Source organism: Ensifer sp. Root142 (assembly GCF_001426785.1).
Taxonomy (GTDB): domain Bacteria; phylum Pseudomonadota; class Alphaproteobacteria; order Rhizobiales; family Rhizobiaceae; genus Ensifer; species Ensifer canadensis.
The window spans coordinates 20,145-74,330 of sequence record NZ_LMFK01000013.1; the positions used below are offsets into that span (position 1 = coordinate 20,145).

The following is a 54,186-nucleotide window of genomic DNA, read 5'->3' on the forward strand; positions in this document are numbered from 1 at the left end:
AGACCGAACGTGCTTGTCCAGCGGCTTGCTATTGCGGAAAGCAAACTCTCTCGGATGCAGAAAATTTTGGCCGAGCGGGATTGATGCGGGAACCTTTTTCCGGACACTATGTTTAAGTTGTTCCCCGAACCTTGATTAGGCCCCTCTTCCCCGGGGCCTATTTTTTGCGCTCAAACACGTCGACATTGTCGGCCAGCTCGCGCAGCCCTTTGAACGATGGATGCCGTAGCTTCCTGTCGCTGGTGATCTCGGTATAGGTGACCTCGGCGACGAATACCGGCTCGCAGAACACGGCGTTCTTCCGCTTCAGCGCGACCGGCGGCACCTTCGCCGGCAAGGCTGCCAGCTGCTTGCGAAGGTCGCGGGCCATCTTGTCAGTAAAGCCGGTCCCAACGCCGCCGACATAAACCAGCTCGTCGCCTTCGCCAGCAGCAACCGCGAAATCGCGCTAGGCATCTCCTCTCGTATTCAAACCTTCGCGCTCCGATAATTGCTAGCGCCTTTCAGGTCCGGCCAATTCGAACGTTTGTCGTTCGGGTCGCACCATCGCCTCCGCCACCAGGTTCCGCGTTGCGAATTTGATCCGCCCAGCATAGATGTCGACCATCCGTTGGCGCCATTCATCTATTGAAGGCGCGACCCTCTTGCCGTAGGCAATTGCGCCCTCGCTCAAATGCCGAACGAGTTCGTCGTTTTCCATCAATGCCATTTTCTCGGCGAGTGAGTCGACGTTGCCACTCCGAAACATCAACCCTGCCTGGTTTTTCTCGATTTCTCTGGAGATCAACGCATTGCTGCTGGCAAGCACCGGAATGCCCGACATCATCGCCTCAGCGGCAACGAGGCCATAAGGCTCAGGCATTCGCGACGGCATAAGAAGATAGCGTGCCTTGGCCGCGAATGCCTTAACCTCGCAATCATCGAGCCATCCTGGGACATAGCAGTGGGGAAGTGCCTGCTGTATCTTTTGGAGCAGAGGCCCTTGACCTATCAAGGTTGCCGCTCTGCCCGTCAAGTTGAGCGCCTCGGCGAGCGCCCACACACCCTTTTCCACCGACATCCGGCCCAGAAACAGGGCGCGTTCATTTTTCCAGGCCGCAACCGGGAATTGGGTGAGTGGGGTCGACGGAGTGCGCAATGTCAGGAAATTTTGGAGGGGTCCGTCGGTCAGGTAGGGCTCCATGCCTTCATGTGCCAGAATGACGCCGACCCGGCCCCAGAACGCCTCTCCCGCTGCACACTGGGTCACCGATCGCGCAACTCGCCACAGTTTGTTTAGGTAATTGCGCTTGTCGCAGGAGCTGGAAAGGCAGCCGGCAGATAGCGGTTTTTCAGGACAGATCTCGCCCCTCCCATAGTGAACATAGGCCCCGTTGGGGCAACTCAGGAAGAAATCATGTGCAGTAACGATCACCTTGGCGTCACTACGCGCCAGCGCATGAAAAATCGAGGGGGACAGGATCTGCGACCAACCGTGAACATGAACGACCATGTCGCCTCCGGACTTGAGCAATCGGCGCAAGGCGCGGTAGGCGCGGCCGTTGAAATTCCTATCGAACACGTTTGCGAAGCGGACGCCGTCGCGCAAGGGGCGCTCGCCCAGCGCCTCGACCTCGACGCTCGGAAATCGCGAGCGAATGCCTGCGCCGTCGTCGCCGACCAGAACGGAACATTCGAGCCCTGCCTTAACGCCTGCCTCTATGCACTGGAGCGCAACCTTGGTCGCACCGCCCACAGCCACTGACACGTCGTTGACAACGATAAGTCGCATGACATTGCCTCTCGGAGACTTTAACTTTGCGACCCGGATCTGCCTCCATTTGGCCGCCTGTTGCCTCCGACCGCAAGATATCAATTCGCGGTAGATAGTTCGTCGGAGTGTATGATCTCCGCCATCGATCAGGCGCGCTGTCTACCCGCAGATCTGCGAGTTGTGAGCACGTGGGAAGTCACGGAACAATGCACTGCCGCCGGCGTTTGGGCGCATAGGTGTTGGTATATTGTGAAGGCAACCCAACGCCGACCCCGGGCGGTCTGGCTGCGACACTCACCGCCTGGGGTCCCCCGTATTTTTCACAGTTGAATTCCGCCTGAGCCGGCGCACCTTCTCCGGGGCAACTGCGACCAGGGCTACGGCCAAAACGGTTGGATCTCGCTGAGAGTTAATTACGTCTGACGACTTCTCGCCTTTGACAGCGAGGAGGCCGATGAGCTTGCGGCGCACCTGATCAGCCTGTTTCAACGCGGAATCCACGACCACGACGCGCTGAAGCAAATGGCTGGTTATTCGTGAGGGTAGCAGCCTGACCGGCGGGACTACTGAAAAAGAGCGGCCTTCTTTTCGTGGCTCTGGGGGAGAAGGCCGCCGTCAATATCAGCAATGGCTAAATATACGACTGGATGCGACGATTGGCGAGATGAATCCGCGTCACAGAGTAAGTCGTCGTCTCGTGAGCGTATTTTAAGCCGCGTTGTTCCGCGAAAAATTGGAACAATTTTCCGGCGGGCGCGTTTTATGCGCACCCCATGGATAATGGCAGTCCCCCGCAGCCATTGTCCCATACTCCCGGCCCCCTCAACAGGGGGCCATTCTTTTATCCACGACCAGCTATCTGCGCGACGGGCTCGGCTAGTCTATTGGACGGCTAGACCCGATAGGTGCGTTAGTCGACAGTCGTTCGTTAAATTAGCGAAGCCTTGTAGAACGCAAAGTGCGCCCTATCCTCCTCGGCAGGAGGATACGCCATGTCGAAAATTCCCGCGCCGACGCTTCCGGAAGGCCACCCAGATCGCGTCCTCCTTTGCCAGGACTCGTTGGAGGCAGAGTTCCTGTCGCTCTCCGATCGAGCGCAACGGGCCGGTTGGTCACGCGAGGAAGTCGCGATGGCGTTGATGGAGCTTGCAGACTGCTATTTCCTCGTGAGTGCCGATTTCGAAACATTGGAGCTTGGTGGCGGCCTTGTCCGTCTCGCGAGAAAGCTGCACTAGGATTAACGGCGCACAGTCACGGCCGCTGCATTGTCCCCTGATGGAAGAGTATTTGCCATTTCTTCCCGTCATGCTTCCAGATTGAACTTCGCAAGGCGGATCGTTCGGACCCGTCGCGATACGTGAGATGGCTCTGGTACGTCAAAAGCACCGCATTTTGCGAAATAGGCGCTAGAGCATAGTTGGACGTTCGGAGAATGCTGTCGGATTCGTCCTCCCCCTGACTCAAAAGATTGATGACCTCTGCTCGACGATATACGCGTCCCGACGCACCGAACTCGACAAAATCTTCTGCAAGCAAGGCTTCGATTGCTATCCTCGAATGCCTAACCGATGGTCGGTGCAGTGCTTCTTCGAGAAACTGGATTTCGGCGAAGTTGGGATCGGCGCTCGACAAGGGTGGTCACTCCATTGGGCAAGCTATCGTTGGACTGGTCAGCCCGCGTTGTCCGACGCCAGCGATCGAGGCGGATGTCGTGCGGGTGCCTGGGCGATGCGACCGCGAGGATACCGAACCAGCCACAAAGTGAGAAGTTCCGCCATGGGACTTCAGTCTGACTCACCGTCGGCAAAGGTCTGAAGTCGATTGTTGCGAAGTCGCGTCGCGCTAAATTTATCACTAAGCCCATGTCGCTGAAGACCCTCAGAGAAAAAGCCATGGGTGGTATCGGCCCAGAGCCGTTCGAACGTCCCTGCGAGCGGCTCTGGTGCTACCGGTTAGAAGAGACCATGGGAGATATCAGGATGTACGAAAGGCACAGATATAGGCAGCCCGAAAAGACCGCAGCAACCGGGCTGCCGATCGGTGTGATGCTTCTCTCGGTAGCAGCGATAGCCGTTTACCTGATTGTTGGAGGCGAAATTCTCAACGACAATAGTGGGGACGTCGCCGTGTACCTTCCCCAGGTAGAGGCGAAATAGCTTTACTCAGGCCAAGGGAGGCGCGGAATGAGCTTATTAAAGCTAGGGCGGGCTCGCTTGGGGATGGCGCTACCGCGCCATCGTGGGTGGTTGCTCACAACCAAGGACCCGCGGTTGGACGACCTGTTTGAGTGCTACGCTCTGGCATCAACGGCACTGGATAATCTTCAACGCGAACTTCCCCGCCGGAAGGCGCTGATCGAGGAATACGAGGAAATCTGCCGCAACCTTCAGGCGGATGTAGTCGAACTGCTTCCCCTGCTAGAGGCGCGATGGCTTCAGCGAAACCAGTAGCCCGGCGTCCGGTTTGGCTGCCCCTTCCCCGAAGGGGAAGGGACGCCGTCTATCAGAGCTAGTCGATAACCCGAACGATCTTGCGGGTGCCCGGGTCCACCAGCACCGTGCGGTTGTCAACGACCACATATCGGTAGGTGATGTCCGGTGCATCAATGGTCTGCAGTTCCACCGTTTCGGGGACCGTCGAACCGACATTGAGCTCCACTCCGGGAAGTTTGATGGAAGCGAGGGGCTTCTTCTTCACGTATTCGCGGACGACCGTTTCCTGCTCTGGGGTGACAATGACTGTCTGAGCCAGGGCGATGCTCGAAGCGCCGAGCAGAAGCAGTGCTGTGACGGCTGAGCTGACAATTTTCTTCATTTTCTTCTCCAGGCTGGTGTTGTATTCCCACACTCGATGCGGGAACTTCTTACCAACGCCGCTGGGCTATTGCCGTTCCGATGGCCAGACTTCAGTCGCATGGGGTTTCGACCTTAGTCTGGCGGGCCTTTAGGACAATAGTCCGGGAAGTGCGTTTATCGAACCTGCGACTTCGACACATTTTAAAGTGGGCACCGCATTGGAAAGCGAGAGGCTGAAGCGCTTGCCGCCTGTCTGATCGGCCACGACCAAAGCGGCTAGCCCGTCATTTAGCCACTAGAGCTCGTCGGGACAGCTTCCCACAGAGAAGCGGTCCCCCCGCTGTGGAGGCAGAGCGGCCCTCGTCAATCGCATCTTCGAGCATCGTCCGGCGCTCCCGCTATTCCATGGCCGCGCAGGTCGTGACCGCCAAAGCTGATTGCAGTCGCTTTGGCGAACAAATTGGCGCGTATCCCCTGGGCCCTTATGGGCCCCGGCGGCGTCTACCGAGCTCCGACCCTTGGTCCTGCCCAACGCAGCGGCCAGAAGCGGTGATTTCAAACGCCCAGTCGCCAGCGGCTGGCACCCTCTTGGCTAGCAGCGCAAGGCAGGGCTTGACGCGGTCCGGGGTGGGATCGAAAGACAGGCACGGAGGGTCGCGCGGCCTCTTCGTCCGCCCGCGAAGCACAGCGTCATCATCGAGGAGCAATTGCTTCGGGCGCTTGGCTTTCGCAGGCACTTTAGGCATGGCTTATTAAACGCACATTGCGCAATGATTTACGGGAACCTTTTTTACCAAACGCGATTTTTGCTGATCAAGCAGTCCGGTTACGTGCTGCGAAACCCCAAATGTCGAGACTACAGCCATGCAACATGAAGACACCAGACAACAGTATAGCAAGGTGGTTCGCGGCTGGAACACGCGGTATGACCTGGAAGAATTCATTAGCGCGCACCGGCTCACCCCCCTTGTCGCACGCGAACTGTTCGAGAAATTCGGACCGTACAAAATCGACCTCGATCGCAAGGTCGCCGAGCTAAGAGCAGCAGGAAAATCTAATCTTGGGCATTAAGACTAATTGGGAACAAACCGACCTCTCGGCAGTTCCTCTCCGCCCCTCTAGACAGCCAGGCGGTCGCTACCTTCCTCTCCGGCGGCCGCCTGGAACAAACTACGGCTTACAGACAACGGCCGCCCGCGGCGTGCGGATCTCCCCCGAAATTCCAGAGTTGAAATCCCCCGGCGACGGCGCATACTCAACGCGGGGCTAACGTCGGCCTGTTCCGCCCCGGGCCGGCTGGGATTAGGGCGATGAGCAAAGTGGTTGGATCTCGCATCGAGATAATTACGCCTCACGACTTCAAACAGATAGAATGTGTTTTCCGGGAAATCGTCCAGGAAAGGCACCTCGCCGTTGATAGCGAGGAAGCTGTTGAGCTCGCGGCGCGTCTGATCGGTCTTTTTCAAAGCGGCATCCACGATCATGATGCGCTGAAGTTGATGGCTAGTTGACTGTGGCTACCGGACCATTTGACAGAAAAAAGCGGGTTTCACCCGTGTCCGAGTAGTTGGTTGAGGCTGTGTGCAAACACCCGCCCGTCGGCAAGCTTATCCACCCGAAGCCGTCCTTCCAGCACCTGCATCGCATCTAGTTCCGAATTCCTCAATCCGCTGGAATCAACGCAAGGACGAAAGACTGAAACTGCACGATTCCTCGGTTCGAACAAAGATAACCGGCGATCAGGATGCTCTTCACCAGGTTCGCTAGCTACTTGTAGCTATATTCGGAACATCCCGCTGGTGTGACCGTTGCCCGTACAATTCTACGGAGTGACAAGCCATGAAAATCGAAACACGCGCGACCACTGTGGCCGAAATGGTGCCGGAGCTTCGAGCATGGGCTCATTCGTTGCGTTCGTCGCAAATACTAGCCGATGAGCTCGTCGAGGACACGCTCGAACTCGCGATTAACGACCTCGACCAGATCGCACCAAAAGCCGATACGCGCCGATGGCTCTATAGCTTGATGGTGGACATCCATAGCGGCCGCCGCAAAAGCAGAGCTGCCGCCGCCCGAAAGCTCATGCGCGGATAGCGCAGCGCCCTCGCCCCTCAAAAAAAGCGGCCCCCGCTGTGGAGGCCGGAATCTATGCGTACCCAGTACCTAACTTTACAACGATTTTAGGTGTAGCGGAATACCGCATCTATCAGCCAAGCTTCACCGAAAGCTTATGAAGGGTTGAAATCCTGCGGACGGCAAAACTTCGTTGTGAGAAGCCAGTTACCTGATCCGTATTACGCCAGCAGTCCCGCAGCACTGTCCCACTCTCACGACCCCTTCCGCAGGTACCTATTTCAGTTCAAGCTGCTTACTGCACTTTCTCAACTCTCATATGTGAGAATTCCCATGCGCCAGCGGCTGCGCATATTACACACACAGGTGCTAGCGACAGGGGGATACATATGGGTCGGACGACGGCAGATGCGGGGAAAGCGCTTTCCAGGCAGATGGGCCAGCGCAGTAGAGCCATACGTATGATGCGAGGGTATTCCCAAGGGAAACTCGGAAGCTTGATCGGCCTGTCGTTTTCAGCAGGTTCAGAAATACGAAAATGGGACAAATCGCGTCTCCATTCCAGTGTTGATGCAAATTTGCGAGGTGTTGGACGCACATCCAATGGATATCATCGGTGAAGGTCCGCAAGATGGACGGAACAAGAGAGTAAACGCTTTGCTGCAATTGACGCCGCAGAAAACAAGCTGAAGATTCTACAAAGCAAGCTGGCGCGGATGCAGAAAATATTCGCCGAACCGGATTGATGCGGAGGACAATCACCCGTCCCTATAATCAGAGAGACATCTCAGGTGGGGTCGCAAGAATTATTATCCGGCAACTTGCGTAAGGCGATCGCAAAGAAAATGCGGCCGCCGAGCGGAGGGCCTCGGAAGCCGCAATGGGAATTGCCTTCAACACCTCAATGATACACCCGCATTCGCTCTGATGCGAGACAATTTGCCTGCACTCCGTTGTTGTCAAACCTTCCCAATGATCACCAACACGATGCGTCGAATGGCTTCGGCAAAACTCACGCCAAGCGCCCTCGCTGCAATGCCGGCGACCCCGAGTGCGCCGATGCCCATCAGCTTCCAACGCTTTACGTCATCGGTGACCGGTTTCATCTCCGCGCGCCCGCGCCGCTACCGACGCCTCGACATCACCGACCCGGTCGACCAGCTGATCCATACGGGTGTGAACGCCGGCCCGGCTCGCTGCGGCCTTGTCTTCTGCCCCTCCTCTAATGTCTGATCGAATCTTGCAGACCGCGCATGCCTGCCACCAGCTCGCCGAGCTGCCTGTGTACTACCCGCATCAATATCCGCAGGTGCCATCTAGCGCCCTTCCCATGCCTCACGCATTCCGCATTGGTCCAGATGCCGCCGGCGCAAAGGCCGACGACGGTCCGGTCTACCATTCGCTGATCTGCCGGCGTCGGCCCGCGCGCTGACCAGGTCAGTTCAGACGACCCGCCGCAGGCCGTCGACACTTGCTGGCTGCGAAGTCCCACAGCCAGTCAGGACAAGTGTCATATCAGAGCGGCATCGCCCGCGGAATGTGCCGCCGCATTGCTTTGCCTCTCGAATGCGTTGGTGACTGATCGTGCGCCATCCTCCTGGAGACGAACTCTCTCTTAGCCCAAAGACCAGCCTCAGCCGCCCGCCGGTTGACGAGACCCTTCACCCACTTCTCAGCTCGGCCGGCACGGCGTCGTGGTCGCCTTTGTCCAGTTTCTTCAGCAGCGTCGACTTGCCGAGCGAGCCTGTGTTGAAATTAGAGGACACGAGCACGGCGTGCTGATTGCCGGTCAACGGTACCTTGACGAGGCGCGCAACTCGCTCCTCAAACATGGGCGAGGTCGGCGCGCAGGATCTCTTCGGCGCGTGCCTCGGTGATCACCATCGTGGGCCTCACCTCTGCCGCGCTGGTGTGGCCATATCCGATGGTCCAAATTCCGCCTACGTCGCGATAGGGCTTCGTCTTCAGGCCTTCCCACTGCTTGGCGAGCGCAAGGCCCGCCGCCTGGATGCGTCGGTTCATGGTGTTAACCTCTTTTATTTTCAGGGAAACATGCGATAGTTGATAGGCGGGAAGGCACGGTCAGGAGAGACCGTTATGAACCTTGAAAGGATCGGTAGATCCCGTCTGAAATTGAAGCTTCCAGCGTTGCGAGCGTTGATTGATGCGCAACAGAGCCGGGCCTTTCGTGCGTTATGTGAAGAATACGCCCTCGCCGCCATGGCTATAGATGAATTGACCGCTGCGGTCAGTCATGACCCCGTCGATCTCGACGGTTTGGAAGCCGTCTGCACTGAAATCGAAAGCGAGGTCGATCGACTGCTGCGAACATTTAACGCGAGCAAGATCTGGCGGTAGTTTATAGCAATGTCCTTGATGGGAATCGCCAGATCAGGGCTGGCCATGTGTTGGAAGAGCACGGCTCCGGCTCGCTCTCCAAGCCTATCGTGAAAAGCTACAGTCGATCCACACCGTGGTATTCCTCAATCTCTGCGAGTTCTATGCCGCGTCGGTTTTGATGATCGACGATATACGCAAGGAATATCCCGTTCGAGCTGAGCTGCTGGCCGAATACGAGACCATGTGCCGCGCAAGGGAGGCCGACGCTGTTGCCATGATGAATGGCGGAAAGAACGCGAGGTGGCGGCAGGCCGCCAGCCGTCCTGATGCTTGCGCATAATCACCTGCCCTGTCGGCTTGATGGCAAGATCTCTCGCAATTGAAATTTCGGTTTAACCCTTCCTTGGTGGCGCCATCTTAGATTGCACCGAAAGGGAGAGGAAAATGCAGAACCTTAGCGAATTAGGACGTCGCCGTCTGTGGGCGAGACTGCCGAAGTTTCGACGCGCGCTCGAAATTGGGACCCGTTCGGCGGAGCTGAATGACCTTTTTGAGGCGTATGCACTCGCAGCCGAACGGTTGGCCGAACTGCGAGAGCCAGAGCAGCCAGACCAAAGTCTTCTATTCGAGTACGAGGTGGCAAGCAGAGGGATCGAAGAGGAGGTAACCCGGCGTCTGACTGAGATCCACGGCGATCCGGTCAACAACTCCCTGTCTGCCACATCCCATGAAAGTGGCCTTCTTCGAAGTCGCATACGGATTCGAGCTAGCTGGCAATCTTCATACTGAGAGGTCCTGTTCGAAGCACGCGGCGCAGGTTGTGACGAGAGCGCTGAGACGTAAAAGGCCCCTTCTCCTACGAATAGGACAAGAGGCCCCGTCTGAGCGTTCGAATTCACAGACACTTGCATTGTATGCCCCGCTTCAGGCGGAGCGCAAGCCGAGCTTTTCAGCGCCTCCAATTTATCCGCCAACATTGTGCCAGCACGGACGGTAGGCTGTCGCTGACGATGCTGGTCACAGTTTCGTGGGTGTGCAACTGCGGGCTCTGCTCAGAACCCATCTGAAACGGGCTGTGAGACTCAACGGCTGAGCAAAACCGAGAGGCGAATGCGGACACTGGCGACATGGTTCGCGTCGTGTCGATCCAAGACCAGTGCTTCGTTGAGCATGTTGGCCAGGTTGGTGAGCCCATGAGCGTGCCACTCATTTTCTTCCAACAGCATGTTCTGGCGTTTGAGCAAGTTGACGAGGAGGACATTCTTATGCCTCCAACCTATCACTTCGAAACCGGGGCTTGCTCACGCCTGTTCGTAGGTACCGGTCAGAGTTGCTTGGGAAAGGATGTGTTTTTGAGCCATGTTCCACATCGCCTCGATACCCGCCACGGCAGGCACTGCCAAACTTGGAACTGAGCCGCGAGGCAGGACCTGTAGCGGTGGGGGCCGTGACCCTTTGGGGGCTCGGGACCGTCATAACGGGAATTGCCGAAATCATTTCGACAAAAACTCGGGCCACCGCCAGGTGCGGTGTCGGAACTTTGCGGTAGTTCACTCCAGTCGCGGGGTATGTTGAAAACACCGCAGTGCCGGAACACGCCTCGTGGTGCGTCCGGATCTTCGACGATCAACGCGAAGCTTTTGACACCCTCCCGAGCGCCGGTCCACTTGAGCGCCGGCATAAGGTTTTCACCCATACGGGTATATGTTTCAGGTATCAACTCGCCGTCCGCAAAAGCGGGGCTTATCAGTGTCATGGTCATCTGAAATCTCCGGTGGCTTGAGGCTCCATTAGGGCGGCTTCCCCCAAACCTCAGACTTCCTCCATGGTTCCAACTCCGCCGGCTGCGATTCTGGGAACATCTGGCGCGGCAGCTAGTTTGAGCGGCGATGGTCAGGTAACCTGTAAACAAGAAAGATAATCAGACTATTCAGCCCGAACCTGGTGAAGGTCTCCCTGAGGGGCCGGTGACGTTCCGAACCAATTTCCGTTCGACAGATGAGGCACTTGCGGCGTTGCGCGAACTTCCGGCCCGATCATCGGTGAACGTTCTTATTCCCCGGCAGGGATTTTTTCTCCAATCCATCCAGAATCACTGCCAGGCCATGATCGAACGCTGCGTCAGGGGCCAGCCTCGTCGAGGATGTCCATCGCGACCGAAGCAGCGGACACATCGCCATCGAACTGATGACGCCGTCACGCTCGCCATCGTCCTTCTCCCTGGCCTGTTGCTCCAAAACCGCCCCAACGGTGAAGTAACTGATCGTCATCAAGGCATGGGCCGCATCGCTGGCCGAGAAGCCGGCGTCGCACAGGAGCGAAGCTGCGCCTCGGCCGCTCCCAATTGCGGCGCGCTTGGCCGGGTGCCGGCATGAATGCGCGCGCCGTCACGATAAGCCAGTAGCGCCAGCCGGAAGTGGGCATGGGACAGCAATCCTGAGCAAGCTGGGCGTTTATATTAGAGATATCGGAACTATGTACGATTATCTGTGTTAACGAAGGTAATCAAATGGCGCACTCTGGTCTCAGCCTTTGCTAGGACGTTTTCTCACCGTGATTGAAGGCTAACCGCGCTTAGGATGAAGAGCGGATTGTCTGCCGATTCCGAGTGCGCCCGATTGGGAGGCCCATGATGCGAGGTGATAATACCAGCCATCAAAATAGCAAGCTCGTCGGTCCCTGGTCCGATCGCTACGATCTGGAAGAGTTCATCGCTGCCTATCACCTGACACCGCTCGCCGCCCGTGAAATCTTCGTGAAATTCGGTCCCCAAAAAGCTGAACTCGACCGGAAAATGAAGGAACTTGGAGTCCCCGCCAACTCGGGCCACTAGCCAACGCGCTTAGAACATCCGAACAATCGCCATGTGAGTGTTGGAGTTGTGTTGAGGCAGGCCCCACAGGAAGCCCAGGCGGTGGTGCGTACGCACCAGAAGATGACCAGCCCTCGTTGCTACGCTCAGATTTTAGCCTGTACTCCGGTGATTTCGCTCACGTGTGGGCGGGAACGGAATGATTCTGGCCCCGAACTTGAGCGGCGAACAGCGATTTGACGCGATAAGGCGGTCGAGGCGGTCCTCGATGAGGTAGTGGACCACAAAACGTATATCTGCTTGCTTCAGCGCAGGGAAACAGGGGGTCGCTTCAATGACCAGCATGTCGAAGATCGTTTTACCGCCGTAATTCGAGTGGAGCAGTGTTGTCAGCCTTTGAGCGAGCCACCCCATGGCTTCGTCTACGCAGACAGCCACATCATGGGTCGGTTGCATAGTTGGTTCTTTCCCAAGATAGTGTCACTGACCTTTCCTAGCCCTCCGATCCTCCAATCCGGTGAAAACGGGAACGCCAATTTTATGAAAATGCGCCTCTCTTCTGACGGCGACAGCTTGGCAAACGCTATTCGACTCCGAGCAACCCTTCTCCAGAGAGATCGGATCGCACTGCTATGGGAATCAAATGCAGTTGCACTCCCGCCCGTGATTGCTGCGCCAGGACAGTAGGATGAGGGAGGATTGCCGCCTTCCTCCTTCAGCGGTAAGATCGTGATCGAGAAGTTTAGCCATTCAAAAGGACCATTTCATGCCAACCGGTACTGTTAAATTTTTCAATCAAGACAAAGGATTTGGTTTCATCTCGCCTGACAATGGCGGCACGGATGTTTTCGTGCATGTTTCGGCGCTTTCAACGGGGGACCTGCTGCGCGAGGGCCAGAAGGTCAGCTATGAATTGGGTCAGGACAGAAAGACTGGAAAGTCGAAGGCGGAGAACGTAAGCCCGCTTTGAACCATATTGTAGCTAGCGACGCTTTCTTAAGCGTGTGACCGCAGTAAGAGCTCGGCGAGGATCGCGATTCCGTTCTGCGCTAAGCCTCGCGAGCTCGATTACCGCTGTCCTGCCGTAACGCAGCGCTTCCTGAACATGGTGGCCAGGGCGAGGCCTGCCAATAGCAACGGCTTACATCATCTGGACCGACCTGGGAGCGGTTGGCGTCGCGATTCTCGGGATGATTGTTCGGCCAGCGAGTGAATCGCCTTCTGCTTCCATCAGTTTGATCGTCGTTGGGGTCGTCGGGGCGAGGTTATTCGTCTCGGCGTGAACTGGCCGCCTTCAATGATATCCGTGCTCGGCCCGTTTGAGTAGGGAACCAGAGGTCACGATTGGCGTTTGGGATTCAGCAAGGAGGAGGACATGGCGAAGATGAAAATCCCCAAGAAGGTCGCAGGCTATAAAGTGCCAAGGACCATTCGCAAGAATGCTCTTTTAAAAACCCTGCTGGCGAGCAATGCGGGGCGAGATGTACTTGCCAAGGCGTTGATCGCGGGTGCGGGTGCGGCTGCAGCCATCATGGTTGAGGAAAAGGACGAGATTTCGGACGCGGCCAAATCCGGAAAACGAAGGGGTCGCAGGGCTCTCGGGCTGCTTGGCCGGGCATTCCAGCAGGGATCAGATGCCGCGCTAGATGTTGTGCGGGAAACCGCAATGGCCGCGATCCCAAAAAAATACCGAAAGGCGAAGCGCGAAAACCCTCGCAAGGGCGTCGTCGTCCACTAGCGACAGCGCCGCCCCATTCCAGCCGGTTGGAACGGTTCGCTCGAAGCCGCACGGGCAAGGGGTTGGTCAAGCAGGCCAAAGCTGCCGCGGCGGCTAAAATTGTCAAAAAGCTGGTTCGTGAACATCCGTTGATAGCCGCTGATCTCGTGGTTGCTGGCCTCTCTCGCGCAGCGCGGGTCGGAATTGAAGAAGCCTGGGAAAGCGTAAAACCCGGACGACCGGCTGGCCGCAAATAGCATGATGACGAGGTGGGCGTCAGGCCGTCCAGTCAACATAGAAGCGTCGGTAACGAAATATGCCTCATTGTGTATTTGCTTTCGGCACCCTGAAGAAGGGCTTTCCATTTCATGAAAAGGGCGGTCTTTCCCAGGCGGAGTTTCTTGGTGCCCACCGAACCCGAGCGTGCTTCCGCTTGTCATCGCGGGGCCAAGGTTTGCGCCGATGATTCAACGAACCAGGGACGGGGCATCGCGTACGCGGTGAATTGTACCGCGTTGACGACCGGATCCTGGAAGTCCTCGATCGATTAGAGTCAATTGGTAAGCCCGGCAATTTCCGATTCCTCATTGAAGTTGAGCCGGACAAGGGCGGAATTCACTCTTGGGCTCTCGCCTATATGAAGATCCGTAGCCTCGCCGCTTCTCCTTCACTCGAACTACCTTGAGGTCTACGAAGACCGACGCTTTATTTGTCCGGAAGGCACGGTTAGCGGGCTTGGGAAATGCATCAGCGTTTAGACAAAGCTTCGCGCTTCTGTGGCGCGATCACCGCTGAGATTGTGGGGGAGCCATGTTGGATCAATTATGACCACGATCGCGATTGCAGAAAAGCGATTGGAAGTCCGCTCGCCGTTTGGATGGCGGCACCAGGTCAGGTTCGCCAGCGGTGTTCCCTCCACCTTCTCCAAAATACCTGGCGTGGAGAGATCGTTTTGCGCCGATCGCGGGACGTCCTCGGATGCGACGACGGACCTAACGATGAGATTTGGCTGACGATTGGATTTATGGACAATCCTGAGAGATTTGAGCCTCGCGCGCATGGATACTGGTGCATGAAGTTGCCCTGGTTCCAGCTGTCGGACACCCTCCCACGATACGACGCCTATACGCGCCGACGAGATAAGGCCGTGGCTATCCAAGGGACAGGTAGATCAACCAACTCTGGCCAATTGGAAGCGTTCTCTCGTGGCTGCTGATGGAACGAGGCTTGGGCGAGCATATGCTCGCCCAAGCCTTGCGATTTAGAAATCATAACGCATTACGATTTCGCCATCGATGATCTCCCCGGTGACCTGAAAACCGGCGTTCTCGTAGAGACGACGTGCGCGCTCGTTTTCGGGTTTTACACCGAGAACAATGCATGAGCAGTCAGGCAACTCCGCGAGCTTTTGGATGATTCTGGACAGGGCAGCACGGCCATATCCCATACCCTGAAAACGCGCGTCGATCATGAGGCGATAGACCCAGTAATTGCCGTCGTCTTCATCCAGGGCGTACATGGCAAACCCGACCGGCTCACCTTGTGCCCGGATGACGAGCGCCGTGCAAGCGGGGTTTTCGTCGGCTTCTTCCAACGAAGCGGCGTTGCTAGCCACATAGGAAAGTTCGTGAGAATGCGGCTGTAAGGCCAGCACGCAGGTGTGATCTTCCGGCTTGATCCTTTCAACGGTGACGATCGAGGTTGTGACTTGAATAGGGTTAGAGTCTTGCATGAAAGCACTTTCTCTGCGGCGCCTACAACAGCGCCAAGATATCGAGAGGATTGAACACGCGTAGCCGTCAGCCTCGGTAATTTCGGGGCTTTGCCAAATACGCGGTGCAGATGATGTGCTCGCTTGAGAAGCCTAGTGCAAACAGCCTAGATCGGAACCAGCGAGCGCTATTGTTTTGTTTGATTTAGGCATCGGGCCGCCTCCTCTGGTTGCTCTTTGGGGGAAGCGCACTTAAATCGATTTCTTGCGCGGACAGCAAGCTTATTTGACAACCGACGCCGGTAACCCAAGCTGCCACCCGCAGGCAAGAACGGGATCGACGCGGCGGCTGAAAGTAAGCGATCCCACCGGGTATGCCCTGATTTCTACGAGCCGAACCAGTGGAACTTCCATCCGTTTTCGGTGTTCTTCGGGAATGAGAACGATAGCCCAGACGGATACATCAGCTTTGCCGCAGGCTCGCGACATCTATACCCTCCACGAGTTCGCTGCCGTCTACGATCTTGGCATTGGGCGTGCGCACGAACTTTACGAGCGGTTCGGGCCAATGCGATCAAGACTCGACACATTGATGCTCGTAATAAGCCTGTCCAAAAACTGGAAATCGTAGCTAACTGCGCTTCCCCAACCCGGCCAATAGGTAACATGACCCTTCCGATGACGGCGAGAGGGAACCTTAACGGTCGTTCGCAGTTCGAGGAAAAGAAAGAAACCGGAGAAGGAGAAATCTGATGCCTCGTGGCGACAAATCCGCTTATACCGACAAGCAAAAGCGCAAGGCTGAGCATATCGAAGAAGGCTATGAGGACCACGGTGTTTCGAAGGACGAAGCGGAACGGCGGGCTTGGGCTACTGTAAACAAGGAAAGTGGCGGCGGCAACAAGTCCGGTTCTGGTCGCGGTCACGAGGAAAGTCATGCCTCGTCAGAGAAGGGCGGTAGAGAAGGCGGCAAAGCCTCGGCTGCAAGATCAAAGGAAGCGCGTTCAGCGTCCGCTAAAAAAGCGGCTGCGACCCGCAAGCGCAACGAGCAGCATACCCATCACTGAGCAACTCGAGCGATGAAGAAACTGCTGGCGCTCGATGAGAATTGGCGCGGCACGCCTAGCCTGCGTGCCCCGCCGATTTCCATTGAGATATCTCTATTCCAGTGCACAGCGGGCGCCAGCGTCAAACCGGTCTCGTCTATTGCTGCAGCAGTTCCAATAGCCGCTTTGCATTCTTGATAGCGTGGCCATCGCGATCGTTGTTGAAATAGGCCCAAACAGTTTTCGCGTTGCTTTTTCGGATGCGTTCAGCCCATACCGCCAATTCAGCGTCACTATAGTCATGCCGGTACCACTGCTTGACTCCATGAAAGCGTATATAAATATCATCGGTCGTTTGCACGAGCTCCTCGGGCAATCGAGGACCGCTGCAGGAGCAAAAAATGACCCCCGCGTTTCGGAAAGCGCTGAAAACCTCGGCGTTCCACCAGCTCTTGTGGCGGAATTCCAGAACGTTTCTCTGCCGAGGATCGAGCTGATCAATAATGGTGCGTAACATCTCGGGGGAGTAGCGAATGCTGGGAGGCAGTTGAAAAAGAAAGCAGCCCATCTTTGGGCCGAGCAGATCGGCAATGTAAGCGAAGTCCGCAATTAAGATGCGGGTATCATCAAACCGCTTTACGTGGGTGATGAGCTCGCAGACCTTTACCGTGTAAACGAACTTGGGATTCGCTTGGCGCAGCCAGGTCCTGACTGTCGCAAGTGTGGGCCAGGAATAGAACGGCGCGTTGAGTTCGACCGTGTCGAATTCCTGAGCGTAAATGGAGAACCATTCTTTCGAAGGTGCATCCGCCGGATAAAGCTTCCCTTTCCAGTGCCAGTAATACCAGCCGGAACAACCGATATGGAGGCCGTTCAATGGGGGCTGAACGGAATCCGAGCCGGCATTGCCCTCCCTGGCAAGACGGGCCGACTGCATTTTCCTCGCGCGCTCGACATTGGCAATCCGCTGCTTCTGCCTGCGCTCCGCACGCCGTGTTCGCCGTTTCTCAATTTCTTCAGGAGAGCGTTCCGCCACCGAATAACTCCACGTTTTCAGATGGCAATTCTCGAGTGCGATGTTTGTTCCTCTGGCCAGTTCGCAGAGTTGCTTCTTGGCAGAGCGACGCAGCTGTCCGCGCATCGGCGTCGTTGCGGTTGGCACACGATACGCGCAGCCGAGCGCCCCTGCCGTGTCACGCCGCTTCCGACATTCAATGGCATCGAGCATCGACTTCGAGAACTAACTCAAATTTTGGCCGGGCGTCGAACAAGGCTGCGGCGATTGCTGGGCAAGATCGGGCGCCGTGGGTCCATGAACGAATGCATCCGTCGCACAGTCCTGATGTTTATTTGCCGACCCGTGCGAACAAAAGCCGAAAGCAAGCGTTTCCCAATCGTACAGCAACTGGAGGAACCGCAAATGGACTGGGATCGCGTCGAGGGGAATTGGAAACAGTTTAAGGGAAAAGTAAAAGAACAGTGGGGCAAGTTGACCGATGACGACCTTGACCAAATCGCCGGCAAGCGCGACCAGCTTGAGGGCAAGATTCAAGAACGCTACGGTCTCGAAAAAGACCGCGTCCGCCAAGACGTAGACAATTGGTATGGACGTCAGGATTGGTGATCCTTGACCTGCCCCGCCTTGGGCGGGGCATTACTATGTCTAGTTCACCGACACGATGTCGAACGCACCAGGCTTCTGCCAAGCAACGCGACGGTCTCTTGCGTTCCATTAGGGAGTAGATGATGGATTTCCAGAACGTTGGGCGAGCCCGCCTGATGATCCGGTGGCCGCAACATAGCAAGCAGATTTCCGACGCCAATTTTCCAGCTTTTAATGATCTGATGGAAGCCTATGGTATCGCGGTTTTGAGCCGCGATGAGGTGCGCGGGCAGCGCAAGCCAGATCCAAAGATGTTAGAGGATTACGAAACGCTGTGCCAACAGCTGGAAGGCGATAGTCTTAAGATTCTGGCTGATGTAGCCAGGCATGATCCGTTAGCGGACCGTCGTGCATAATGTGAAGCGCATAGAGCGAGTACGAAACGCCAAGGGCATCGGATCCCTGAATCCGGGTCAACAGCTTTCGGAAGCTTGAAGAAGCCGGCGACACAACCGCCGATTTCCTTGCGGGCAGCTGCCAGCGCTCTCGGATTCTCTTGGTCTTTGAAGACGGTGCCGCGCACGTCATTATTTCATCCAGGCCCATCGGTGCCCATCCCGCGCTTTTGCGCTCGGACGTCATGTGCCAAATTCTCCGGGTTCAGTTCCCCAACCGGATGATCGGGTTCTCGCGAAGGCGGAAATCGACCGCTTTGTTTTTCTGGACACGAAATCGCCCCGTAAAGTCGAGCTCAACTACCGGAACGACAGAGCTCTGAGGACAACTAATCCTCGACCGGCAATTGCAGGCGCTGCTCAACTAAGAGAGATACGGCTCTGTGCCGATCGTTGCCAGTCACGGTGGTATTTCGTGCGGAACTCCGAGTTGCGGGCCAAGATCTATGCTATCATGTATGCCGGGTCCCAAGAGAGGGCGTACACGTGGGTAAGATATTGACCGAAACGTCAATGGCTTTGTCCCAGCAGATTGGTGAACGGCTCAGAGCGATTCGCCAAACTCGGGGGCTTTCCCAGCAAAGGGTCGCTGCTGCTGTCGGTCTGACGTTCCAGCAGCTTCAAAAGTATGAGCGCGGCACGAATCGCATCTCCGTGCCAACTCTGATTCAAGTCTGCACAGTATTGAATGCGCATCCAATGGAAGTCATCGGCGACTTTCCTCGTGAGGACGGCACCGCACCTCCAAACGTTTTGCTTCAGCGACTTGAGATTGCGGAAAGCAAATTGGCCCGAATGCAGAAGATCCTGGCTGAACGGAACTGAAACAAAGGCGCGGCCAGGAGATGCCCTCCCGCCGCTCGCTGCAGGGGGTCAACAACCCTCATCGCAAAGTCTTTTAATACCAGCGGCCGCGTCCGTAAAAGCCACCGGTCAGGACGAGAACAATCAGAACTATGATGAGCAATGTGGTGATATCCATTGAAACCTCCTTGGTGGAGTGTCCTGTCGCCATCGATCACAATAATCGATGATGCAAACTCCACTGGAATTTAACGCGTTTGACGTGTCTTCGTTCCGATTCCTGGGCCGACCAGAAACGGCTACGTTCGCCGCTGGGATCGCGTGATGCCGGCCCGGCAGCACTGGGCAATCTCGGCACGACGCATTTGCCGCCTCGAGGTTGGAGTTCTGGATCGCTCGCTATGCATTTCGCTTCGTTTGAAGTTCAGCCAGCATAATCTTGGCGAGATCGATGAACTGGCCACGCGGATATTTGGCCAAATATGCTTTGATCATTTCTGCATTGCCACTGTCGCGCACGGTTTCCCAGAAGGAGACTTCGATACCGGGGTCTGGTTCCCCAGAGCCACCCTGTTCGACGCGAGCGCTTGCCAGTTCAGCGAACTGGCCGTTCGGGAACCGCTGCAGATAAAGAAGATACTCGGCTGGGTCATCACTCTCCTGCACCGATGCCCAAAAGGCGATCTCTACGCTGCGCGCCTCATCATTGCTATCATTGTCCTGGGAGAATGCTTGTTCAACGGAAGAGAAGCCCTCCGGCGTCTCTGGGGGAAGCGGCTCCCAATTAAAACTTGGCTCTCCTCGCCGGTCGAATATAACGCGAAAGATGCGGAGAGGGCGGGCAATGTTTTTGATCCGGTGTTCTCCCATATCCTCGAAGGTAGCATCGACGCGATCGCGCAGGTGATCGCGTACACCCCTTGTAACGCAGATACCACCCACGTCCGCGAGGCTCTCCAGGCGGGCGGCGATATTGACGCCGTCGCCGAAGATGTCGCCGTCTTTCACCAGAACGTCGCCTATGTTTATTCCGATGCGAAAATTCATCTTTCGATCGTCTGCGAGATCTTGGTTGGCGCGCCACATCGCTTGCTGAATGGCTACAGCACAATTGAAAGCATGGAGGATCGAGGGAAACTCAGCCAATACACTGTCGCCAGCCGTTCCAAATATTTGACCGTGAGCTTTTTCAATGAGCCCATCAACCACAGCGCGATGTGACGTCAGCGTCGCGAGCGTCTGTTCTTCATCAGCGTTCATCAGTCGGGAATATCCCTCAACATCGGCCGCCAGAATGGCTGCGAGCTTTCTCTCAAGTGGCGGTGCTTCCATGCGAGCGGTCCGATCCAACGCCTTTTTTTCCTATGAGTCTATTATCTTCAACTGATGAGAATGTGCGTTTGTTCCCTCTTTGAGCGGGGCGCAAACCAAGGCTGTGTAGCGATATCCAGACATCGCATCTTTCGATTACCGCTTGTTCAAACGACGCTCTATTGATTAGCTGCGCAGGCTTAGCAGCGCGGATGCCAACGAAGGACAGACGCTCGCAGCGGCGGCGGAACATTTAACCCGCACGGGAGTTATGCAAACACCCAAGAATGTACATCTCTCCAAGGCCCCTGCCCCGGGGCCTATTTTTTGAGCTCGCAACGACGATCCTGGAATGAGGTGTGAGGCGAAATGAGAAATTGACCCCCCTATTGCCTCACCGCCTGATGTTACCGAGTGCTGCAGGGCCGACAGTGTCTGAATCACCCTCCCCATAGTAGCAGATGATAGGGGGCTCGTTATCTAGCCGCCATCGAGAATGACTAGCCCAGCAAGTTCCACCGGCCGCGCGGCGCTCCTGTAGCATCCCGAAGTTCGAGCGGCCGGCCCCGTCGAGTACAACGGCCTCGCCGCCGAGGATCATGGCCGTGGGCCAGTGCCTTTGCCGCCGTCTCTCGTCAGTCGCGGCCGCCATGGGTAAGGATGGCACGGTTCACTTCGATATGTGTCGCCCAGGCGGTATCCATCCCACTTGATTTCGAATGCCTAATCGGCAGCGTCCGGAACCCTTTTGGCAGACACAGCGAGGCAGGGCTCGACAAGCTCGGGCATGGGCTCAAATGGCATACGAGGCTGATCGGGGCGCACAGCTTGTGCGGCTGGCCTCGCAACGTCTTCAATGCCGTTGTAAAGCAGGCCTTGTCGAAAACCGTGGCCGGATACTTTAACCATAACCCATTAGGGGACGCCCCGCTCACCACAGTCACCATACATTAGCAAACGGAACAATGCCTTCTGACCCGCGTTTTAATTGCATAAGCGTTGGCGAAATGTGGAGGCAACCCAACGCGGAGTCCGGACGGTCTGGCTACCCTCTACCCCAAAGACCGTCTGGATCTCCCCCGCAATTTCACAGTTGAATCCCGCCTGCGCCGGCGCATACTCGAAGTGGGCTAACGTGGGCCTATTCAGCCCTGGGCTGGCTGGGATTAGGGCTATGAGCAAAGCGCTTGGATCTCGCACAGAGATGATAACGCCTTACGATTTCGAGAAAATAGACGGCGTCTTCCGGGAAATGGTTCAGGAAAGGAACCTCGCCTTTGATAGCGAAGAAGCAATCGCGCTCGCAGCGCGGCTGATCAGCCTTTTTCAAAGCGGCATTCACGATCAGGCTGCGCTGAAGCTGATGGCGAGCTAACTGAGAGCGTAGCCGACTCCACGCCGGGACACGTGGAAAAGAGCGGCCTTCTTTGGAAGTTCTGTGGCGTAAGAAGGCCGTAGCAATATCAGCAATACCTAAATATACAGCTAAATCTGACGATTGGCGAGAACAATCGCGTGCAAGGCGTTTCGGGCGGAGACGAACAAGCTCTCTTATTTACGCGTGTTCGCCTCGTTGAATAAGGGCGCCTCGAGCGGGTCGTCGGCACGCTTGTCCACTCGAGGTCACCCGCTCCAATCCTCGAAGGCGCGTAAGTCCAAGTCCACCCCGACCACGAATGGCACGTCCGCCCCGGCAACGGTAATAGATGTCTTGCCTTTCAGTTCATCATGCGCGGAACCGGGCCAGCACATGAACGCTCGTCTCTTCCGGGCACTTTCATAAAATCAACGATGAGGGGAACGACCAGCGCCCTGGTGTCGATCGTCAGTAGGGGGGCATTGCCGAGATGGTGCCGAAACTGCGGGCGAAGCATCGCCGCGCAAATCGTCAGACGAGGGTCCGGTGGAGCGGACGTTTAACTTGGGCCGCTGGTTCTATATTCAGATGGTCGACGCAACGGCCATCGCGTTATGAGAGACCAGCCTGCAAATGACGACTGCCTGAACCATTGGCCGGCTACCCCGGCCCTTCCCTTCCGCCATCATTAGGAGGCGGATCGGCAAGCTGCACTTTCAACCTCGGCAATTACGTCGCTGATTTCCCGCTCTGCTTTTTTCTCGATGCCTATGAACCGGTTCTCAGCATTTTGGCTCGTGAGAATGAGTTCATCCAGCTTCGCTTGAATTGCTTCATTGTCGCGATTTTGCGTGTTCTGCAACACGAAGACCATCAGAAACGTAATGATGGTAGTGCCCGTATTGATAACAAGCTGCCAGTTTTCGGAGAACCCGAAAAAAGGCCCGCTTACGGCCCACACAGCAATTAAAAGCACGGCCGCGACGAAGATAACAGGCTTCCCCGCCCAATGGGCAATCGTGTTGGCGAAGCGCGTGAACAAGTTTTCCATTGTTGCTTATCCGTTGTTGTAGTTTCCATCATTTCAACGGCTTAGATAGATCTTTGTTCCGGCCTGGCAGGGGCGCAGAGAAAGTGGCTCTGTTGGCCAAAAGTTGGTGCTTCATGTGTCGCAATCGCGCTGGATTGGCGACGCTGCGCGCGACGATCAAAGCTTTTCGAATTCAACGAGCCTGCGGTCGAGTCATACTGGATTGCAGCCGCCGACGTTGCGGCGATCCCAGATAGCAATCGGTCAAGGCACTGTACGTCAACTGAGCGTGATCCGGTGCGACCAGAATCCAGGCCGCTCTGGGTCTGCTGTTTGGTGAAGCGCCGCCGCACCGCTACGATCTGCGTAAGTCGTCTCTGCTCAGCCGCAATGAGACGGAGCCCGGGTTAGGTCACCGCTGCCTATTTTCAGTGTCCAATTGCTCAATCGGGGCCGTGAGATGCTTTCCGTTCTAGCTGCGGCCAAAAAATTGTAACTGGGGCATATTTGATGGCACGGCAGAGATTGCGATGCTCTTGAAATTACCTATTGTTGTCGTGGAACACCGTTATGAGGCTAATGCTGATATGCGCGTTTTCGTTCTGCTGATGGGCTTGCCTGGCGTCGGGAAGCTGACAATTGCTAAAGAACTAAGCACCCTCGTTTCTGCAAAAGTCATCGATAACCATTGGTTCAACAATCCGATATTCCGCCTCCTGGACGATGACGGGATTACGCCCCTCCCGAACGGGATATCGGAATACACTGGAAGAATCCGACAGGTAGTTCTGGACGCGATTGTGGCCTACAGCCCCACTTCGGCAAGCTTCATCTTCACGCAGGCCCTTGTCGAAGGCAATCAAGGCAGTATTCGCACGTTTGAACAGATAGCCGGCGCGGCGCAGCAAAGTGCGGCGCCGCTCATTCCCATAAGATTGCTTTGCGATGAGGACGAGTTGGCGCGCCGTGTTTCCACTCCCACACGTCGTGAGCAACTAAAGTCGATTGACGCAATAGCCTCCAGACAGAGAAGCAGAAAAGCTCGGGTCTTCGATCCCCAACACCCGTTTGCCTCGGATTTGGACGTCACTTCGAAATCAGCGAAGGCCAGTGCAGCGGCGATCCAGCAACATGTTATCCGAGTGATTGCCGGTGATTTTGGCCCACCTCGAACGAGAGGTTTCGTTACCTAGAATTACGATTGGTTCTCCCGGTATTGTCCACGACCAGTCCCGACATGTGTGCATAAGTCTCTGCTTTGGACCACCTGAAGCCACGGAGGCTTCGATAGCCGCGGCGATGGCCAAGTTATTCCGCCGCGTCACCAAGCGGCAAAGACGTTGGGCTGGAGCGCCTCGATGACAAGGCGGTCGCCCGCCTCCGCGGCCCTGGCCGCCGGCCTGCATGGCGACCTCAGTGAGAACGAGCCTGCGGCCAAATTCTCCGGTCATTCGTTGCGCGCGGCCGGCCCCCTCGGGCGAGGTTGAGCGTCATGTGCAAAAGCTGATCGGCCATGCGAGCGCGGATATGATCCGCAAATCCCAGCGCCGACGCGACGGATTTAGGTTCAATTTGACGAAGGCCGCGGGGCTGTAGGGACCTTATCCCGCCAGCATACGTGCGAGCATATTTCTGATGTGGTCCTGCGCACCGTAGAAGATAGCCGCTATAATAATTGTGCGGCTATGTTCTACCGGTAGAAACCAAATAGCCCTGTTGTCCCGCCGAAGAAACCGCATCTCGGGATCAATATCGGGCCGCAGCGTCCCGATATAGGGCGTATCGACGAGGCGATCGATTTCGACACGCAAATTGCGGATCCGTTCAGCGGTACGCTCCACAGCCTCGCCAGGCGGGTCCCCGAGTTCGACATAGGCGTCGAACAGATGATCGAAGATCAACTCGAAATCGCGTTCGGCATCTTTAGAATATTCAAGAGCCCACACGAACAACCCGTCGCTTCCGCTCGATCATTGCCGCGACGCGGCTTTCCATTTCCGTCGCAGAAATCATCGGTCCGTTCAATCGCCGCTGGAGCAATTCCCGAAGCGCTGCCGTTTCAACGGCCTCAGTTTCCGTCTTTTGCCGAAGCAGTTCGAGGCCCTGCTGAAGAACGGAACTCATGCTGGAATACCGGCCGCTCTCAACCAGCGAACGGGCAAACGCATCCTGCTGGTCGGTCAGCGAGATCGACGATTTGACACTCATCGGTTCAACTCCTTTGAGCTTAACTTGCTACTCAGTAGCACATTTGTCAATCTACGAGATGATCCGTTAGGGCGACAAAGTCAGGGATGTCGGACCGGATCGCCTCGATGGCAAGGAGGTGGCGCACCTGGTCGAGCGAACCGTGATTGCCGCCGTCGCGGGTGGCGACGCCGCCGAGACCGAGCGAGGACTTGAATTCTTTGGCCACTGGCTGCCCGCGGGTCCAGCGTTTCGACGGGTTGACGAGCGATATGTGCAAAAGCATCGGCGGCACGCTGAAAAAGGACGCAGCAAATATCGCGCCGACGCGACCGCTGCCACACCAATCTCACGAAGGCGTCGGGGCTTTGAGAGCCCTCCCCTGCTCCCGGCGCGAAACGTTAGGTCAAAATTCAGATCGGGTTTTCAGCTTGGCGCTTCAATAGAAATCGGAAGAAGCACAAACCCACTGAAGTAACACCGCAAATTCCCCAAACGGAAGTTAATTACCAGTAAGGTTCCCTCATTCATGTGCACGTCTTTACTCGCCTCATAATTGCCTGCTCACTTTTGAGCGTGAAATGGACTATTTCCGTTGGCCAGCCCGCATCGGCCGCGTCGTTGTTTCTAAGCGCCTGCGCTCTCGTCCGGATTGTTTTTCTCGAAAACAGACACTACCAACCCGCCTTTCAGCTCTTCTGAAGATCCAACGGCACCGTCGTCACACTGGTCGGCCTAATGACGAGCCGCCGCCAACCAGCTTGCTCCACACATACGCGCATCATGCGTTTACGAAATCCGGCCATCGGCGATACGTGGGCTCGATCGCTTAGCACAAGCTGCATACGTCCCTATAAAGGAGAGCCTAACGTCGCGGCGCGATTACAATCGTGATTGGACATTCGCCAAGACAAGCGTAACGCTTTGAGGACGGAAATGGCTGGCGCCGGTCGTCTGAATGGAGGCGAACATGAGGCACCAAACACGCGAGCAATTACCGGTAGTAGCGCAGGTCGAACAGGGGCCTGCAGCAAATGACCCTTTCTCGCAACGACCGCTTGGAGCGCTGGGCGGGACTTCTTGAGCAGAAGCCGCAGCAGCTACTCTCCACGCCGCCCGAAATCGAGTATCAGCCGTCTCGTCTGCGCGACAAAATGCGTTGCGATAACTCGCCATCTCGGTTGCGTCCGAAGACCCCGTTTTGCGCTCGGCCGGGTTGAAAAACGATACCTTCGGCGAAGCAAGGCGCTTTTTCGAAGTGAGTGCCGAGCAATTGCACGAGGTGATCTGCTACTGCCATTTCGGCACAACTATCAGTGGGGCGAGCTGCTCGGACTGTCAGATCACTGCTGCTTTAGAGCGTTGAACATTGGCAACGACCGTGAGCGGACACCCCTGCTGACCATTGCCGGGGTGTCCGTCAAGAACGTGAAGGCGCGACCAATCGATGCGAAAGCCGCATTTTTGTGAGGCGACAGAGCACGATTCAACGAATTCAGGCATCAAAGGGATGCTGAAGACTCTTGACTGAATCTCGTGGAAATGCGAATCTCACCTTGCTACAGATCGAGAAGGGCTCCACGACGGAAACGTTTGGGGCCTTTTTCTTTATCCATCAGCCTCCTGAAGCCTGACTTTGCTGGAACTCCGCGTACAACTCATCGAGCTTATGCTCGACGAATGAACCGAAGTCGGCTGCTACGCGCTTGTCGAATACGATGCTCAGGCGCTCGCCATTTTCCGAAACCCGCACGGCCTTCTCGCCCGAACCGTCTTTCCACACCGATTTTCTAGCCGGCTCTGGCACCTGCTTCAGGCAGTTGTACACGGCGAGAAAGCGGTCATCTGACGAGAAGTTTTTGAAAGCTGGCTCTTCGATCAGCTTCAACGCTGCCTGGTGCTTTGGCTTATCTTCCATCAGATCCGCAATATCGGCCCAACGGGTACGGCCGAACCCCGGAGCTGGCCCTACTGCCTCGATGAGGGTGCCCGGTAGCCGTGTGACGAGGGCGATCATGCGTGAGAGCGCTGCCTTGTCGACGCCCAGAGCCGACATGATGACGTCCCTGCTGAACTCGCGTTGCTCAAGGCGCGAAGCGAAAAAGGACCGCTCAATGAAGGAAAGATCGGTGCGCGCGTTGTTCTCTTGTCCCTGGCTGACGACCAGTTGCTCGTCGCTCAGATCCCTGACAACAGCCTTGATCGTACCGCCGATCTGACGAACGGCCGCTAGGCGCCTATGGCCGTATGCAACCTGATAACGGCCATCGCTTGTCGGGTGCGGCCTGACGAGGATTGGGACCTGCTGGCCATGCTCGCGAATCTGAGCCTCCAGGAGATCCTGATCGTCCTGGCTAACGCCCAATCGATCCGAAACGAAGGAAACGTCGATCAGCTCTGGGTCCAGTTCGACGACAGCCTGACCCTTGGCCAACTGCTTTTCAAGGTCCTCGACGCGTTGCGCGCGTTCGTTGATGCCACCCAGAGATTGCGAGATGGCGCCAACCGGTGAAGCGCGCTTCAACGGCTTTTCAAAACCCGCCAAAGGGCGCAATTCGGCAAGCGGGCGCTCATGTTGCACATCGAGCGACGAGGGGAGATCCCCCTGTTCTATTCCGAAGACATTTTTGCGCGCCATCGCTTATTTCCTTCCCCAGGTCTGCTTCACGAGTTCCTCGATTTCGGCGTTTACCGCCGTCAGAGACTCGAGTGCACGATCGTATGTGCCGCGGGTAAACTGGTTTCGATCGACTTCGTACAACGTCTGCTTGGTAAGGCCGGCATCCGATACCGCCGTCGACTTGACCATCGCATTTTCGAGAACGCGATTTCCGAAGATCGAGCGCATGAAGCCCGCCATTTGCGACTGAGGGCCATCATTTGGCTCGTAGCGCGTCACGAGGTAACGCAGCCAGTCGTAGTCCATCGTGCCGCCGGCGTTCTCGACGACCTCGAGTAGGTCGCCTGTCATGTGCAGGAACTGGCTCATGGACATGACGTCGAGCATCTGCGGGTGAACCGTGATGAGAACCGAGGTCGCCGCGCAGAGCGCCGACAGTGTTAGGAACCCAAGCTGGGGAGGGCAGTCGATAACGACGATGTCGTAGGCGCTTTCGATTTCGGCCAGGCATTCGCCGATGCGGGCAAAGAACATGGAATCGCTGCGACCACGAGCGATCAAAGCCTTGGGGGTCTCGTGTTCGAATTCCATCAATTCCAGGTTCCCCGGAATGATGTGCAAATTGGGCGTATATGTCGCTCGAACGATTTCGGTTATGTCTCTTCGCTCTTCATCGTAGCGGATTGCGCCATAAAGCGTCTCGTTTTCGCCTACGTCGAGCTCTGGCTGATGACCGAAGAGCGCGGATAGCGATGCCTGCGGGTCGAGATCGATTGCAAGTACGCGGTAGCCGCGAAGGGCAAGGAATTGTGCGAGATGGGCAGACGAGGTCGTCTTACCCGAGCCACCCTTGAAGTTCATGACGGAAATGACCTGGAGCTTTTCGCCATCCTGGCGATGCCGGATATAGCGGCGAGGTCCCTTTCCGCCCTCGTCCAGCAGACGGCGCAGCTCCTGAATATCTTCGACGCTGTACAACCGTCTGCCGTTGGGGAGCGGCTCTGGGCCATGCCCTTCCGAAACAATCTGCCTGAGGTAACCTTGATGAATTCCGATGAAGTCGGCGGCTTCGGCGGGTGTGAAGCTGCGTATCGTCTTGCGTGCGGTCGGTGGGAAGGTGCGTTGCTGATGCGCCTGCAATTGACGCGACAATTCCTCTGCGTCAGAAGCGATTAGGGAGCGTAGTCCACCAGCATCTTTCAGAGGTTTGTTGAGCATCGGTTTCTCTTTTGTCCTATCCGCGCTTATTTGCGGTTTTGACGGCAATATGCGCTGATCAGGAGTAACCCGATTCCAACATGGGCTGCAACCCTCTCGGTTGCGTTGTGCATGTACAACTTATCTCAATCTCCTTTGGGTCACGGCTGCGCAGTTGTACGTGTACAACAGACGGCAGCAGAATGGACAGCGCCCGCTCGCTTCGCTCGAGGTTGCGTTCGGCAGGCGGGTCGGTGTTTGGAGCCGAATACTTCTTCGATGCGTCCATTGCCTGATTTTTTGCCCTGGTGGATGCCCATTCTGTTCAGTAGCTGGCACAAAATCCAACCGGAGTTGCCCAAGGAACATGCGCGGCTAGCCTACGTTGCCCACAGTTATGCGAGTTTGCGCGATCCGCCTTTGCCAGGGAGCCTTCCTTTGAGCGCAGGCAACATTGTTCGCAGGCTTGTTTCGTCGTTGCAGGCAACCCGCTCACGGGTGGCGTGGCCACCTTTTGTATGTTAGAAAGTGAGTCCTAGCGTTCGATGCGCCAAAAAATGGATGAATCGAAAGCCGCCGTAACGTCCGACTGACGGAACGTAACGTGCTATTAGTTTCCGTATACGTATAAGTATCAATTATATCAAAGGGTTGGGGCCGCTGTGGTTGGCCCAAGAACCGCGCATTTGCGCGCGGTTTGTCCTGCAACTCAGTTTACGCCAGTTTTATCAGGGCAAAAGTTATTCCCGGGTGGTTGTACATGTACAACTCCGGAATTGAGGCGGTGTTAACAGGCCCAGGGGCAGGAGCGCAGTCATGAAGGCGGATGGCCGTTCAACCGCGTTCGCGCTCGATATGCTTGGAACCGTCCGCTTCCCGTTCGGATTGCCCAGAACGCTAATAACTCGCCGGTATCATTTATCGTTCCGAAGGTTGGCAATCGGGAGCGCTCACGGGGAGCAGAACCTACACCACAGCATCCCCCTTCACACCGGAACTGGCTCCAATTGTTGACGTTTGGTAGGAGACGAGTTCCGGAGGCCGAACATGCGCGAAACGTGGGAAGAATGCGTCATTGTAGAGCTGCAGCAGCCACACGGCGTTCAGATCGTGTGGGACCCGGCGCACGCAGCCCGTCTCCTTACCGATTGCTGGCCAGTTCAGTGCGGATTTCGCTATGGAACGGCGCTTAATCGCTGCACAGACGCTGCGTTCGGCACATACCCCTGGAAGCAGGCTCGGTCTGCATTCATCGCGGCTATCGACGAGGAGCGAGTTAGAAAATTGCGCTGAGGTCGGTGCGAAACCCCGGGCTTCGGAACATTTCCTAGTGAACGAAGTTGGTAGCCTTCATGAAGAGCACGGAAGAACAGGCAAAAACCGGCATGATAACGTTCGTCGCGGCAATATTCGCGCTCGCGCTCATTATCGCCGGAGCATATTTCGTGTTCTGGACGCCAGCTGAGCCAGAGGGCCAGCGAGCGCCTCATGCGATTGATCAAAGCAAGTAGAGGCGATGGATCCGCGCGACACACCCACAGACCTTCCCACCTCCACAGACATGCCCTGGCAGAAAAGACGAAAACTGTTGGCGGGTCGCGGGCTTGCGGTGATTGTCGGGGTGGCGATCGGTGCCTTCGCTATTTACGGCTTTATCGGGTAATTTCGTTAGCAGTCAGTAGGCGCCTGGTTGCTGGTGTCGAGGGTGCCGGGACCGCTGTTCGTGCGGTGAAACCACGTCAGGCCCCGATCGCAACGGCGTCAGGCTCCCAAGATCGTCAGCGACGCGGGCAACTCGCGCGAAAGGGCGAATGCCACGGCCGGGGCGATGAAGCCGCCCGAGCCGAAAGGGGGCGGCCAAGCGGCAACAAGATTTTTTTCGACGTCTTCCTTTTCATACCCTTGAAGTGCCGATGAGCGTTTCCAATATCGATTTCGTCTTCTTTTCATCCGGTAGAATGTCAAGGAGGAACCAATGCACATTCCGGAGATGCCATGGTCGGTGCCGCTGTTGGTGCGGCTGCAAAACGGTACGAGCCGAGTTTTCTCCTCGGTCTACGATGCACTCGATTTTCTCGAGAATGAATGGCCACTTCGACGTGGACAACGCTACGAACGGGCGATTAGGACCTGCCGCGGCGCGCTCAATGGATCGACACCAATAGCGGTGGCTCGAGAAGCATTTATTGCTGCATGCCTGGAAGCTGGTATGCCGGCCACCGGAAGGTTCGAGCATCTGCGAACATCGAAGCGCAATGACGACAGTCCGCAAAGAGCGGCCTAGTGCTGCCAAAAATGCGTCCAATGGACAGCATCCACTCCTGGCCCCTACGTGGGGCCCTTTCTTTGTTAGCTGATATGCCGTTCATCGGATGGGAGTGCCGGCATCGAGCTTGCGGAACCTTCTTGAGGCAAGGGGGTTCGTCTCTCGACTAGCGTTTTGTGGCGGGCCGGTAGGGAGTTGGCTATGAAATTGGAGAAGATTGGCAAAGCAAGGTTGAAGCTCCGCTTGCCATCGTACCGGCATGTGCTGTCGGAGCTGAGAAGCCCGGCCTTAACCGAAATCTGCATCGCTTACGCAGAGGCATCGATGCAGCTGGATAGACTCCGCTTCTGTAGCTGCCCTGATGTGCTCCTGATTGACGAATACGAACGTGTTTGTCGTGAGCTCGAAAACAGCATTGAACCGTATCTTCGTATGTTTCGGCCTCCCCTTACGTCTAAAGTACGATGATGTGATCGGAGGCGCCCCCTGACCTCCGCAGGTAAGCTTCTGCCGGCTTCCACGCAATATGGGATTTGCCATCCAGCCCGAAGCCGGAGACCCTGCGCGCTCGCGAATGGACGTCGTTCGGAACTCGCGCCGCTTCTTCACGTTCTAATAAGATGAAGATGACTTCAGACGAAGACAGCGCCTTACTCGCGACGTTGCGGGCCTCAGCTCGCATCCATTTCCCCGATGCAGACGAGGCTGATGAGCTTGTGGCGCGCGCACTCAAAGTCGCCATTGCCGAAACGGAAGCAGGTCGAGCAAAACGCGACAGGAAACGCTGGCTGCTGCGCCTCATGGACATTCCCTGATCACTTGGAGACCGGTTCGAGAGCGCTTTCCCGAGAAGCCGGTCGGTGTCTCAGTGCGGCGCGTCCACACTGGCCGCAAGCAACCGCAAGCGTTCGCCAGGAGCCGGAACGATGAAGCCGTGCCTGAAGGTGGCGATTGCGAGCAGCAAAACACCTGCCCGCTGCGAATCGCGTGCCTGCGAAAATCACCGGCGGCACGGTACGAGCGCCGGCGGATATGCCGATCCAAGTGGATCCCCAAAATGAGGCACAGGATGGATACTGTAACGGTTAAAAGCAGATTATACCGTTACAACTTCATCTTGCCAATTTTGTTCCCAAGTTCGATAATTGATGGATGCAGCCCAGACCGATCGCCGAACTGCGCCTCCTTGGTGGACATCCCGTGCTCGACTACGTCAACACCGTGGACAGCCGCAAGGATCGCATCGGACCCGACGCCCTTGTTTCGTTCAATCATTTGCTCGAATGGGCAACCCGGGTTGAACTCATAGGCACTGCCGATGCAGCTCGGCTCGCTTCAAAAGCCGCGGCGCATCCACAAATCGCGGAAAAAGCATTTGAAGAGGCACGGGCCCTACGAGAGGCTATTTACGTAATCGCGCTAGCCGAAGTCCGGGGCGAAGCACCGCCGGAAAAGGACCTGCACTTGATCGGTCGCATGGCGAAACGATGGCTTGCCGGCCGATCCATCCTGATGCAACAGGATGGACAGATCGCCTGGAGCGAATCCGTGCAAGACCCCCAAGACATCGCTTCCAAGATTGCATGCTTGGCCGTTGACCTGTTTACAACCCGCGACGCCCGTCGCGCGATCAAGCAGTGCCCCGGTCACAATTGTGGCTGGCTGTTTCTCGATCACTCGCGATCCGGCCGAAGACATTGGTGCTCGGACGACATCTGCGGGACATATGCCCGAGTGAAGCGATACCGTTCGAAAGAATCCAGCTAGAGGCGTTTTTCACCGCCGCGGGCACGGGTTTTAGCCGTTGGACCGTATTTCTGGGCCTCCGGACTTTGGCTCGGCTGCCACGGATGGCAACCCTGGAGCGACCGAGGAACACACAAGCCCTGGCGGCGTTCAGTTTGTATCGGATTCCAGGAGGACCTCATGATCATTACCAAGGTCAATGAAAAGCTCAGCATCATGGCTCAGCCCGCGACGGACGAGTTCCAGTCGTTTGCAGATCAGGGCTTTACCGGGCTGATCAATGTGCGGCCCGATGGAGAGGACGAGGAGCAGCCGGGCAGCGAGCAGGAAGCCGCCGCGGCGAAGAAAGCTCGGATGTCCTACACCTTCATCCCCGTGACCCTCCCCACGGTAACAGAATCCGAGGTTGCCGCATTTCAAGAAGCTCTTGATGAAGCCGAGGGACCGGTCGTGGCACATTGTAAGTCAGGAAGGCGTGCCCTCCATCTGTACGCGATCGGCGAGGTCCTCGCCGGCCGCATGCGTCGCTCCGAGGTCCAGGAATTCGGCCATCTGCATGGTTTTGACCTGACCGAAGCTACCGCTTGGTTGGAGAACCATTTTGCGCAGCGACCCAACGTCAGGGGCTTTTTCGACGAGCGCACTTGCAGCATCCAGTACGTTGTGTCCGACCCTGAGACGGGCAGCTGCGCCATCATCGACCCCGTCCTCGACTATGATGAAAAGGCAGGCGCAATCGGCGCGATGAATGCCAATGCGATCCTCCAATACGTCAACGAAAACGCGCTCTCGGTCGAGTGGATCCTCGACACTCATCCCCACGCCGATCATTTCTCGGCCGCCTATTACCTCGCAGGGCAGACTGGCGCCCCAATCGCGATCGGCGATCGGATCGTCGAGGTTCAGAAAATCTGGAGAACTATTTACGAGTGGCCGGACCTGTCTGCCGACGGGTCGCATTGGAACCGGTTGTTTGCGGACGGCGAAACGTTCAATGTCGGCTCGATCGATGCCAGGGTCCTTTATTCGCCAGGTCACACCCCAGCCTCCGTCACCTATATCATTGGTGATGCCGTTTTTGTTCACGACACTATTCTGATGCCCGATAGCGGCACGGCTCGCACCGATTTTCCAGGTGGAGATGCGAGCTCCCTATGGCAGTCGATCCAACGAATCCTAGCTCTTCCAGAGGCTTCGCGGGTGTTTACCGGGCACGATTACCAGGCCCACGGGCGCGCTCCCCGGTGGGAAAGCACGGTGGCGGAGCAAAAGCAGACCAACATTCATCTCGATGGTTTTTCGCTTGAAGACTTCGTTAAACTTCGCGTCGAAAAGGACGCCCAGCTACCTTTGCCGAAGCTCATCCTTCACGCCCTTCAGGTCAATCTTCGCGCGGGTCGCCTTCCCGAGCCCGGAAGCGACGGCAGGCCGCATCTGAAAATCCCAATTGGCGCTTTCGACGCAGCGGCCTGGCGATAAGAAAGCGTCTTTTACGTTTAGCGAGACAACAATCCACACGCAGCATGGCTTCTGATCTTTTTTTCTCGTTTAGATTGAGGCATTCTCCCGCCGCGTTACAGGAGAACATCATGTCCTACGATTGGGAAGGTGCGCGCCGCCGGCGATACAGACAGGCAAGGCTTTGGCTCCTGGTGGCTCTGGCCGCATGGTTAGTTGCGCTTGCGATGGCGCCGTAGCGACCGCTCAAGGCTTCTCCCCACCCAAAAGGTGCGTCTTCGGAACATCGGCGTGTTCAATGGTTTTGGTGGCACTCCATCATGTTTCTGAAAGCTGGCCTTTTCATCTTTTTTGAAGAGGCCGTTTTTTCAGCACATTTCGTTTCGCGCTGGCGAGCATTTCTCGGCTTCGGGCAAGGTTCGGCCTGCCCTCTCGAATGGGTCGGCCTTTGCGCTGGCGGCGTCTGGACGAATGCGGAATGTGTAAGGCACGAGGAAGGGCAGTAGATGGCAGCCACAGAAACAGCAGCGACGGTCCATCGCCAGCTTGGCGAACTGACGGCAGGACTGCGCGCCTTGCAGGACACATTGCGCCGGATCGAAGAGGGCGCCGACCGCGCCGAGGATAAGGCGGCCGAAAGTCGCGCGGGCGTTCATCGCCGCATGGATGAGCTTGTCGGTCGCGTTGGTCATCTCCAAACGTCAACGGCAACGATTGTTGCCGACGTTGCGGAGATGAAACCGTTCACCGATGACGTGAAGCGTTGGAACCTGATGGGGGCGGTGCGCTCGGGGTCTCTCCGCGCGCGAGTTTCGCCGAGGCAATCAGGCGCATTGTTTTTGTAGTAAGGGGTAACACGGAGCGCCTTCAGTCGGCCAACCCGTCGCCCACGGCGCGGGTTCTGATTGCTATCTAGTCACCCGTGGAGCCATTGTCAGTATCGCCGCCACCGCCGAAGCCGGAATCACCACCGCCATTGCCAGGATCGCCGCCGCCGCCGAAGCCGGAATCACCGCCGCCATTGCCATGATCGCCGCCACCCCCGAAGCCGGAATCACCGCCGCGAGTACCAGGATCGCCACCACCGCCGTGGCCGGAATCACCGCCGCCAGTACCTGGATCACCACCACCGCCGTGGCCGGAATCACCGCCGCGAGTACCAGGATCGCCACCACCGCCGGAGCCGGAATCACCGCCGCCAGTACCCGGACCGCCGGCACCGCCGCCAGTACCCGGACCGCCGGCACCGCCGCCAGTACCCGGGCCGCCGGCACCGCCGCCGCCGGTACCCGGACCGCCGGCACCGCCGCCGCCCGGGGGGGTCCGACCCGTGTTACTATTCGATGTTGCGATTGCATTTATGGCCGGGATCGGCTGACATTTTTCTCCTCCGCCATCATTGATGATGTTGGCCGCTCCACGCGCGCTACACTGACCCGGGAAAATGGAGCGCTCAGTGATTTGCCCTTGCGCCGGGACGGCTATTGTTAAGAAACCTGCCGACACCACGGCCAGACCGGTGCTTATTAGAAGCTCACGTACCACGTTCATTTCTACCTCACTAAATTAGATATCGGTTAAATAACCTTGAGTGAGGAAAATGGTTCCTTAGGGCGCTCAGCTTGGGATCTTTGCAGCTTAGACGTTTTCCGCCTGCAGTGCGTTAATGCGTCATGGCTAAAACCTTAAGAAAGAAACCGCCTCCTGGGCCAACGGCGGATCCCATGCCGGATCGCGCCAGCTCTTTGTGGATCGCGTCAAAGGCCACAAGCAGCTGATGAAACTCGCAATCGAGGAGATGGAAAATTTTGCAAAGGAGAAAGTTAACGAAATTCAGTCGGGATCGTCCAGCCAGAGCCTGGCAGGGATGTTGAACACTGAAATAGCAACACTATTGCGCGGAGGAAGAGACATAGGCCCGCGTGAGCCCGAGGAACTGCAGTGGAGAGCAGGATTCTATGTCTTTGGCGCGCGATATTCAGGTCGCCGAGCTGAGTTTCGTGGTGACTGGCAACCCAGCGAGGAAGAGGCGCGGGCTCAGGTCACGCCTGGTGGGACAGAGAAAACGCGACTGCACGGATTGTGCACGTGCAAGCCGTGCAATTCGCGATTTGTTCCGCGCAATTATCCGCTTTGACGCTCACATGCCCGGCGGTATCCGTTTCATGTGAGCGTCTGTCGCACTTGTCTTCGAAGCCCGGCGCGGCGCTATTCGTCTACGTAGCGGAGTTCGTACCACCACCGAACATTGCTGCAGGTAGGGCAGTCACCGTAAAGAACACTGCCGCCACAGGTGGTGCAAGTGACCAATACTTGCCTCTGCACGCGCCTCCTGGGCTGGGGCGCGCGGCTGGCTTTACGCACTTTTGGTGGGAAGGGTGTGTCGTCAGCGACCTTGGTGATGACCGCTGATACGATGCTTGCGATGAACAAGTATCCAGCAATCCAACCGAGGTCGCCGTCTTTATAAAGGAGCGCGAAAGCGCCGATCGCCATTGCAGCTACACAGGTACCTCCGCTGACCCACCGAAAAAAGGGAAAGCTTAACTTGCGGTGCCAGTAGACCCACACCCACGTGGCGACCAACAAAGCGGTTCCCAGCAAAAATTGGTCGTTTCGAGAGATGGACGTCGTTGTAAGTAGGCTGGCCCACAGCACGGCGATGACGCAAATCGATGTGATAAAGCCTGTCCAACCCACCAGCTTGCCTCCTGAGAGTGAAGCTCAGCATTCTCTAGGTTGAAAATTTTTGCAATTCGCCCGTTGGGACTACCTGTGATCGAAGCTCATATCCAGTTCGATCTCTCCCGCTTTGAGCGGTCGTTGCCCTGGCGCCTTCGGTGCGGCCGGCACGGTATTGCTGGAAACGAACTCGCCTTTGGCCCAAAGGCCAGCCTCGGCGGCGCGCCGGTTAGATCCGTGGATATAGCCGGTTCGATCGAGGAATTCTCTATTGCCGCCTTGTCGAGATTCGGCCGCCCAAACCCATCGAGTTCCGCAAAGTCCTTGGTCCAGAAAGGAACTGAAGCCGCATTCAGTGCCAACGCGGCAAGATGCGCCGCCGTATGTGTGACCGAAAGTGGCTTACGTCTGCGCGGTTCAACCGCGAAGCGTACTTCCTCACTGATATAGGCGCCGAGGTCGCGATCTGACTGAACGATATATGACCACGCCCTGCCATTCGCCCTCCCCCTTCCTGACGGTTTTGGCTTCCTCCCCAATCAAAAGCACGCCGGCGTCAGTATCGACCAAGCCTGTCCAGGCATCTGCAATCTCAACGACTTCCCATCCGCAAAGATGACCTGCCCTAGATCGGCGGGTTGGTCCGCCTTGTCCGGTGGGGCACCGCCCGGGAAGGTAACGAAGGTGCCGGTCTTCATCGAAGTATCGAATTTCATGCGTCTGCCTTCTCGATATGCGCGCCAATCGATATGTTGGGCAGAGAAAGCGTGGCTTCCATGAAGGTCACAGCGTTGCCGCGAAGATTAACGCGGTCATTGGTCAGTTCGCAGTCTAGCCATCCGCCGCGTGCCGACGCCTGATAGGCCCATGAGCTTGTCGTGGCCCAATCGCGCAACCCAATAGGGCACGAGCGTAGCGTGGATTGACCCCGTAACCGGGTCTTCGGGTATGCCCGCGCCGGGGGCGAAGTAGCGCGACACGAAATCCGCCTTTGCGCCCTCGGCTTCCTGCCCCGTCACAACAAGGCCGACAGGGCCGAGGTTGGCAATGGCTGCAAGGTCGGGAACGAAACCGCGCACGGGCTGTCGCAAGGGTGGCGTGCCCGCAGAAATCGACCTCATGAGCCGGGGCAAACCAGCGCAGATCCCACGCCCCATCGGGGCGGGCTTTGACGAACGCCGTCTCAGCCAGGTTGTTCTCCTGTGTAATCGCCAGCAGTTCATCCGGTAGCCAGTCGTCAAGCACAATAACGGCCGCGGGGTTCCCCGCGAAGAGACGGTCGGTGAAAGCGTCGACCTGATACATGCGCATGGCAAATTCCGTACTGCAGATGATTTATCTTTGTTACTATCGGTCTGAATATCAGTCCGGGACGCAATAAGGCATCGGCGGATTCAGCCAAGGCCCTTCAGAGCTTGTATCAGATCGTCGATGATGTCCTGAGGATGCTCCAGCCCGACCGAGAGGCGGAGCAGTCCCGCCGGCGCCATTGTTTTCGGGCCTTCGACGGATGCGCGATGCTCGATGAGCGTGTGTGTCCCGCCGAGGCTTGTGGCCCGCGTCACGAGCTTGAGCCGACCGGCGACCCCCATTGCGGCCTCGGCCCCACCGCGAATAACGAAGGACAGCATTGCGCCGTAGCCGCTCATTTGCTGCTGCGCGAGCCCATGGCCCGGATCGTCATGCAGGCCAGGGAATAGCACCTTCTCGACATCTGGATGAGCAACCAACGCTTCCGCTATCTTCTGCGCACCCTGGCAATGTGCCCGCATTCGGATCGGCAAGGTCTGCAAACCCCGCAGAGCCAACCAGCAGTCGAAGGCCGCAGCCACACTTCCCTTGTGTCGCTGGATCATGCGCAACGGTCGCTCCAGCGGCGATCCCTCGGGAACGACGACGACACCCGCCATGAGATCGGAGTGCCCGCCAATATATTTTGTCGCCGAGTGCATGACGGCATCCGCGCCCAGTTCAAGCGGACGCTGAAGCACCGGTGTCGCCCATGTGTTGTCCACTACGGCAAGCGCGCCGCCCTCGTGCGCGATCGCACATGCCGCCTGGATATCGACAACACGGATCAGCGGATTTGACGGAGTTTCGATCCAAACAAGCCCTGTCGGCGCTACCGTGACCGCGACACGCAAGGCATCGAGATCGCGCATATCGACCGGCTTGAATTCAAAACGCTTGCCGATGTCCGTCTCGTCAATGAGCGAGCGGATACCAAAATACATATCGTCCGGAACGATGATACGGCCACCGGTGGCATGCCCCTCGAACACGGCGGTGATCGCCGCCATGCCAGACGAAAAGGCCAGAGCCGCGCTCCCGCCTTCGAGCGAGGCCATCGCAGCCTCGAAGGCGTTGCGCGTCGGGTTCGCATCCCGGATGTATTCAAAGCCGGAGGGAAACGTACCGTCAGCGCCGCGTTGAAAGGTCGTACTCGTGTGCAGGGGGAGCGAAACCGCGCCGGTCGCCGGATCGACGCTGGGGCCGATATGGATTGCCTTTGTCTCGATACGCATCCGCGAACCTCCATGTTGGATCTCGACGGCGAAGTTGAAAATTGCGACGCCGGTCATTATAGTGACCGTATAAGGCATGAGGACGGAAAGTCAATATAATGACCGATATGATGATGGTGGCTGAGACGGAACAACAGCTCGGCTCGGTGCTTGCGAGCCGAATCCAGAATCTCCGGCATGAGCGGACGCTGAGCCTCGACGCACTCGCCAAGCTCACCGGCCTGTCCAAAGGCACCGTGGTGGCACTCGAAAAAGGCAAGGCGAACCCCAGTATCGGCGTCTTGTGTCGGCTGGCTGCCGCCTTTTCACTCTCTGTCTCCGATCTCCTGAGCAATCAGGTAAATGACGCGCCCGGTAGTCCGCTTGAGCGCACCACACCAAAGATACTGTGGAGCAGCACCAATGGCAGCCAGGCACAGCTTCAGGTGTCCACGTCCGGCCGGACCATGTTCGAGTTGTGGTCGTGGACCATTATGCCGGGCGAGGAGTATCGAGCCGATGCACACAGCCCGGATACACGCGAGCTGATTTCCGTTGCTGAAGGCAGCCTCATCGTTCGCGTCGGTGCCGAAACCTTGATCCTGAATGCTGGGGAAGGTGCCCGGCTGGTCACGGATCAGGAACACTCCTATGCCGCAGCGGGCAATCGGCCCGCTCGCTTCACCATGGCCGTTCTGGAACGGGGAGGACCGGCCGGCGAAACGCCATCCGTGGAGAACTGACGAAATGCCGAATCCGCCGGGCCAACCTGCCGGTCCGCGACGATCCCTTCGCTCGAAAACTGCGGCTTACCTCGTCTCTCTCGACGGTCGCAAAACGGCAATGTTTCGAGATGTAATTCCGCTGTTTCCGGGTGTTGATCAGGCCCCCCAGGGGGAGCACCCTGTTTCGTATCTCAGACCAGCCTTGACGATAGCCCGCCAGTGCAATGCGTGACCGAAGCGCTCGATGAACAGTTCGGGGCCAAGCGGGATGAGCGCGAAGCGTGATCACGCATTTCTCCTTATGCTATCTGCTGGGGTGGCAGTTTAGAACGGTATCCAGAAGGACGGAGCTTCGACATTGGTGGACAGTATCCCGGCGACCGCCATCGTTTCACTGATGGGCCCGTCCAAGCGATGTAATGGCCATCCAACACGCGCAAGAAGGCGCTCGAAACGAAGATCGGTCACGGTGGCGATTTCGATGTAACATTGGCCACGAACCACTCGATGATGCCTGCGGGTTGCCCCGTGGACGCCCCTCTTCCCTCCGCCGGGGCAGCGTCGACGCAGAAACGCGAGCTCTCGACCATGAAAGGGTGTCCGACCTCCCGCTTGGCAGAAGCGATGGCCCCAAGCGCGGGCAGAAGTCCAGCGCATCCTGCAACCTCGCCACTCGTCGACAGCGCAAGGATATAGTCAGGTTGAAGTGCGTCGAATGCGTCGGTTTCCCGACCATCGGTGACAGCGACTTCCCAACCTATTCTGCCCGAGAACACCTTAGCTCGAAGCCTATGATGGGCGTCGAGTAGTTGTTGTTTGGACGTGCCCTGCTCTTCCGAAATCGCGATGACCCGCATGCCTTTCTGGACTACGGAAATCGCGGTGGAGATGAGCACGAAATAGAATCGCTGCGCTGTGGTTGGATTATACAGGCTCCAAACAGGTGTTCGGGTCCCAATGCGGTGCGAAGAGATCTCTGTCGCTGCTCGATGATGACCTTCGCTCGTGCATGATTCACAGTAGAACAATTTGCAGCGTATTCGCGCTAACAAACGGAAAAGATTAGGGAAAGACCAGAAAGTCCACCTGCAGTCCTGTGCCAGAAGGCCGGTGTCGTTAACCTTTTGTTAACCCTAAACTTCTGGACCGCCTCGGAGAAACATGTCTATCCTTGGCGGGTAACGGCCTTCAAACCGACCGAAGGCCGCCAAGAGGTAAAAATGGCGATAGCAAACCGAGTAGAACCCGTCGTGGGCACCAAGGAAGATGCCGGCGACAAAATCATGCGGCATGCCGGGATTCTGTCCGGGCAATTGCAGCAGCTCAGAACTCGCATGTATCCGCCAAAGTCGGAAAAGGCCCTGCGTTCGTTCCTCACCAATGAAGTGTCGAAACTGACGTCCATACCCAATTCCACCCTCAAGCTCCTGTCCACCGAAGGACGTGGACCGGTGCCCAATCGGCTCGAGAACAATCATCGCGTTTACACGCTGTCTCAGATCAATGAGCTGCGGGAATTGTTCGCCAAGCAGAAGCCGGCGGAGGCCTTGCGGTTCCTCCCACGCCGCCGTGCCGGGGAGCATCTCCAAGTTGTTGCGATTGCCAACTTCAAAGGCGGCAGCGCAAAGACGACGACCTGCGTCCACCTATGTCATTATCTGGCTCTCCACGGCTACCGCGTCCTTGCACTCGACCTGGACCCTCAGGCGTCCCTGTCGGCCATGTTCGGCGCGCAGCCGGAGGTCGATGTGGGGCCAAACGAAACAATTTACGCCGCACTTCGCTATGATGAGGCCGAACGTCGGCCAATCCGCGATATTATCCGCAAGTCATATTTCGATGGCATCGACCTGATCCCGGGAAACCTGGAGGTCATGGAGTATGAGCACGAGACACCCCGCGTTCTGGCAAACAAATCGGGTTCTGGCGCCATCTTCTTCGAGCGATTGAAGCTTGCACTCTCCGAGGTCGAGGCCGATTACGACGTCGTTATTCTGGATACGCCGCCGTCGCTCGGATTTCTCACGCTGAGCGCGATATACGCCGCGACCAGCATGATCATAACTGTCCATCCAGCCATGCTCGATGTCGCATCGATGAACCAGTTCCTCCTGATGATGGGCGATCTCATCAGCGTTCTGAACGAGAGCGGAGCCCAGCTGGATCAGGATTTCATTCGATACCTGATAACACGGCACGACCCTAATGACGCCCCGCAATCCCAAGTCGTCGCGATGCTGAGGCACCTGTTCGGTTCCGATGTGCTGTTGCCGACCGCCATTGAGAGTACTGCGGTCGAGGCCGCGGGGCTTGCAAAGCGCTCCCTCTATGAACTCGAGATGGGACAGATTGGACGCGATACGCAAAAGCGTGCCCGTGAAGCTGTTGACGCAGTAAATGAGGCAATTGTTCGCTTGATCAATGACAGCTGGGGACGGGTATGAGCAAATCTCCTCGCAAATCAATCGTCGCCAGTTTTGGGCTGCTGTCAGCGGAGCTGGAAACTAAATTGGTCGAGCAAAAGCCAGCTACCCCGGTGCCGTCAGGCGGCAATCGTGTCGGAGCCGGTGTCGTCGCCGCCGCGCACCGCGCAATCGACGACATCCGATCAGAACGGGACCGGCTGAAAGCCCTCGTTGAGTCGGGTGCAGCCGCCGTTCGGCACTTGGATCCCTCACTCGTTGATCCCTCCCCGTACCCGGACAGACTGCCTGATGATGATGGGGCGAACTTCGAGGCATTTAAGCGCTCGATCGAAACCGAGGGACAGAAGGTTCCGGTTCAGGTCCGCAAGCATCCCTCCAGTCCCGATCGCTTTCAGATTGTCTACGGCCATCGCCGTTGGCTTGCTGCTCGACAGCTTGGCAGGCCCGTACTGGCCCTCGAAGTCGAAATTTCGGATCTCGACCTTGTCCTCGCACAAGGCATAGAAAATGCGAACCGCCAGGATCTCACCTGGATCGAGCGGGCGTTGTTTGCATCGCGGATGGACCAGGCAGGGATCAAACCGCGCTATATCTACGCTGCTCTGGCGATAGAAGACGCCGAATTGGCGAGAATGCGAAACGTATACAGGGTCGTTCCTGCCGATGTCATCGAGGCTATCGGCCGTGCCCCAAAGATCGGACGGCCACGTTGGCTCGAACTTGCCAAGACGGTTAGCGACGTCCCGACGGCCATCGAAACACTCCGGGCTGCGCTGGTGGAGAAATTAGACGCGACTGAAACCTCCGATCAGCGTTTCCAGCGTCTTCTGAACACCGTCAAGCCCGTCCCTTCAAGGAGGGTTGCGCCGGCGATATCGGATAAACGCGGTAGGCGGCTTGCCACCTTGGTGGCATCTCCAAAAGAGGTCCGAATTGCAGCCGAGGGATCGCTTGGGAGCGAGTTTCTGAAGTTTCTACAGGCGGAGTTGCCCAGCCTTGCTGAGCGCTTTGCCAGTGAACATGAACAGGAGAAATCCTGACAGCTGTCAGGGTTTTCGAGACGTAACAGGAAAGGAAGCGCTGCAAAAGAAAAAGGCCCCCTAAACGTTGCCGTCGTGGAAGCCTCTCTCAAAGTGTGACAACTCGAGAATCGCATTTCCCCGAATCCCAGTCAAGAGTCTTGGCACCGTTAATTTGGTGAGCGGATTTCTTTTGCCTCTTGAAAGGTGAAAGAAAATGGAGAGCAGACATGTGACGACGCCCTTTGGGCGGCGGCCGATAACGCTTGCCTTGGTGAGCCGGCAGATAGCGACGAAAGAAATCAGATCCGACAAAACGACAGACAAATGGAAGGTCCTCCGCGATGCATCCGAGGCGCGGAAATTCCTCGGCCTCCAGGATCGCAGCTTGGCGGTCCTGGAAGCGCTCCTCAGTTTCTATCCCGAGAGTGAACTAAGGCGGGGTTGCCAACTTGTCGTTTTTCCGTCGAACGTGCAACTGACCCTCAGAGCCCACGGCATCGCGGGCGCAACGCTTCGTCGACACTTAGCGCTGCTCGTCGAAGCTGGGCTGATTGTTCGAAAGGACAGTGCCAACGGCAAGCGCTATGCGCGCAAAAACAAGAGCGGCTCGGTCGAGAGTGCCTTTGGATTCGATTTATCGCCGCTGCTCATGCGCGCGGAGGAGCTTGCCCAGATGGCACGGCGAGTTTGCGCGGACAGGATCGCATACCGCAGGGCCAAGGAAGATCTCACGATATGCCGGCGTGACGTCCGCAAGCTCATCTCCGCCGCAATCGGAGAGGGGGCCGACGGCCATTGGCAGAAGCTGGAGTCAGCGTACGTCGAGCTCGTGCGCCGAATCCCACGTGCACCCCTCTTGTCCGATCTTCATGGCCTGCTCGGGGAGATGGAGATGTTGCGTGAAGAAGTGGTCAACATATTGGATATAAAGCAAAAAGCGGAATTTCTGAGCGCCAATGATGATCAGAATGAGCACCACAAACAGAGTTCAAATACCGAATCCCTCTATGAACTTGAACCGGGCCGTGATGTCGAAGAGCGAGCTATGCCTTGCCAAAACAGGGAACCGATAGCGCTGAAGGTGTTTCCATTGGACATGGTGTTGCGGGCCTGCCCTGAAATCGTTGCATACGGCCCGAATGGGCGGGTAGCCAGCTGGCGGGATCTGACGTCGGCATCCGTCATCGTCAAGTCGATGCTTGGTGTTACTCCATCGGCGTATCAGGAAGCGTGCGATGCGATCGGACCTGAAAATGCGGCTGTCATGATCGCCTGCATCCTCGAGCGGGCAGGGCACATAAACTCGGCAGGCGGATACATGCGGGCTCTAACTTCGAAATCAAAACGAGGGCAATTTTCGCTGGGGCCGGTTTTGATGTCGTTGTTGAGGGCGAAAGGTATTAGCGCTCGCAGCGTTCATGATCACGGAGCGTTGCCATGACCTCACAGAAAACCCTGACAGCTGTCAGGGTTTCCAGAGCATGGGATCTCTGACCCGCCAGAGCTGTCGAACCGGCGAGCATTTACTGTCAGCAAGCCAGGGGGCCGGCGCCAGCGGCGTCGAGAACCTGCCCCTGTCGCCAGGGGGCGGTGGGTTGGCCGCTGCTAGTAGACAAACCTCAAAGGTGACATCCAGAGACTTTTCGCGGCGGGCCCGAAGTCCTCCACCTGACCATCCTTGAAGATGTAGACGGTGCTGCAGACCTCCTGGACGACCGCCAGATCATGGGAGATGAAGATCATCGTCATGTCCCGCTCGGCGATCGTGTCCTTCAGAAGCGCGACGATTTCGGCCTGAACGGACACGTCGAGCGCTGATGTCGGCTCATCTGCAACAATGATCTGAGGTCTAGCCAGCAAGGCCCGGGCGATACAAACGCGCTGCTTTTGTCCGCCGGAGAGCTGATTCGGATTGCGGTTGAGCAAGCTTCGGGCAAGACCCAGCCGATCCATGATGGTCGAAAGGTCGGGGAGCGCTCCCCTGGGGCCTATCCTTGCGCCGAACCGAATGCTCTCGGCAAGCGTCTCGTCGACGCTCATCCTGGGGTTCAAGGATACGGAGGGATTCTGGAAGATCATCTGCACGCGACCAAGCAGGCGGCCGCGGCGGCCGCTCTTCGAGACATCAAACTCGATTCCATCGATGGCAACCGTGCCAGCTTGGGCACTGTTCAAGCCTGCGATGATGCGCCCGATCGTCGTTTTGCCGCTTCCACTCTCGCCGACGATGCCGGTGACAGTGCCGCGCGCAAGCTGAATTTTTATGTCTCGCAATCCAAACGTCGGCGAGGGCTTTATGTGTGTCGGCAACATCGCGAATGGCTCCTTGGATCGAGGCTGCGGCGAATGTCTTCGCCGACCAGATTGAAGCATGCAATCTGGCCGAAGAGTGCGAGGCCCGGGAACAGGCTGATCCAGTACTGTCCGCTCAGGAGGTACTGGAACCCGTTTGCGACCGCGGATCCGAGCGGCGGCTTGTCGATCGGAACACCGAAGCCAAGGAAGGAGAGCGTTGCCTCAAGCGCTACAGCGTGACCGACCTCGATCGGGATCAGGGTGACCGGCGGCGCGATGCTGTTGGGCAGCAAATGCCGGAAGATGATCCGGAAGGTCGGTAGCCGCAGCAATCTGGCCGCATCCATGTAGGACTTGTTCGTCACACCTGGTCGGCCATCACCAGTTCGGTTGCTTCAGCCGCGCCGCGTTTCGCTCCGGCCCCACTTCAATGCCCTCCGCCTTTGCAAGCATCTGGTCGAAGTGTCTTTGCGATACTTTCCGAAGTTCAAGGCACCGGTCCGCTCGTCGGACTCGGCGACGCCAGAAGCGCGTGCAGAATGAAGTGGACCGCCTCGCCGGAGGTGCCGTCGTATCAGACGGCATAGTCGCCGGGCGCCCGTTTCGTGTTGAACACCGAGAAGGGTGCTGCTGCCGGCTGGGCGATCACGCCAAGCCCAGCTTTGTGCGACAGCCTGAAGGCTTTCGGCGTCGCCGGGATAGCGACCGGCGGGTCCGGCGAGGATAAGATTGAAGCCATCAGGGAAGCCGGCCTTGGCCAGAAGCGCCTTTGCCTCGTCGTAGTTCGGCTCCTGCGACTGCAGTTTCGCCAACGTGCCCGGCAGGCCAGTGGGAAACACTTGTGCTGCCGCCGTGCCGTAGCCCGCCAGGATCTTGTCGATCAGAATGCCCCGGTCGACAGCCAGCGCATGGGCCCGCCGGACCAAGGGGTTCTTGAATGGATTGGGGATCTGCTCGCCCGACTTAGCCTTCACACCTCTCGTGCGACATCGAACTGCACGAAGTTGACGCGGCAGATACCACACTCGACCTTCGCGTTGCGCTGTTTCACGGAAGCAACATCGCGAGCCGGAATGGCATCGGCTACATCGACTTCACCAGTGCTGCGCGGCGCCACACTCGCGGCGGGATTTTCGATCACCCCAAACGCAGGCTTGCCGCCCCAGTAGCTGTCGTTTCGCTCGAGTTGCAACGTTTCGCCCGAGCTCCAGCTCTCGAACCTTTACGGTCCTGTGCCAACGGCGCTACGACCTGCGTTCAAGTCTTCCGTCGTCTGAAAACCCTCGGAGGGCCGGTTCATCACGAACATGGAGGAGAAAAAGAGGGTAGGTTGGGAACGGCGCCATTGGTCTCGATGACGACGGTGAGGGGATCCGGTGCCGAGACCGATTTGATGGCGCTCACATAGGAGCGAAAGCCGCCGCTGGGCGGTTTGAGAAAGTCCCGAATGCGCTCGATCGTGTAGACGACAGCGTCCGAAGTAAACGCTGAGCCGTTATGAAAGCTGACGTCGTCGCGGAGCTTGAACTCCCACTGGGTGTCCAGACAGTGGTCGTGTCAGGACGTCGCAAGACCAGGCTTCAGCTCCAGCTTCTCGTCCTGATAGACGAGCCGCTCGTAGATGTGCGACAGCAGCGAGGTGTTCTCGTTGAGATTGGCGTATTGCGGATCGAGCGTCATCAGCTTTTAGGACGTGGCGATCCGCAGCTCTCCGAGATCTTGTGCCTCGAACGGCGTCAACGGAGCACTTCCGAGCATGATCGAGATCACAAGTGTCGAAAATAGGCGTCGGCGAAAGGGGCTTCCCAGTTTCATGTGCGGTTCCTTGTTTTGGTTCTTGATAGAGTCGGAACGCCGCGTTGGAGTACTCCCCAACGCGTGGCTCCCAGGGCGAAACGCATGCAAGGCGTAGTCGCGCGGTCTTCTGTCAGACTGACGGCGAACCGGGGATCACACGCGCACTTGGGACATCACTGTTCAGCCGCCCTGAAACATCGACAGGCGCTGGGACGACAACAGCTGAATGCGCCGGTCCCCCGGCCGAGGCGCTATTGATCTTCAGGAGATCGGCGATGACGGAGCGGATTTGTGGCCATGGATCTTCTTGGCTTGTGGGGGACGGTTGCGACCTGGTAACAACGGCTTGGAGCTTGGCCGTTGCACCGGCAACAGATCGCGCCGGAGTATTCCACAAGTCCTCCGCTGCTCGGTCCTCTGCAATAGACGCACGGTCCTCTGCTTCGAGGGCCTCGTCGTAAGCCCGCGAAGCCGCAGTTGGCGCGGATCGGGATGCGTCCCGGATTGCCGAGGCAACCGAGAGGAGTGACGTTTCGAGTCGCTGCTGACGCAACTGTGATTCGTCCAGACGCTGCCACGCAATGCGCCATTGATGCCAAACCGCGAGTACGGGATCGTCATCGAACGGTCCTAAGGTCGGGGTCATGGTCGCGGAAAGCTCTTGATATGTGGGTAAAGGGGCCGTCGATCCGAGGGAAGGGAAGTCTTCCATCGTGACGGCAGATAAAGTTCTGCTATTGTCGGAATCAGCCATGATCCGAGCTCCCTACAGCTTAGGTTGTGGTCAGGTTGAGCAGGTGTTCCAGCACCTGTTCGACCGATGGGGCCATTCTTCTTACAAAAAGTACGAAGTCAATCAGAAAGTTTGCCTTGAGTAACATAATTCTTTCAATCGAGCAGTGCCGTGGGGCACGGGCTATGCTGGGTTGGAGCCAGGCAGAACTTGCCAAGGCGGCCAGCGTATCTCGTCAAACCATTGCGGACTTTGAACGCGGAGTGCACGTGCCCATAAGCAATAATCTCACGAGCATTATAGCGGCGTTCGAAAAGGCAGGAATCCTGTTCATCCCCGAAAATGGTGGCGGAGTGGGTGTTCGCTTCAAGAAGTAGTTCAAGTCGAGCAGTGCATAAGTTCCGGGGACTTCATCGCGCGCCGGACCACACTCGAACAAACATTCGACGGCGGCTGACGAACCCAGCTCCTCGGCACGTTTGAGAACCGGATCCCCGCTGATCAACTTGCCTGCCGCTTCTGCCACCGTGGTCTCCCTTGCCTTCTATAGCCCGCGGATTGATGATTGCGACACCGGTAGCTTCGAAGTCGGCGACATTGCGGGTCGCCAGTGCGGCGCCGCGTGAGAGGGTTATGGCGGCAATCTGTGCATCGAATTGGCTGATGNCGACACCGGTAGCTTCGAAGTCGGCGACATTGCGGGTCGCCAGTGCGGCGCCGCGTGAGAGGGTTATGGCGGCAATCTGTGCATCGAATTGGCTGATGGGGCGGCCAGCCTTGCGTCGCGCGATGGCGAGCGTCGCATAGGCGGCAGCTGCGTCGCTGTCGAAGGGTAGAATTCGGCCGGCCAGGTCTTCGCTGAATATCGGCATGATCGCCGCTTCCAGGCTCTGCCGCCTGCGCCCGTCCGGCATCAACCCAATACCATATCGGATTTCAGCTTCGGTAACGGCAGTCGTGAAGACAGAAGYCGGCGGTTGGTCGCCTAACCAAGCTTCAACAGCAGGCGAGGGCACGGGGCCAGGAGCTCCGGCAAAACATTGGTGTCAAGAATAATCACGCGCCAAAATCCGGAGCGTCACGAATCGGGTCGCGTGCAGGTAACTTGAGCTCTACGCCCCCGAGGGGTTCGATACGGGCGCGAATGGCACGCGCCAGATTGGTTGGCCGCTGGCCGGCNGATCGCCGCTTCCAGGCTCTGCCGCCTGCGCCCGTCCGGCATCAACCCAATACCATATCGGATTTCAGCTTCGGTAACGGCAGTCGTGAAGACAGAAGTCGGCGGTTGGTCGCCTAACCAAGCTTTAACAGCAGGCGAGGGCACGGGGGCGAGCAGTTCCGACAAAACATTGGTGTCAAGAATAATCACGCGCCAAAAAGTCACGAATCGGGTCGCGTGCAGGTAACTTGAGCTCTACGCCCCCGAGGGGTTCGATACGGGCGCGAATGGCACGCGCCAGATTGGTTGGCCGCTGGCCGGCGGTGGATAGCGCAGCCCGCAGAATGTCGCGTGCTTCGTCTTCCATCGATCGACCATGCGAGGCGGCGCGCATCCTCATTCGCTGTTTAAGCGCATCGTCGAGATTTCGGATCGTCATGCTGGCCATCGGCACCTCTCCTTCATCTTGATTGCAGTTCGTCATTGATTGCGTGAATTTCAATTTAGCTAAGCGGCCCTTGCCTCCAGCGCAGCATCAATTTCTGCATCCGTCACGTCAACCGCATCTAGGTTTGATCATTTGCATCGGAGGAATTGCCGCAATGTCAGTAATTGCGCAAAGATCGTTATTGTTGCATCCTACCAGGCGATAGGAGGTGCGACATGAACGTATCTATTGGTGACCGCTGGGAAGCCTTTGTATCCACCATCGTGAAGGACGGTCGTTACGGTTCCGCCAGCGAAGTTGTGCGCGAAGGTCTGCGCCTGGTCGAGGAACGGGAACAGAAGCTGAGGGCTTTGACTACCCTGCTCAATAAGTCGATTTCCGATGGCGGTGAAGCGTCGGATGCAGAAATTGATGCTGCGCTGGAGGCAAGGGCCGCCCAGCTGACCAAGGACGGCTTCTAAGCGTGCCTGCTTCGCATGCTGCCTTCGGCACTCACTGACCTGCTCAATATTCTCGAATACATCACCCGACAAAGCGGCAGCTTGGTGGTGGGCCGTCGCTTTATCGGGGAACTCCGACAAAAATGTCGGACACTGGCCGACCTCCCCGGCACGCTCGGCCGATCACGGCCAGAATTACGAGCCGATATCCGCAGCTCGGCGTTCAAGGGATATGTTATCTTCTTCCGCTAAGTCGACGAACGTTTCGAGGTGGTCAACCTCATCGGGGGACACCGTGACATCGACGAGCTGTTTTCCTCGGCCGACACGGACGAGTAACACCCCGAGACCCAGCTACCAATATCCTCGCGCTCTGCGGGGTGATCGCCCTCGGCAATCAGACGGCGCCTTTGCGGCTCACCATTGCGACAATGGGGCAATGGCTCCGCACAACTGGAAACGCTGGGCGAAACGATCCACTTACTGACCAAAATTTAGATTACTGCCAAAGATATAAAGTAGGGTCAGTTGATCTCGACTGCGGATCGCAACTTTCAAGGACAATGTAAGAACCTGTTAAGCCGTGACATTGCGGGCAGGGTAGACGCCGAGCTTTTCGACTCCAAATCCTTCACTATCGATACTTGAAACCTATCGATAGTGATAGAGTGCGGAAAATGGCGTCCGGGTGGCGGAAGCTTGGCGCTAATTGACTTCCGTTTATGAAATTCAACACGTTAATTCATATGCTTAACAATCGCCTAACAAGACAAAGGTGCGTTTTGGGGGCGTCGGGTGTTGCGAATGGGACCGTCCTTGGAAGAGAGCAACTTCATTCCGAAAAGTGTCGCGCGTCCGCTCATGATGGAGCAGGAGCTGCCCGTCTGGCAATGGTCGTGACGGGGCTGAACGGTGGGAGACAATGCGGCCTTATCTCCTTGGCGAACCAGATGGAAGCCGAAGTTCCCTGTTTGTCAGCCGGAATACGGCGCTCGCCTTGAAAAAAATGTACTTGGCAATGGCAGAATCCGGCATGTTCGGGCCATCGAAGTAGCATGCGATTATCGATCAGTCCTGGAGGGGAGGGGCGCGGCACGGAATGGCAAAGAAACAGATCGACATGGAAGGCGAGTCAGCCGGACAAATCGCACAACCGATTGTCGGTAAGAGTGCGTCATATCCGTTCCAGGTGTCCATTGCATGCTGGATCGACCTGTTGGGTTATGGTGGCATGATTGCAGCTGCGGACTTCAATCCGCTCCACGTCAAATCAAAGGAGGCGTTGAGGCGGCTCCGCGATTTTCATAAGATCGTCGCAAGCCATAGTGCGCGAAATTTTCCCACGCTGGTCATGAATGACGGGGCGGTTGCCTATCGCGATCTTTCGCTGAGATCCCCGTCGGTCACGTACGATTTCCTGATACGGTCTTGGAAACTGTTCAGCGAGATAAAATCCTTCGAAGCCGCAGTCGGACATCCGGGTGCTCGCATGGTGCTGGCCTGCGGATTTCGCATGCGCGGCAGACGAGCCGGCATGGATGCCTCGGCTGGCCAGTTGCGATCCATACTCGCGCGATTGCAGGGGGGCCGGATCAACTCTGAGCAGGCCGTTCGTGAAGCGGCATCCGTGCGACCTACCTTCGACATCATCCCGCAACTCCAAGCGAACTTTGCCTTCACCAAGGCCTATGTCGCCGAGTCGTCAGGAAAGGCAGGCGGGATAGCCGGTGCAAATTTCTACGTCGATCTGGCGATTTTCGATCGACCAAGGTTGGGTTGGATTACCCTCGGCGAAACGATCAACTGGTCTCATTCAAGGCTCGCCCTATCCGCAGACTTTGCGTCGGTGCTGCGTGTCAATTCGCAAGATCGGGCGCCCGTAGCTCCTGAGGGCGTTTGTGATGGTCTGCAAATCGCTGAGCAGCTGACAGGTGATCCCAATGTCCTTCAGGCCCTGAGGCAGGCCCAGAAGCTATAGAACCGCGCGCGGTTGACCTGCACGCCTTGAAGGCACACGACATTGACGACCGGGGGAGCAGAATGCCTGGAAGACCTTCTGTGCTATCGACGGCGCAGTGCCCAACTGTATTCTTGAGTTCCATACGATCGCGCCTTCGGCAGTCGATCATGCGACCGTGCTGATGCAATAACGCGCGGGCTTGCCCGCCATGATGTGCCGGGCTTCAAGCTTGCGCGCCCGGCTACCGCCCGCCCGGTTGCCGGTCAGAGACTGGGAGGCCAGCTTTTGGCCGCCGCACTGCTGCGCTGGCTACGACTTCAGGAGAGGGCGGGGGACTGCTACTGATCGTCGATGCCGGGCAAGGGCGCCGCCAACTGATACGCTTCCTATGGCGCCGTACCGCTGAAGGACAGTAACCGCCCGATTGGCACCGCCTGCCGGATAGCGCCTTGATGGCCTAAGACACGTGCTTAGCGACGTCGTTAGCGACGTGTCTTAGGCGAGGGTATGGGATGCGTGTCGAAATTCTTGGTCAGGAACGGCGGCGGCGTTGGGGTGACGAGGAGAAGCTCGACATCGTCATGTCGGTTGGGCTCGACGGTGCGACGGTGACTGAGGTTGCCCATCGGCACGATGTGAGCCGGCAGCAGATTTACGCCTGGCGGCATGAGCTGAAGAAGAAGGGTTTGTTGCCGCCCACTGCCGATACGGTCTTCCTTGCCGTAGACACGTCCGCCATGCATGGCGCCCCGCTCGTGCGTGAGGACGTTGCGCGCGTGCCTGCAATGATCGAGTTGCGGTTGAACTATGGACGCAGCCTTCGCTTCGACAGTGGCGTTGATGCCGCCGTCCTGACTCGGCTCATCCGAGCGGTTGAAGCAGCATGATTGGACCAGGAACCGGTGTTCGAGTGTATCTCGCCTGCGGGATCACGGACATGCGCAAAGGAGTTGAGGGCTTGGCTGCGCTTGCGCAGGATGTGCTACGCCAGAAGCCGACGGGAGGTGCAGTCTTCGCGTTTCGGGGACGGCGTGGCGACCGCCTGAAACTTCTGTATTTTGACGGCCAGGGCTTCTGTCTGTATTACAAAATTTTGCAGAGAGGGCGTTTTCCATGGCCTTCAGCAGCCGATGGAACGGCGCGGCTGACAACGGCGCAACTGGCCATGCTTTGGGAAGGGATTGATTGGCGACGTCCGAACTGGGGCGCTCCGCCGGCGCGTGTCGGTTGATTTATCTCACTGAATCTGCTTGTTTTTATGGATACTTGTCCTGACCTATGGTAGTCAGGATCATGTCGAACGCGAGCCAAAATCTTCCCGACGATCCGGCCTTCCTGAAGGCGATGATCGCCGCCCTGCAGGCGGAAAATGCGAAGATGTCGGCGACGTTGCAGGCGCACGACCAATTGATCGGCGAACTGCGGCTGCGCATCGCCAAGCTGAAGAAACAGGTCTTCGGCAAGTCCTCGGAAAAGATCGAGCGGGAAATCCAACAACTGGAACTGGCGCTTGAAGATCTCTTGATCGCCGCAGCGGAAAACAGCACGAAGCCGTTCGATGAGGTCGATGAGGCCGTGCCTGCCGCGCCTGTGGCAAGCACGCCCGAAAAGACTATGCGCCGCCGTCCGCGGGTATCGGAAAAGGCAGTTCGCGAGCGCTGGGAGCTCGATCCCGGTACCTGCTGCCCCGATCGCGGTGGTGAATTGCGCCTTG

Annotated in this window: 60 protein-coding genes and 12 pseudogenes (1 of these 72 cut by a window edge); 35 read left to right on the plus strand and 37 right to left on the minus strand. The window is 57.3% G+C overall.

Annotated features, from left to right (window positions below; translation table 11 throughout):
- Positions 1-157: 157 nt before the first annotated feature.
- Together ASD52_RS16920 and ASD52_RS16925 are read right to left on the minus strand one after the other, a co-directional pair.
- A pseudogene (locus ASD52_RS16920) lies at positions 158-430 on the minus strand (ATP-dependent DNA ligase); the annotation flags it as partial.
- A gap of 63 nt (positions 431-493) precedes the next feature.
- Positions 494-1,771, minus strand: coding sequence for a glycosyltransferase (locus tag ASD52_RS16925; RefSeq protein ID WP_063991846.1), 1,278 nt, complete (start codon positions 1,769-1,771; stop codon positions 494-496).
- A gap of 974 nt (positions 1,772-2,745) precedes the next feature.
- Here ASD52_RS16925 and ASD52_RS16935 point away from each other — a divergent pair.
- Positions 2,746-2,988, plus strand: coding sequence for a hypothetical protein (locus tag ASD52_RS16935; protein WP_057224864.1), 243 nt, complete (start codon positions 2,746-2,748; stop codon positions 2,986-2,988).
- Between the two features lie 16 nt (positions 2,989-3,004).
- Here the strand turns inward: ASD52_RS16935 and ASD52_RS16940 are convergent, their stop codons facing one another.
- On the minus strand, positions 3,005-3,385 hold the full coding sequence (locus tag ASD52_RS16940; RefSeq protein WP_057224865.1) for a DUF4440 domain-containing protein: 381 nt from the start codon (positions 3,383-3,385) through the stop codon (positions 3,005-3,007).
- 230 nt (positions 3,386-3,615) lie between these two features.
- Between ASD52_RS16940 and ASD52_RS16945 the strand changes: the two genes are divergently transcribed.
- Positions 3,616-3,909: a hypothetical protein gene (locus tag ASD52_RS16945; RefSeq protein WP_057224867.1), complete on the plus strand. Its 294-nt coding sequence runs from the start codon at positions 3,616-3,618 to the stop codon at positions 3,907-3,909.
- A 114-nt stretch (positions 3,910-4,023) separates the two neighbouring features.
- Entirely contained in the window at positions 4,024-4,203 is a 180-nt protein-coding gene (locus ASD52_RS16950; RefSeq protein ID WP_225906603.1) for a hypothetical protein, read from the plus strand.
- Between the two features lie 58 nt (positions 4,204-4,261).
- Here ASD52_RS16950 and ASD52_RS16955 read toward each other — a convergent pair whose 3' ends face one another.
- Positions 4,262-4,567, minus strand: coding sequence for a DUF1236 domain-containing protein (locus ASD52_RS16955; protein WP_057224870.1), 306 nt, complete (start codon positions 4,565-4,567; stop codon positions 4,262-4,264).
- Between the two features lie 845 nt (positions 4,568-5,412).
- Here ASD52_RS16955 and ASD52_RS16960 point away from each other — a divergent pair.
- Positions 5,413-5,619 (plus strand): hypothetical protein, encoded by a 207-nt coding sequence (locus tag ASD52_RS16960; protein WP_057224872.1) that lies wholly within the window; start codon positions 5,413-5,415, stop codon positions 5,617-5,619.
- Between the two features lie 47 nt (positions 5,620-5,666).
- On the opposite strand, the gene ASD52_RS38480 is transcribed toward ASD52_RS16960, so the two are convergent.
- The gene (locus ASD52_RS38480; protein ID WP_156612982.1) at positions 5,667-6,032 is read right to left on the minus strand and encodes a hypothetical protein; all 366 of its coding nucleotides are present in this window, start codon (positions 6,030-6,032) and stop codon (positions 5,667-5,669) included.
- 355 nt (positions 6,033-6,387) lie between these two features.
- On the opposite strand from ASD52_RS38480, the gene ASD52_RS16970 reads away from it, so the two are divergent.
- Positions 6,388-6,642 (plus strand): hypothetical protein, encoded by a 255-nt coding sequence (locus tag ASD52_RS16970; RefSeq protein WP_057224876.1) that lies wholly within the window; start codon positions 6,388-6,390, stop codon positions 6,640-6,642.
- Between the two features lie 938 nt (positions 6,643-7,580).
- Here ASD52_RS16970 and ASD52_RS40760 read toward each other — a convergent pair.
- From ASD52_RS40760 to ASD52_RS16980, 5 genes and pseudogenes are all read right to left on the minus strand, one after another.
- Positions 7,581-7,727, minus strand: a complete 147-nt coding sequence (locus ASD52_RS40760) for a DUF1515 family protein (protein WP_082571825.1) — start codon at positions 7,725-7,727, stop codon at positions 7,581-7,583.
- Positions 7,708-7,860, minus strand: a complete 153-nt coding sequence (locus ASD52_RS40765; RefSeq protein ID WP_082571826.1) for a DUF1515 family protein — start codon at positions 7,858-7,860, stop codon at positions 7,708-7,710. The genes ASD52_RS40760 and ASD52_RS40765 overlap by 20 nt, the downstream gene beginning before the upstream one ends.
- Positions 7,861-7,942: 82 nt before the next feature.
- A pseudogene (locus tag ASD52_RS40035) lies at positions 7,943-8,135 on the minus strand (hypothetical protein); the annotation flags it as partial.
- A gap of 147 nt (positions 8,136-8,282) precedes the next feature.
- On the minus strand, positions 8,283-8,453 hold the full coding sequence (locus ASD52_RS38495) for a hypothetical protein (protein ID WP_156612983.1): 171 nt from the start codon (positions 8,451-8,453) through the stop codon (positions 8,283-8,285).
- Positions 8,446-8,643, minus strand: coding sequence for a lysozyme (locus tag ASD52_RS16980; protein ID WP_057224880.1), 198 nt, complete (start codon positions 8,641-8,643; stop codon positions 8,446-8,448). Before ASD52_RS16980 ends, ASD52_RS38495 begins: the two co-directional genes overlap by 8 nt.
- 75 nt (positions 8,644-8,718) lie before the next feature.
- On the opposite strand from ASD52_RS16980, the gene ASD52_RS16985 reads away from it, so the two are divergent.
- Entirely contained in the window at positions 8,719-8,979 is a 261-nt protein-coding gene (locus tag ASD52_RS16985) for a hypothetical protein (RefSeq protein ID WP_057205331.1), read from the plus strand.
- Between the two features lie 1,283 nt (positions 8,980-10,262).
- On the opposite strand, the pseudogene ASD52_RS37355 reads toward ASD52_RS16985, so the two are convergent.
- From ASD52_RS37355 to ASD52_RS40610, 3 genes and pseudogenes are all read right to left on the minus strand, one after another.
- A pseudogene (locus ASD52_RS37355) lies at positions 10,263-10,723 on the minus strand (YbhB/YbcL family Raf kinase inhibitor-like protein).
- 274 nt (positions 10,724-10,997) lie between these two features.
- On the minus strand, positions 10,998-11,231 hold the full coding sequence (locus ASD52_RS40605) for a TetR/AcrR family transcriptional regulator C-terminal domain-containing protein (RefSeq protein WP_057224886.1): 234 nt from the start codon (positions 11,229-11,231) through the stop codon (positions 10,998-11,000).
- On the minus strand, positions 11,231-11,395 hold the full coding sequence (locus tag ASD52_RS40610; protein WP_272502218.1) for a TetR/AcrR family transcriptional regulator C-terminal domain-containing protein: 165 nt from the start codon (positions 11,393-11,395) through the stop codon (positions 11,231-11,233). The genes ASD52_RS40605 and ASD52_RS40610 overlap by 1 nt, the downstream gene beginning before the upstream one ends.
- Positions 11,396-11,593: 198 nt before the next feature.
- On the opposite strand from ASD52_RS40610, the gene ASD52_RS17010 reads away from it, so the two are divergent.
- Entirely contained in the window at positions 11,594-11,794 is a 201-nt protein-coding gene (locus tag ASD52_RS17010; RefSeq protein WP_057205314.1) for a hypothetical protein, read from the plus strand.
- 132 nt (positions 11,795-11,926) lie between these two features.
- Here the strand turns inward: ASD52_RS17010 and ASD52_RS17015 are convergent, their stop codons facing one another.
- Entirely contained in the window at positions 11,927-12,229 is a 303-nt protein-coding gene (locus ASD52_RS17015; RefSeq protein ID WP_057224888.1) for a hypothetical protein, read from the minus strand.
- Positions 12,230-12,539: 310 nt separating this feature from the next.
- On the opposite strand from ASD52_RS17015, the gene ASD52_RS17020 reads away from it, so the two are divergent.
- From ASD52_RS17020 to ASD52_RS40040, 3 genes are all read left to right on the plus strand, one after another.
- The gene (locus tag ASD52_RS17020; protein WP_057224890.1) at positions 12,540-12,743 is read left to right on the plus strand and encodes a cold-shock protein; all 204 of its coding nucleotides are present in this window, start codon (positions 12,540-12,542) and stop codon (positions 12,741-12,743) included.
- A 405-nt stretch (positions 12,744-13,148) separates the two neighbouring features.
- Positions 13,149-13,511, plus strand: coding sequence for a hypothetical protein (locus ASD52_RS17025; RefSeq protein ID WP_057224891.1), 363 nt, complete (start codon positions 13,149-13,151; stop codon positions 13,509-13,511).
- Positions 13,512-13,995: 484 nt separating this feature from the next.
- A complete protein-coding gene (locus ASD52_RS40040) occupies positions 13,996-14,175 on the plus strand; it encodes a hypothetical protein (RefSeq protein WP_244497474.1) in 180 nt (59 codons plus the stop codon).
- A 576-nt stretch (positions 14,176-14,751) separates the two neighbouring features.
- Here ASD52_RS40040 and ASD52_RS17035 read toward each other — a convergent pair.
- Entirely contained in the window at positions 14,752-15,222 is a 471-nt protein-coding gene (locus ASD52_RS17035) for a GNAT family N-acetyltransferase (RefSeq protein WP_057224895.1), read from the minus strand.
- 731 nt (positions 15,223-15,953) lie between these two features.
- On the opposite strand from ASD52_RS17035, the gene ASD52_RS17045 reads away from it, so the two are divergent.
- A complete protein-coding gene (locus tag ASD52_RS17045; RefSeq protein ID WP_057224898.1) occupies positions 15,954-16,268 on the plus strand; it encodes a hypothetical protein in 315 nt (104 codons plus the stop codon).
- Positions 16,269-16,404: 136 nt separating this feature from the next.
- On the opposite strand, the gene ASD52_RS17050 is transcribed toward ASD52_RS17045, so the two are convergent.
- Complete coding sequence (locus ASD52_RS17050) at positions 16,405-17,283, minus strand: DUF72 domain-containing protein (protein ID WP_057224968.1); 879 nt, start codon at positions 17,281-17,283, stop codon at positions 16,405-16,407.
- Positions 17,284-17,667: 384 nt separating this feature from the next.
- Between ASD52_RS17050 and ASD52_RS17055 the strand changes: the two genes are divergently transcribed.
- The 3 genes from ASD52_RS17055 (at position 17,668) to ASD52_RS17065 (ending at position 19,130) form a co-directional block, all read left to right on the plus strand.
- Positions 17,668-17,871, plus strand: a complete 204-nt coding sequence (locus ASD52_RS17055) for a CsbD family protein (protein ID WP_057224899.1) — start codon at positions 17,668-17,670, stop codon at positions 17,869-17,871.
- Between the two features lie 122 nt (positions 17,872-17,993).
- Positions 17,994-18,266 (plus strand): hypothetical protein, encoded by a 273-nt coding sequence (locus tag ASD52_RS17060; protein WP_057224901.1) that lies wholly within the window; start codon positions 17,994-17,996, stop codon positions 18,264-18,266.
- Positions 18,267-18,791: 525 nt separating this feature from the next.
- Positions 18,792-19,130, plus strand: a complete 339-nt coding sequence (locus ASD52_RS17065) for a helix-turn-helix transcriptional regulator (RefSeq protein ID WP_200954046.1) — start codon at positions 18,792-18,794, stop codon at positions 19,128-19,130.
- Between the two features lie 378 nt (positions 19,131-19,508).
- Here the strand turns inward: ASD52_RS17065 and ASD52_RS17070 are convergent, their stop codons facing one another.
- A complete protein-coding gene (locus tag ASD52_RS17070; RefSeq protein ID WP_057224904.1) occupies positions 19,509-20,441 on the minus strand; it encodes an adenylate/guanylate cyclase domain-containing protein in 933 nt (310 codons plus the stop codon).
- A gap of 1,153 nt (positions 20,442-21,594) precedes the next feature.
- On the opposite strand from ASD52_RS17070, the gene ASD52_RS38500 reads away from it, so the two are divergent.
- Positions 21,595-21,795 (plus strand): hypothetical protein, encoded by a 201-nt coding sequence (locus ASD52_RS38500; protein WP_156612985.1) that lies wholly within the window; start codon positions 21,595-21,597, stop codon positions 21,793-21,795.
- A gap of 670 nt (positions 21,796-22,465) precedes the next feature.
- Here ASD52_RS38500 and ASD52_RS17075 read toward each other — a convergent pair.
- Positions 22,466-22,828: a low affinity iron permease family protein gene (locus ASD52_RS17075; protein ID WP_082571828.1), complete on the minus strand. Its 363-nt coding sequence runs from the start codon at positions 22,826-22,828 to the stop codon at positions 22,466-22,468.
- A gap of 566 nt (positions 22,829-23,394) precedes the next feature.
- Here ASD52_RS17075 and ASD52_RS17080 point away from each other — a divergent pair.
- Positions 23,395-24,000: an AAA family ATPase gene (locus ASD52_RS17080; protein ID WP_057224970.1), complete on the plus strand. Its 606-nt coding sequence runs from the start codon at positions 23,395-23,397 to the stop codon at positions 23,998-24,000.
- A gap of 137 nt (positions 24,001-24,137) precedes the next feature.
- Positions 24,138-24,403, plus strand: a pseudogene (locus ASD52_RS40045) (integrase); the annotation flags it as partial.
- A gap of 5 nt (positions 24,404-24,408) precedes the next feature.
- Here the strand turns inward: ASD52_RS40045 and ASD52_RS17085 are convergent.
- From ASD52_RS17085 to repA (ASD52_RS17105), 5 genes are all read right to left on the minus strand, one after another.
- Entirely contained in the window at positions 24,409-24,759 is a 351-nt protein-coding gene (locus ASD52_RS17085; RefSeq protein WP_156612986.1) for a type II toxin-antitoxin system RelE/ParE family toxin, read from the minus strand.
- Positions 24,740-25,015 (minus strand): type II toxin-antitoxin system ParD family antitoxin, encoded by a 276-nt coding sequence (locus tag ASD52_RS17090; RefSeq protein WP_057224905.1) that lies wholly within the window; start codon positions 25,013-25,015, stop codon positions 24,740-24,742. Before ASD52_RS17090 ends, ASD52_RS17085 begins: the two co-directional genes overlap by 20 nt.
- Positions 25,016-25,061: 46 nt before the next feature.
- The gene (locus ASD52_RS17095) at positions 25,062-25,280 is read right to left on the minus strand and encodes a hypothetical protein (RefSeq protein WP_057224907.1); all 219 of its coding nucleotides are present in this window, start codon (positions 25,278-25,280) and stop codon (positions 25,062-25,064) included.
- Positions 25,281-26,609: 1,329 nt separating this feature from the next.
- On the minus strand, positions 26,610-27,632 hold the full coding sequence (repB, locus tag ASD52_RS17100; RefSeq protein ID WP_057221743.1) for a plasmid partitioning protein RepB: 1,023 nt from the start codon (positions 27,630-27,632) through the stop codon (positions 26,610-26,612).
- Between the two features lie 3 nt (positions 27,633-27,635).
- Positions 27,636-28,832 (minus strand): plasmid partitioning protein RepA, encoded by a 1,197-nt coding sequence (gene repA, locus ASD52_RS17105; RefSeq protein ID WP_057224908.1) that lies wholly within the window; start codon positions 28,830-28,832, stop codon positions 27,636-27,638.
- 1,026 nt (positions 28,833-29,858) lie between these two features.
- Here repA (ASD52_RS17105) and ASD52_RS17110 point away from each other — a divergent pair.
- The 7 genes from ASD52_RS17110 (at position 29,859) to ASD52_RS17140 (ending at position 35,126) form a co-directional block, all read left to right on the plus strand.
- Complete coding sequence (locus tag ASD52_RS17110) at positions 29,859-30,104, plus strand: DUF982 domain-containing protein (RefSeq protein WP_057224910.1); 246 nt, start codon at positions 29,859-29,861, stop codon at positions 30,102-30,104.
- A gap of 59 nt (positions 30,105-30,163) precedes the next feature.
- Positions 30,164-30,322: a hypothetical protein gene (locus tag ASD52_RS39365; protein WP_200954048.1), complete on the plus strand. Its 159-nt coding sequence runs from the start codon at positions 30,164-30,166 to the stop codon at positions 30,320-30,322.
- Between the two features lie 464 nt (positions 30,323-30,786).
- Positions 30,787-31,095 carry a DUF982 domain-containing protein gene (locus tag ASD52_RS37380; RefSeq protein ID WP_082571829.1) on the plus strand — a complete coding sequence of 103 codons (309 nt, stop codon included), beginning with the start codon at positions 30,787-30,789 and terminating at the stop codon, positions 31,093-31,095.
- 608 nt (positions 31,096-31,703) lie between these two features.
- Entirely contained in the window at positions 31,704-31,892 is a 189-nt protein-coding gene (locus ASD52_RS17120; protein WP_156408527.1) for a hypothetical protein, read from the plus strand.
- A 385-nt stretch (positions 31,893-32,277) separates the two neighbouring features.
- Positions 32,278-32,844, plus strand: a complete 567-nt coding sequence (locus ASD52_RS17125) for a CGNR zinc finger domain-containing protein (protein WP_162254168.1) — start codon at positions 32,278-32,280, stop codon at positions 32,842-32,844.
- A gap of 159 nt (positions 32,845-33,003) precedes the next feature.
- Positions 33,004-34,302, plus strand: coding sequence for a bifunctional sulfur transferase/dioxygenase Blh (gene blh, locus ASD52_RS17130; protein ID WP_057205256.1), 1,299 nt, complete (start codon positions 33,004-33,006; stop codon positions 34,300-34,302).
- A 485-nt stretch (positions 34,303-34,787) separates the two neighbouring features.
- On the plus strand, positions 34,788-35,126 hold the full coding sequence (locus tag ASD52_RS17140) for a DUF1515 family protein (protein ID WP_057224918.1): 339 nt from the start codon (positions 34,788-34,790) through the stop codon (positions 35,124-35,126).
- Between the two features lie 63 nt (positions 35,127-35,189).
- Here ASD52_RS17140 and ASD52_RS38505 read toward each other — a convergent pair whose 3' ends face one another.
- From ASD52_RS38505 to ASD52_RS17165, 5 genes and pseudogenes are all read right to left on the minus strand, one after another.
- Entirely contained in the window at positions 35,190-35,585 is a 396-nt protein-coding gene (locus ASD52_RS38505; RefSeq protein WP_156612987.1) for a hypothetical protein, read from the minus strand.
- Positions 35,586-37,502: 1,917 nt separating this feature from the next.
- Positions 37,503-37,679, minus strand: a complete 177-nt coding sequence (locus ASD52_RS38510) for a hypothetical protein (RefSeq protein ID WP_156408530.1) — start codon at positions 37,677-37,679, stop codon at positions 37,503-37,505.
- Between the two features lie 96 nt (positions 37,680-37,775).
- Positions 37,776-38,075 carry a PhzF family phenazine biosynthesis protein gene (locus ASD52_RS40770; RefSeq protein ID WP_347369224.1) on the minus strand — a complete coding sequence of 100 codons (300 nt, stop codon included), beginning with the start codon at positions 38,073-38,075 and terminating at the stop codon, positions 37,776-37,778.
- Between the two features lie 4 nt (positions 38,076-38,079).
- Positions 38,080-38,274 (minus strand): annotated as a pseudogene (locus ASD52_RS40775) (PhzF family phenazine biosynthesis protein); the annotation flags it as partial.
- 83 nt (positions 38,275-38,357) lie between these two features.
- Positions 38,358-39,488 carry a PLP-dependent aspartate aminotransferase family protein gene (locus tag ASD52_RS17165; RefSeq protein WP_057224974.1) on the minus strand — a complete coding sequence of 377 codons (1,131 nt, stop codon included), beginning with the start codon at positions 39,486-39,488 and terminating at the stop codon, positions 38,358-38,360.
- A gap of 98 nt (positions 39,489-39,586) precedes the next feature.
- Here ASD52_RS17165 and ASD52_RS17170 point away from each other — a divergent pair, with 98 nt between their 5' ends.
- On the plus strand, positions 39,587-40,210 hold the full coding sequence (locus ASD52_RS17170) for an XRE family transcriptional regulator (RefSeq protein ID WP_057224928.1): 624 nt from the start codon (positions 39,587-39,589) through the stop codon (positions 40,208-40,210).
- Between the two features lie 281 nt (positions 40,211-40,491).
- On the opposite strand, the pseudogene ASD52_RS17175 reads toward ASD52_RS17170, so the two are convergent.
- Positions 40,492-41,049: pseudogene (locus ASD52_RS17175) on the minus strand (acyl-homoserine-lactone synthase).
- A 363-nt stretch (positions 41,050-41,412) separates the two neighbouring features.
- Between ASD52_RS17175 and repA (ASD52_RS17180) the strand changes: the two are divergent.
- From repA (ASD52_RS17180) to repC, 3 genes are all read left to right on the plus strand, one after another.
- Positions 41,413-42,636, plus strand: coding sequence for a plasmid partitioning protein RepA (gene repA, locus ASD52_RS17180; RefSeq protein WP_057224930.1), 1,224 nt, complete (start codon positions 41,413-41,415; stop codon positions 42,634-42,636).
- Positions 42,633-43,658, plus strand: a complete 1,026-nt coding sequence (repB, locus tag ASD52_RS17185; protein ID WP_057224932.1) for a plasmid partitioning protein RepB — start codon at positions 42,633-42,635, stop codon at positions 43,656-43,658. The genes repA (ASD52_RS17180) and repB (ASD52_RS17185) overlap by 4 nt, the downstream gene beginning before the upstream one ends.
- Before the next feature lie 196 nt (positions 43,659-43,854).
- On the plus strand, positions 43,855-45,081 hold the full coding sequence (gene repC / locus ASD52_RS17190) for a plasmid replication protein RepC (protein WP_057224934.1): 1,227 nt from the start codon (positions 43,855-43,857) through the stop codon (positions 45,079-45,081).
- 209 nt (positions 45,082-45,290) lie between these two features.
- On the opposite strand, the pseudogene ASD52_RS17195 reads toward repC, so the two are convergent.
- From ASD52_RS17195 to ASD52_RS40050, 4 genes and pseudogenes are all read right to left on the minus strand, one after another.
- Positions 45,291-45,923: pseudogene (locus ASD52_RS17195) on the minus strand (ATP-binding cassette domain-containing protein); the annotation flags it as partial.
- 11 nt (positions 45,924-45,934) lie between these two features.
- Positions 45,935-46,294: pseudogene (locus ASD52_RS17200) on the minus strand (ABC transporter permease subunit); the annotation flags it as partial.
- A gap of 8 nt (positions 46,295-46,302) precedes the next feature.
- Positions 46,303-47,750: pseudogene (locus ASD52_RS17205) on the minus strand (ABC transporter substrate-binding protein); the annotation flags it as partial.
- 112 nt (positions 47,751-47,862) lie between these two features.
- A complete protein-coding gene (locus tag ASD52_RS40050) occupies positions 47,863-48,486 on the minus strand; it encodes a hypothetical protein (protein ID WP_244497475.1) in 624 nt (207 codons plus the stop codon).
- Between the two features lie 164 nt (positions 48,487-48,650).
- On the opposite strand from ASD52_RS40050, the gene ASD52_RS40780 reads away from it, so the two are divergent.
- Positions 48,651-48,842: a helix-turn-helix transcriptional regulator gene (locus ASD52_RS40780; protein WP_057224935.1), complete on the plus strand. Its 192-nt coding sequence runs from the start codon at positions 48,651-48,653 to the stop codon at positions 48,840-48,842.
- 290 nt (positions 48,843-49,132) lie between these two features.
- On the opposite strand, the pseudogene ASD52_RS40055 reads toward ASD52_RS40780, so the two are convergent.
- From ASD52_RS40055 to ASD52_RS17220, 4 genes and pseudogenes are all read right to left on the minus strand, one after another.
- Positions 49,133-49,525, minus strand: a pseudogene (locus ASD52_RS40055) (type II toxin-antitoxin system VapC family toxin); the annotation flags it as partial.
- Positions 49,522-49,644, minus strand: a pseudogene (locus tag ASD52_RS40060) (plasmid stabilization protein); the annotation flags it as partial. The pseudogenes ASD52_RS40055 and ASD52_RS40060, both read right to left, overlap by 4 nt.
- A 1-nt stretch (position 49,645) precedes the next feature.
- Positions 49,646-49,834: pseudogene (locus ASD52_RS39565) on the minus strand (PIN domain-containing protein); the annotation flags it as partial.
- On the minus strand, positions 49,821-50,072 hold the full coding sequence (locus tag ASD52_RS17220; RefSeq protein WP_057224937.1) for a hypothetical protein: 252 nt from the start codon (positions 50,070-50,072) through the stop codon (positions 49,821-49,823). The pseudogene ASD52_RS39565 and the gene ASD52_RS17220, both read right to left, overlap by 14 nt.
- Before the next feature lie 215 nt (positions 50,073-50,287).
- Here ASD52_RS17220 and ASD52_RS17225 point away from each other — a divergent pair, with 215 nt between their 5' ends.
- The 6 genes from ASD52_RS17225 to ASD52_RS17240 all read left to right on the plus strand — a co-directional run.
- The gene (locus ASD52_RS17225) at positions 50,288-50,533 is read left to right on the plus strand and encodes a type II toxin-antitoxin system ParD family antitoxin (RefSeq protein ID WP_057224939.1); all 246 of its coding nucleotides are present in this window, start codon (positions 50,288-50,290) and stop codon (positions 50,531-50,533) included.
- A 15-nt stretch (positions 50,534-50,548) separates the two neighbouring features.
- Positions 50,549-50,764: a type II toxin-antitoxin system RelE/ParE family toxin gene (locus ASD52_RS37410; protein ID WP_082571832.1), complete on the plus strand. Its 216-nt coding sequence runs from the start codon at positions 50,549-50,551 to the stop codon at positions 50,762-50,764.
- Between the two features lie 847 nt (positions 50,765-51,611).
- Positions 51,612-52,490, plus strand: a complete 879-nt coding sequence (locus ASD52_RS17230; RefSeq protein WP_244497476.1) for a hypothetical protein — start codon at positions 51,612-51,614, stop codon at positions 52,488-52,490.
- Positions 52,491-52,984: 494 nt separating this feature from the next.
- The gene (locus ASD52_RS17235) at positions 52,985-53,359 is read left to right on the plus strand and encodes a transposase (RefSeq protein WP_025431156.1); all 375 of its coding nucleotides are present in this window, start codon (positions 52,985-52,987) and stop codon (positions 53,357-53,359) included.
- Positions 53,356-53,703: an IS66 family insertion sequence element accessory protein TnpB gene (gene tnpB / locus ASD52_RS37425; protein ID WP_008535377.1), complete on the plus strand. Its 348-nt coding sequence runs from the start codon at positions 53,356-53,358 to the stop codon at positions 53,701-53,703. Before ASD52_RS17235 ends, tnpB begins: the two co-directional genes overlap by 4 nt.
- Before the next feature lie 62 nt (positions 53,704-53,765).
- Positions 53,766-54,186, plus strand: partial view of an IS66 family transposase gene (locus tag ASD52_RS17240; protein ID WP_057224941.1) — the beginning only. The gene runs 1,202 nt beyond the window's last position; the window shows 421 of its 1,623 coding nt (coding positions 1-421); its start codon is at positions 53,766-53,768; its stop codon lies beyond the right edge, outside the window.

Bases quoted from the DNA above. Each gene is read 5' to 3' on its own strand.
- ASD52_RS16925 (WP_063991846.1), bottom strand. From the start codon at position 1,771: ATGCGACTTATCGTTGTCAACGACGTGTCAGTGGCTGTGGGCGGTGCG.
- ASD52_RS16935 (WP_057224864.1), top strand. From the start codon at position 2,746: ATGTCGAAAATTCCCGCGCCGACGCTTCCGGAAGGCCACCCAGATCGC.
- ASD52_RS16945 (WP_057224867.1), top strand. From the start codon at position 3,616: ATGTCGCTGAAGACCCTCAGAGAAAAAGCCATGGGTGGTATCGGCCCA.
- ASD52_RS16955 (WP_057224870.1), bottom strand. From the start codon at position 4,567: ATGAAGAAAATTGTCAGCTCAGCCGTCACAGCACTGCTTCTGCTCGGC.
- ASD52_RS16960 (WP_057224872.1), top strand. From the start codon at position 5,413: ATGCAACATGAAGACACCAGACAACAGTATAGCAAGGTGGTTCGCGGC.
- ASD52_RS38480 (WP_156612982.1), bottom strand. From the start codon at position 6,032: ATGATCGTGGATGCCGCTTTGAAAAAGACCGATCAGACGCGCCGCGAG.
- ASD52_RS16970 (WP_057224876.1), top strand. From the start codon at position 6,388: ATGAAAATCGAAACACGCGCGACCACTGTGGCCGAAATGGTGCCGGAG.
- ASD52_RS40760 (WP_082571825.1), bottom strand. From the start codon at position 7,727: ATGAAACCGGTCACCGATGACGTAAAGCGTTGGAAGCTGATGGGCATC.
- ASD52_RS38495 (WP_156612983.1), bottom strand. From the start codon at position 8,453: ATGTTTGAGGAGCGAGTTGCGCGCCTCGTCAAGGTACCGTTGACCGGC.
- ASD52_RS16980 (WP_057224880.1), bottom strand. From the start codon at position 8,643: ATGAACCGACGCATCCAGGCGGCGGGCCTTGCGCTCGCCAAGCAGTGG.
- ASD52_RS16985 (WP_057205331.1), top strand. From the start codon at position 8,719: ATGAACCTTGAAAGGATCGGTAGATCCCGTCTGAAATTGAAGCTTCCA.
- ASD52_RS40605 (WP_057224886.1), bottom strand. From the start codon at position 11,231: ATGACGATCAGTTACTTCACCGTTGGGGCGGTTTTGGAGCAACAGGCC.
- ASD52_RS17010 (WP_057205314.1), top strand. From the start codon at position 11,594: ATGCGAGGTGATAATACCAGCCATCAAAATAGCAAGCTCGTCGGTCCC.
- ASD52_RS17015 (WP_057224888.1), bottom strand. From the start codon at position 12,229: ATGCAACCGACCCATGATGTGGCTGTCTGCGTAGACGAAGCCATGGGG.
- ASD52_RS17020 (WP_057224890.1), top strand. From the start codon at position 12,540: ATGCCAACCGGTACTGTTAAATTTTTCAATCAAGACAAAGGATTTGGT.
- ASD52_RS17025 (WP_057224891.1), top strand. From the start codon at position 13,149: ATGGCGAAGATGAAAATCCCCAAGAAGGTCGCAGGCTATAAAGTGCCA.
- ASD52_RS17035 (WP_057224895.1), bottom strand. From the start codon at position 15,222: ATGCAAGACTCTAACCCTATTCAAGTCACAACCTCGATCGTCACCGTT.
- ASD52_RS17045 (WP_057224898.1), top strand. From the start codon at position 15,954: ATGCCTCGTGGCGACAAATCCGCTTATACCGACAAGCAAAAGCGCAAG.
- ASD52_RS17055 (WP_057224899.1), top strand. From the start codon at position 17,668: ATGGACTGGGATCGCGTCGAGGGGAATTGGAAACAGTTTAAGGGAAAA.
- ASD52_RS17060 (WP_057224901.1), top strand. From the start codon at position 17,994: ATGGATTTCCAGAACGTTGGGCGAGCCCGCCTGATGATCCGGTGGCCG.
- ASD52_RS17070 (WP_057224904.1), bottom strand. From the start codon at position 20,441: ATGGAAGCACCGCCACTTGAGAGAAAGCTCGCAGCCATTCTGGCGGCC.
- ASD52_RS38500 (WP_156612985.1), top strand. From the start codon at position 21,595: ATGAGCAAAGCGCTTGGATCTCGCACAGAGATGATAACGCCTTACGAT.
- ASD52_RS17075 (WP_082571828.1), bottom strand. From the start codon at position 22,828: ATGGAAAACTTGTTCACGCGCTTCGCCAACACGATTGCCCATTGGGCG.
- ASD52_RS17080 (WP_057224970.1), top strand. From the start codon at position 23,395: ATGCGCGTTTTCGTTCTGCTGATGGGCTTGCCTGGCGTCGGGAAGCTG.
- ASD52_RS17090 (WP_057224905.1), bottom strand. From the start codon at position 25,015: ATGAGTGTCAAATCGTCGATCTCGCTGACCGACCAGCAGGATGCGTTT.
- ASD52_RS17095 (WP_057224907.1), bottom strand. From the start codon at position 25,280: ATGCTTTTGCACATATCGCTCGTCAACCCGTCGAAACGCTGGACCCGC.
- repB (WP_057221743.1), bottom strand. From the start codon at position 27,632: ATGGCGCGCAAAAATGTCTTCGGAATAGAACAGGGGGATCTCCCCTCG.
- repA (WP_057224908.1), bottom strand. From the start codon at position 28,832: ATGCTCAACAAACCTCTGAAAGATGCTGGTGGACTACGCTCCCTAATC.
- ASD52_RS17110 (WP_057224910.1), top strand. From the start codon at position 29,859: ATGCGCGAAACGTGGGAAGAATGCGTCATTGTAGAGCTGCAGCAGCCA.
- ASD52_RS39365 (WP_200954048.1), top strand. From the start codon at position 30,164: ATGAAGAGCACGGAAGAACAGGCAAAAACCGGCATGATAACGTTCGTC.
- ASD52_RS37380 (WP_082571829.1), top strand. From the start codon at position 30,787: ATGCACATTCCGGAGATGCCATGGTCGGTGCCGCTGTTGGTGCGGCTG.
- ASD52_RS17120 (WP_156408527.1), top strand. From the start codon at position 31,704: ATGACTTCAGACGAAGACAGCGCCTTACTCGCGACGTTGCGGGCCTCA.
- blh (WP_057205256.1), top strand. From the start codon at position 33,004: ATGATCATTACCAAGGTCAATGAAAAGCTCAGCATCATGGCTCAGCCC.
- ASD52_RS17140 (WP_057224918.1), top strand. From the start codon at position 34,788: ATGGCAGCCACAGAAACAGCAGCGACGGTCCATCGCCAGCTTGGCGAA.
- ASD52_RS38510 (WP_156408530.1), bottom strand. From the start codon at position 37,679: ATGAAATTCGATACTTCGATGAAGACCGGCACCTTCGTTACCTTCCCG.
- ASD52_RS17165 (WP_057224974.1), bottom strand. From the start codon at position 39,488: ATGCGTATCGAGACAAAGGCAATCCATATCGGCCCCAGCGTCGATCCG.
- ASD52_RS17170 (WP_057224928.1), top strand. From the start codon at position 39,587: ATGACCGATATGATGATGGTGGCTGAGACGGAACAACAGCTCGGCTCG.
- repA (WP_057224930.1), top strand. From the start codon at position 41,413: ATGGCGATAGCAAACCGAGTAGAACCCGTCGTGGGCACCAAGGAAGAT.
- repB (WP_057224932.1), top strand. From the start codon at position 42,633: ATGAGCAAATCTCCTCGCAAATCAATCGTCGCCAGTTTTGGGCTGCTG.
- repC (WP_057224934.1), top strand. From the start codon at position 43,855: ATGGAGAGCAGACATGTGACGACGCCCTTTGGGCGGCGGCCGATAACG.
- ASD52_RS40050 (WP_244497475.1), bottom strand. From the start codon at position 48,486: ATGGCTGATTCCGACAATAGCAGAACTTTATCTGCCGTCACGATGGAA.
- ASD52_RS40780 (WP_057224935.1), top strand. From the start codon at position 48,651: ATGCTGGGTTGGAGCCAGGCAGAACTTGCCAAGGCGGCCAGCGTATCT.
- ASD52_RS17220 (WP_057224937.1), bottom strand. From the start codon at position 50,072: ATGGCCAGCATGACGATCCGAAATCTCGACGATGCGCTTAAACAGCGA.
- ASD52_RS17225 (WP_057224939.1), top strand. From the start codon at position 50,288: ATGAACGTATCTATTGGTGACCGCTGGGAAGCCTTTGTATCCACCATC.
- ASD52_RS37410 (WP_082571832.1), top strand. From the start codon at position 50,549: ATGCTGCCTTCGGCACTCACTGACCTGCTCAATATTCTCGAATACATC.
- ASD52_RS17230 (WP_244497476.1), top strand. From the start codon at position 51,612: ATGGCAAAGAAACAGATCGACATGGAAGGCGAGTCAGCCGGACAAATC.
- ASD52_RS17235 (WP_025431156.1), top strand. From the start codon at position 52,985: ATGCGTGTCGAAATTCTTGGTCAGGAACGGCGGCGGCGTTGGGGTGAC.
- tnpB (WP_008535377.1), top strand. From the start codon at position 53,356: ATGATTGGACCAGGAACCGGTGTTCGAGTGTATCTCGCCTGCGGGATC.